Consider the following 56,620-nt stretch of genomic DNA (forward strand, 5'->3'; position numbering starts at 1 on the left):
TCGGGCTGCTTCTCCTTAGCTGCCGCGGCGAGGGTCTGTAGTCGTAGGCCGGCCCCCTCCCCGCGGAGTTTGGTGTTGCGGTTTTTACGACCGCCCGTCGGCCGTCCCAGCGAACTACACGCGGACACGCGAGGAGCCCAACGCCATGAGCCAGCAGCCTTTTGTCGGTCGCCCCACGCCCATCACGAACGCGACCCACACCCAGCAGCCCTCCGGGATGCCGATCCACAAGTACGGCTTCTACGAGCAGGTCGAGATCCCGGACCGCACCTGGCCGGACGCCCGCGTCACCAAGGCTCCGCGCTGGCTGTCCACCGACCTGCGCGACGGCAACCAGTCGCTGATCGACCCGATGACCCCCGCCCGCAAGCGCGAGATGTTCGACCTGCTGGTGCGCATGGGCTACAAGGAGATCGAGGTCGGCTTCCCCTCCTCCGGCGAGACCGACTTCAACTTCGTGCGCTCCATCATCGAAGAGGGCGCGATCCCGGACGACGTCACCATCTCCGTACTGACCCAGGCCCGCGAGGACCTGATCGAGCGGACCGTGGAGTCCCTGGTCGGCGCCAAGCGCGCCACCGTCCACCTGTACAACGCGACCGCCCCGACCTTCCGCCGGGTCGTCTTCCGCGGCTCCAAGGAGCAGATCAAGCAGATCGCCGTCGACGGCACCCGCCTGGTCATGGAGTACGCCGAGAAGCTGCTGGGCCCCGAGACCGTCTTCGGCTACCAGTACAGCCCGGAGATCTTCACCGACACCGAGCTGGACTTCGCCCTGGAGGTCTGCGAGGCCGTCTGTGACGTCTGGCAGCCGGCCGAGGGCCGCGAGATCATCCTGAACCTGCCCGCCACCGTGGAGCGTTCGACGCCGTCCACGCACGCGGACCGCTTCGAGTGGATGGCCCGCAACCTGACCCGCCGCGAGCACATCTGCATCTCCGTGCACCCGCACAACGACCGCGGCACCGCCGTCGCCGCCGCCGAACTGGCGCTGATGGCCGGCGCCGACCGCATCGAGGGCTGCCTGTTCGGGCAGGGCGAGCGCACCGGCAACGTCGACCTGATCACCCTGGGGATGAACCTGTTCTCCCAGGGCATCGACCCGCAGATCGACTTCTCGCAGATCGACGAGATCCGTCGCACGAGCGAGTACTGCAACCAGATGGAGGTCCACCCGCGCCACCCCTACGCGGGCGACCTGGTCTACACCGCCTTCTCCGGCTCCCACCAGGACGCCATCAAGAAGGGCTTCGACGCCATGGAGGCCGACGCGGCCGCCGCCGGCAAGACCGTCGACGACATCGAGTGGGCGGTCCCGTACCTGCCCATCGACCCCAAGGACGTCGGCCGTTCCTACGAGGCGGTCATCCGCGTCAACTCGCAGTCCGGCAAGGGCGGTATCGCCTACGTCCTGAAGAACGACCACAAGCTGGACCTGCCGCGCCGCATGCAGATCGAGTTCTCCCGGATCATCCAGGCCAAGACCGACGCCGAGGGCGGCGAGGTCACGCCGAAGGCGATCTGGGACGTGTTCTCGGACGAGTACCTGCCCAACCCCGAGAACCCGTGGGGCCGCATCCAGCTGCGCTCCGGCCAGACCACCACCGACAAGGACGGCACGGACACGCTGACCGTCGAGGCGGTCGTGGACGGCGCGGACACCGTGCTGGACGGCACCGGCAACGGCCCGATCTCGGCCTTCTTCGACGCGCTGGCCGGCATCGGCGTGGACGCCCGCCTGCTGGACTACACCGAGCACACCATGAGCGAGGGCGCCTCGGCCGTGGCGGCCTCGTACATCGAGTGCGCCATCGACGGCCGCGTCCTGTGGGGCATCGGCATCGACGCCAACACCACCCGCGCCTCCCTGAAGGCGGTCATCTCCGCCGTCAACCGCGCGGGCCGCTGACCCGTCGGCGCCGTGAACCGCGGAACCCCGCACCTCCCTCGGGAGGGGCGGGGTTCCGCCGTTTGCGCCGTCCGCGCTCAGCGCGCCAGGTAGCCGCCGTCCACCGGGAGGATCGCGCCGGTGATGAAGGACGCCGCGTCCGAGGCCAGGAAGGCGATCGCGCGGGCCACCTCCTCCGGCTCGCCGAGGCGGCCCATCGGGTGGGCCCCGGCGATCTCCGCCAGGTACTCCGGCCCGCCGGGCTCGTCGCGCAGGGCCAGCACCCGCTCCGTACGGATGGTGCCGGGGGCCACGGCGTTGACGCGGATCCCGTGTGCGGCCCACTCCACCGCGAGGTGCTTGGTCAGACCCGACGCCACGAACTTCGCCGGGCCGTACGCCGCCTGCCGGGCCTGCCCGGCCACCCCCGAGATCGAGGACACGCAGACCAGCGCCCCGCCGGGCGGGCTCTGGCCGGTCATCGCCTCGATGGCGTACTTGCAGGTGAGGAACATGCCCCGGCCGTCGACCGCCATGACGTGGTCCCAGTCCTGCGGGGTGGTCTCCCGTACATCCGAAAGAGGGAGTACCCCGGCGTTCGCCACGGCGACGTCGAGCCTTCCGTACGCGCCGACCGCGGCGGCGACCATCGCGCGGTTGGCGTCCGGATCGGCCACGTCACCGGCCACGGCGGTGATGCCGAACCCCTCGGCGGCCAGCTCCGCACGCAGGGCCTCGACCCCGGGGGCGTTGATGTCGGCCGCGGTCACCCGGGCCCCGGAGCGGGCCAGCAGCAGGGCCGTGGCCCGGCCGATGCCGCTCGCCGCGCCGGTCACCAGACAGGATGCGTTTTCCACGCCGCCGAGCGTAGGGAAAAACGCGGGGGCGGGCGGGGACGCAGACCGGCCAAGTCCAAGATCCGCCGGGAGGTTGTCTTGTCACACGACTGACGCATCCTCACCGATGTGGCTAACATCACGCCAACCGGCGATGTTGCCGGAAGGTAACGGAGGTGGGACGTGCTGCCAGTTCGGGGTGGGGACGGCCGGAAGCTGACGGTCTGGGGCATCCGTACCACCTGGAGCACCGTGGGCGACGGGGAGTTCTTCTGCCCCGGCTGCGGCGGTGACCGCAACTACCGCCGGCGCACCGGCCGCCGCAGGTTCGCCGTCCTCGGGGTGCCGCTGCTGCCGCGCGGACAGGCCGGGCCCGTCGTCGAATGCCAGGCCTGCCGGGAGCGCTTCGACACCGACGTGCTGGACCACCTGACGACCACCCGCTTCTCCTCGATGCTCCGCGACGCCGTGCACACGGTGACGCTGGCCGTGCTGGCGGCGGGCGGGACCGCCTCGCACAGCGCCCTGGAGGCCGCCGTGGCGGCCGTACGGGCCGCAGGGTTCCAGGACTGCACGCAGGAGCAGCTGGAGTCCCTGGTGGACGCCCTGTCCGCGGACGAGGGCCGGCTCGGCCTGTACGACGGCCCGGAGTGCCGCGGGGCCGCGCTGTCGATAGAGCTCCACGAGGCACTGGAACCCCTGGCCCCGCACCTGGCCGGCCCGGGCCGGGCCTCGCTGCTGCTGCAGGGCGCGCGCATCGCCCTCGCCGACGGGCCGTACATCCCGGCGGAGCGCGAGGTGCTGGCCACCGTGGGCGCCGCGCTGCGGATGGGCGCGGACGAGGTGTCCCGGCTGCTGTCGGCGGTCCGGGCGCCGTAGGGCCCGCCGCCCCTGCCGGCCGGCCCCGGATCGCGCCTCCCGCCGCGGGAGCGGTCCGGGGCCGTTCTCGTCGGCGGTGACCGTCTGTGGCCGATACCGCCCGTCCCAGCCGCCCCGGCTGTATCCGAAACCGGCCGGAACGGCCTTGTTCGACGTAACGATCCGGCCTCGCGAGGCTGAACCGAAGCCCCTCGCGCTCCGTGCAACAGGCCGGAGGCTGCCACTCCGTGATCGGTGTACCGGCCAGCCAGATGGCTGGAATCAGGCGTCTAGGTTTGCCCCGCCGAACGCCTGCAAAGGACGTACGCCCAGGTCATGTCCCATGGGCTTCGCGTGAGCGCAGCGAACCTGGACGTTTCCGCGGCCGGTCCGCCATACTCCCCTGTCGAGAACCCCGCCATTGGGCGAACCTCCAGATCGGGACTCCCGGAACGTCAACACTTTGTCGAAGTCGACGATATGTGTGAGCACGCCCACAGGCGTTCAATTCCGGTCACACGACGAGACGCCGCCGGTAACACAGCGGGGCTTCGATTCACGTGAACTCACTGACAACCCTGACGGACCAACGGGTTAGCGACCCACTCCGAGCAGGGATAACCAGATCTCCTCTCGTTACCTACCTCATTGAAGGGCAAGGCAGAGATGGCACGTGTCGCCGCCCGGCTTTCCGCCAACGGAGAGCAGAGCACGCACCCGGTCGACGAGGTGCTCCCCCTCCCCAAGCTCGCGCTGTACGGCTTCCAGCACGTACTCGCCTTCTACGCCGGCGCGGTGATCGTCCCGATCATCGTCGGAGGCGCCCTCGGGCTCACCACCGAGCAGCTGGTCTACCTGATCAACGCCGACCTGTTCACCTGCGGCATAGCCTCGATCATCCAGGCGTGGGGCATCGGGAGGATCGGCGCGCGGCTGCCGCTCATCCAGGGCGTCACCTTCACCGCGGTGTCCCCGATGATCGCCATCGGCCTCGGGGCGGGCGGCGGAACCGCCGGCCTGCTCGTCATCTACGGCGCGGTCATCACGGCCGGCATCGCCACCTTCGCCTTCGCCTGGCTTCCCCCCAAGGCCTTCCGCACGGTCATGAGGCTCTTCCCGCCGGTCGTCACCGGCACGGTCATCACCGTCCTCGGCATCGTGCTGATCCCGGTCGGGCTCAACGACGCCGCGGGCGGCGTCGGCAGCCCCGACTTCGGAGACCCCAAGCACTTCGCCTACGCCGGCGGCACGATGCTCTTCATCCTCGTCCTGATGAAGCTCGGCAGGCCCTTCGTCTCCAGCATCTCCATCCTGCTCGGCCTCGTCGGCGGTACCGCCGTCGCCTTCCTGCTCGGCGACGCCAAGTTCGGCGACGTGAGCAACTCGGACTGGATCGGCATCACCACCCCGTTCCACTACGGAGCACCGAAGTTCGCCTGGTTCCCGATCCTGCTGATGCTCATCGTCATGCTGATCACCATGGTCGAGACCACCGGCGACACGTACGCCGTCGGCGACATCGTCGGCAAGGAGATCGACAGCGAGACCGTGGCCCGCGCCCTGCGCGCCGACGGCGCCGCGACCGCGCTCGGCGGCGTCCTCAACTCCTTCCCGTACGTGGCCTTCGCAGAGAACGTCGGCCTGGTCCGCATGACCAAGGTCAAGAGCCGCTTCGTCGTGGTCGCCGCGGGCGTCTTCATGATCGTGCTCGGGCTGATCCCGAAGGCCGCCGCGATCGTCGCCGCGGTCCCGCACGGAGTGCTCGGCGGCGCGGCGACGGTGATGTTCGCGATGGTGGCCCTGGCGGGCATCCAGACGCTGGCCAAGGTCGACCTCAAGGAGGAGAAGAACGCGCTCGTCGTCGGCGTCTCCCTGGCCTTCGCACTGCTCCCCGCCACCGTCCCGGTGCTCTTCAAGGACCACATGGACGCGGACCTCTCCTCGCTGCTCAACAGCGGCGTCACGCTCGGAGCCACGGCCGCGATCGTGCTGAACCTGATCTTCAACGGCCTGGGCAAGGACGGCGCGCACGGCGCTCCCGAGATCGCGCTGCCCGCCCAGGCGGCCGGCCCGGACGGTACGGACGGTTCGGACGGTACGGAGAAGGCGGCCGAAGAGACGGCGCCGGCCGGGGCGGAAGGCGCGGCCAGGACCAAGGCGGAAGGCGCCACCAAGACCGAAGGGACGGCCCCGACCGAAGCCGAGCCCGAGACCGAAGGCGCGGCGACGCCCGCCTCCTGATCCTCCCAAGGGGTGACGGCCCTCCGCCCGGACCCGTGTCCGGACGGAGGGCTCTCGCTGTCCCCGCGCGGGTCCCCGTACAGGCGACAATGGGCGCATGAGTCTGTTCCGCGACGACGGCATCGTGCTGCGCACCCAGAAGCTGGGTGAGGCGGACCGCATCATCACGCTCCTCACCCGGGGCCACGGCCGAGTGCGGGCCGTCGCCCGCGGAGTGCGGCGTACGAAGTCCAAGTTCGGCGCCGGGCTGGAACCTTTCTCCCACGCCGACGTGCAGTTCTTCGCCCGGGGCAGCGAGCTGATCGGCCGCAGCCTGCCGCTCTGCACCCAGACCGAGATCATCGCCCCGTACGGCAACGGCATCGTCACCGACTACGCCCGCTACACCGCCGGCACCGCGATGCTGGAGACCGCCGAACGCTTCACCGAGAACGAGGGCGAGCCCTCGGTGCAGCAGTACCTGCTGCTCGTCGGCGCCCTGCGCACCCTCTCGCGCGGCGAACACGAGCCGCACCTCATCCTCGACGCCTTCCTGCTGCGCTCCCTCGCCGTCAACGGCTACGCGCCCAGCTTCGAGGACTGCGCGAAGTGCGGGATCCACGGCCCCAACCGGCACTTCTCCGTCGCCGCGGGCGGGGTGGTGTGCGGAGACTGCCGGGTCCCCGGCAGCGTCGTACCCTCGTCGGAGGCCATCGCTCTGCTCAGCGCGCTGCTGACGGGCGACTGGGGTCACGCGGACGCCTGCGAGGCGCGTCACGTGCGGGAGGGCAGCGGGCTGGTCTCGGCCTATTTGCACTGGCATCTGGAGCGCGGGCTACGCTCCCTGCGATACGTCGAGAAATAGGAGCTGGGCACATGGCACGACGCGGGATTCTGGGACGCTCTCGCCGGGAGTACAAGGTTCCCGAGCCGCACCCGTCCGGTGCGCGCCCGCCGAAGATCCCCGGCGAGCTCGTCCCGAACCACGTCGCGGTCGTCATGGACGGCAACGGCCGCTGGGCCAAGGAGCGCGGACTGCCGCGCACCGAGGGTCACAAGGTGGGCGAGGGCGTGGTGCTCGACGTGCTCAAGGGCTGCCTGGAGATGGGCGTCAAGAACCTCTCCCTGTACGCCTTCTCGACGGAGAACTGGAAGCGCTCGCCCGACGAGGTGCGCTTCCTGATGAACTTCAACCGCGACGTGATCAGGCGCCGCCGCGACGAGATGAACGAACTCGGCATCCGGATCCGCTGGGTCGGCCGTATGCCGAAGATGTGGAAGTCGGTCGTCCAGGAGCTCCAGATCGCGCAGGAGCAGACCGTCGACAACGACGCGATGACCCTGTACTTCTGCGTCAACTACGGTGGCCGCGCGGAGATCGCGGACGCGGCGCAGGCGATCGCGCGGGACGTGGCGTCGGGCCGGCTGGACCCGTCGAAGGTCAACGAGAAGACCTTCGCGAAGTACATGTACTACCCGGACATGCCGGACGTGGACCTGTTCCTGCGGCCGAGCGGCGAGCAGCGCACCTCCAACTACCTGCTCTGGCAGAGCGCGTACGCCGAGATGGTCTTCCAGGACGTGCTGTGGCCGGACTTCGACCGCCGCAACCTCTGGGCGGCGTGCCTGGAGTACGCCCAGCGCGACCGCCGCTTCGGCGGCGCCGTCCCGAACCAGGCCGAGGGCTCCGCGGGCTGAACCCGCGGCGGGGCCTAGGATCCGCTGTCATGGACACGAACGCGGTACCGGCGGTGGGCGAGGCCGTACGGCTCGTCTACCGTCCCACGACGGAGGATCTCGCCGAGGCGATCCGGGCCCGGAGCAGCCGGACCCCGGCCGGGCGGCGCAGGCGCCGGCTCTACGTCTGCTTCGCCGCGTTCTTCCTGGCCCTGGCCGTGCTGGTCACGCTCGTACGCGACGGCTTCCAGCCGCTCGCGGTCGGGCTCGTGGCGGGTGCGCTGTCCTTCGGCCTGACGCCGAGGCTGTTGCACGGGCTCCAGGCGCGCGCCTTCGGAGCGCTGCTGGAGCGGGCGGGGGAGACGCGGGCCGTCGTGGAGGACACCGGGGTCCAGGTGATCACCGCGGACACGGAGACCCGCATCGGCTGGACCGCACAGCCCTCGTACGTGGAGACCGAGCTGGCGTTCGTCATGCTGAGCGGCGACAAGCAGTCGATCGGCATGACGGTCCTGCCCAAGCGCGGGGTCCAGGACCCGGCCGACGTGGACCGGCTGCGGGCGATCCTCGACCGGAACCTGCGCCGGCTCTAGGCCGCGGCAGCTGTGGCGGACTGGCGGCGCTAGCCCGCGGCCGCGCAGTCGGCGCAGGTGCCGAAGATCTCGACGGTGTGGGCGACGTTCACGTAGCCGTGCTCGGCCGCGATGGCCTCGGCCCACTTCTCCACCGCCGGGCCCTCCACCTCGACGGCCTTGCCGCACTTGCGGCAGACCAGGTGGTGGTGGTGGTCCCCGGTGGAGCAGCGCCGGTAGACGGACTCGCCGTCGCTGGTGCGCAGCACGTCCACCTCTCCGGCGTCCGCGAGCGACTGGAGGGTGCGGTAGACGGTGGTCAGGCCCACGGAGTCGCCGCGGTGCTTGAGCATGTCGTGCAGCTCCTGGGCGCTGCGGAACTCGTCCACCTCGTCCAGCGCCGCCGCCACGGCGGCCCGCTGCCGGGTGGATCGTCCTCGTACTGGCGCGGTATTCGTCTCGCCAGGCGCAGTCGCCACCGGTTCCTCCTCGTGTAGGCCTGCCGCCATTGTGCCAGGCGGACGCCCGCGCTAGACCTTGACGTCGTCGCGCGTGCAGACCTCTTCGGCGACGGCACGGGCCGCTTTCGCCCGGCGCCTGGCCAGCGGCGCCGAGACCGCGGTCATGACGACGAAGACGGCGATGGCGAGCAGCACGATCGCCGCGCCGGACGGGGCGTCCAGGTAGTACGTGGCGCTCACGCCGCTCAGCGAGACCGCGACGCCGATCACCATGGCCAGCGAGAGCGTCGCCTTGAACCCGCGGGTGACCCGCTGGGCGGCCGCGACGGGGATCACCATCATGGCGCTGACCAGCAGCAGACCCACGATCCGCATCGCCACGGTGACGGTGACGGCGGCCGTGACGGCCATCAGGAGGTTCAGCGCGCGCACCGGCAGACCGGTGACCCGGGCGAACTCCTCGTCCTGGCTGATGGCGAACAGCTGGCGGCGCAGTCCGATGGTGACGGTGAGGACGAAAACGGTGAGGATCACCGCGGCCGTGACGTCCTCCGGCGCGACGGTGGTGATGCCGCCGAAGAGATAGCTGCTCAGGTTGGCGGTGGAGCCTCCGGCCATGTTGATGATCATGACGCCGCCGGCCAGGCCGCCGTAGAAGAGCATGGCGAGCGCGATGTCGCCGCTGGTCTTCCCGCGGGAGCGGATCAGCTCCATGCCGACCGCGCCGACGACGGCGACCAGGCTGGCCATCCACACCGGGTTGGTGTTGAGCAGGAAGCCGAGGGCGACGCCGGTCATCGCCACGTGGCCGATGCCGTCGCCCATGACGGCCTGCCGGCGCTGGACGAGGTACGTGCCGATCGCGGGCGCCGTGAGGCCCACCAGCACGGCCGCGATCAGCGCCCGCTGCATGAAGGCGTAGTTCAGGAGGTCCATCAGCTCAGCAGTCCCGTCCGCAGGGGCTCGGCGTCGTGCGCCGCGTGGGGGTGTACGTGGTCGTGGCCCGGGAGGGCGTGCTGGCCGACGGCCTCGGGCGGCGGGCCGTCGTGGACGACGCAGCCGTCGCGCAGGACGACGGCCCGGTCGATCAGCGGCTCCAGCGGGCCCAGCTCGTGCAGGACGAGCAGGACGGTGGACCCGGCGGCGACCTGCTCGCGCAGGGCCTTCGCGAGGACCTCCTGGTTGGCGAGGTCCACACCCGCCATCGGCTCGTCCATGATCAGGAGTTCGGGTTCGACGGCGAGTGCCCGGGCTATGAGCACGCGCTGGTGCTGGCCGCCGGAGAGGGCGTTGACGGAGGCTTCGGCGTGCCCGTCCATGTCGACGAGGGCCAGGGCGCGCTCGACGGCGGCCTTGTCGGCCTTGCGCAGGATCCCGAAGCGGGAGCGGGCGAGCCGGCCGGAGGAGACGACCTCGCGGACGGTGGCCGGGACGCCGCTGGCGGCGGTGGTGCGCTGCGGGACGTACCCGATGCGCGACCAGTCGCGGAAGCGCTTGAAGTCGGTGCCGAAGAGGGACAGCTCGCCGCCGGAGAGCGGGACCTGGCCGACGACGGCGCGGACGGCGGTGGACTTGCCGGAGCCGTTGGCGCCGAGCAGGGCGACGACCTCGCCGCGGCGGACGGTGAGGTCGATCCCGCGCAGCACGGGGCGCGAGCCGAGCGAGGCCGTGGCCCCGCGCAGGGATATGACGGACTCGTCCTCGGCCCGTCGGGGCGTGGTCTGCATGGCTCGCGCCTCCGTTGCTGCAGCTGTCATCACTTGGCTCCGAGCGCCTTCTGGAGGTTCTTCAGGTTGGACCGCATGACCTCGAAGTAGTCAGCGCCCTGGGACTTGTCGGTGATTCCCTCGAGCGGGTCGAGGACGTCGGTGGTCAGGCCGGTGTCCCGGGCGAGGGTCTTGGCGGTCTTGTCGCTGGCCAGGGTCTCGAAGAACACGGTGGTGACATTGTCCTTCTTCGCGACGGCCTGGAGATCCTTCATCCGGGCCGGGCTGGGCTCGGACTCGGGGTCGACCCCGGAGATGCCCTCCTGGTCCAGGCCGTAGCGCTCGGCGAGGTAGCCGAAGGCGGAGTGGGTGGTGATGAAGGTCTTGGAGGCCGTGTTCGTCAGGCCGTCCTTGAACTCGGTGTCCAGCGCGGTCAGCTTGGCCAGGAGCTCGTCGGTGCTCTTCGCGTAGTCCGCGGCGTGGTCGGGGTCGGCCTTCTCCAGGGCCGCGCCGACGCCCTTGGCGATCTCCGCGTACTTGGCGGGGTCGAGCCAGACGTGCGGGTCCTGGCCGGCCTCGCCGTGGCCGTGTTCGTGGCCGGCTTCGCCCTCGCCCTCGTGGGCGTGGTCGTCGTGGCCGGAGGCGCCGTGGACCTCGAGCTTGGTGAGGGTGGCGGCGTCGACGACGTTCTTCACGCCGGACTGGGCGACGGCCTTGTCGACGGCGGGCTGCAGGCTCTTGAGGTAGAGGACCACGTCGGACTCGCCGAGCTGGGCGGTCTGCTTGGGGGTGATCTCCAGGTCGTGCGGTTCGACGCCCGGCTTGGTCAGGGTGTCGACCTTCACGTGGTCCTTGCCGATCTGCTCGGCCAGGAACTGCATCGGGTAGAACGACGCCGTGACGGCGAGCTTGCCGTCCTTGCCGCCCCCGGCGGCGCCGGCTCCGGAGCAGGCGGTGAGGGCCGTGGCGCCGAGGGCGACGGCTCCGGCGAGGGCTGCGGTGGGTATGAGGCGACGTACGTTCATGACATCCATTTTCATCAAAGATGGAAACGATTGTCAAAAACCCAGGTGGGAGGACCGCCGGAGGCCCGTACAAGGGGATCCGATTTGAAAGGGGGGGTGCGGGCGCCGGTAACCTGAGGCATTCGCCGTTCGTCCTCGTAATGAAGAGAGCACCGTGGCCGCCGACAAGATCGAAACCATCGTCAGCCTGAGCAAGCGCCGTGGCTTCGTTTTCCCGTCCAGTGAGATCTACGGCGGCTCCAAGGCCGCCTGGGACTACGGCCCGCTCGGTGTCGAGCTGAAGGAGAACATCAAGCGCCAGTGGTGGAAGGCGATGGTCACCGGACGTGAGGACATCGTCGGCATCGACTCCTCCGTCATCCTGGCCCCCGAGGTCTGGGTTGCCTCCGGCCACGTGGCGACCTTCTCCGACCCGCTGACCGAGTGCACCTCCTGCCACAAGCGTCACCGCGCGGACCACCTGGAGGAGGCGTACGAGGCCAAGCACGGCCGTGCGCCCGTCAATGGTCTCGCCGACATCAACTGCCCCAACTGTGGTGTGAAGGGCCAGTTCACCGAGCCCAAGCAGTTCTCCGGCATGCTGGAGACGCACCTCGGCCCGACCCAGGACACCGGCTCCAAGGCGTACCTGCGCCCCGAGACCGCCCAGGGCATCTTCACCAACTTCGCCCAGGTGCAGACCACCTCGCGCAAGAAGCCCCCGTTCGGCATCGCGCAGATGGGCAAGTCCTTCCGCAACGAGATCACGCCGGGCAACTTCATCTTCCGCACCCGCGAGTTCGAGCAGATGGAGATGGAGTTCTTCGTCAAGCCGGGCGAGGACGAGCAGTGGCAGGAGTACTGGATGCAGGAGCGGTGGAACTGGTACCGCGACCTCGGCATCCGCGAGGAGAACATCCGCTGGTACGACCACCCCAAGGACAAGCTGTCGCACTACTCGAAGCGCACCGCCGACATCGAGTACCGCTTCAACTTCGGCGGCAATGAGTTCTCCGAGCTCGAGGGCGTGGCCAACCGCACCGACTTCGACCTCAAGGCCCACTCCGCCGCCTCCGGCCAGGACCTCACGTACTTCGACCAGGAGGCCGGCGAGCGCTACACCCCGTACGTCATCGAGCCGGCGGCCGGTGTCAACCGCGCCATGCTCGCCTTCATGCTCGACGCGTACAACGAGGACGAGGCCCCCAACGCCAAGGGCGTCATGGAGAAGCGCACCGTGATGCGCCTCGACCCGCGCCTGGCGCCCATCAAGGTCGCCGTCCTGCCGCTGTCCCGCAACCCGCAGCTGTCGCCGAAGGCCAAGGGCCTCGCCGCCGACCTGCGGAAGAACTGGAACATCGAGTTCGACGACGCGGGCGCCATCGGCCGCCGCTACCGTCGCCAGGACGAGATCGGTACGCCGTTCTGCGTCACCGTCGACTTCGACACCCTGGACGACAACGCGGTGACCGTGCGCGAGCGCGACACCATGAAGCAGGAGCGCGTCTCCCTGGACCAGATCCAGAGCTACCTCGGCAGCCGTCTGCTCGGCTGCTAGGACCTGCGCCCCCAGGGGCCGTGAACGACCGGTGGCCCGGTGCGCACTGCGCACCGGGCCACCGCCGTACCTCCCGCCGCGGGCCGGTCAGGCCCCCGCGGCCGCCGCCTCGGCGGCCCGGCGCTCGCCCTCGGCCTGCGAACGCTTGCCGTACAGGGCGGTCCACACGCCCAGCATGCCGAGCACCGCGTAGATCATGACCGGGCTGACGACCACCATCGTGTCGGTGTCCAGCGTGAGGGACAGGGCGACCCGCACCCCGGCCTCGATCAGGTAGGCCACACCCCAGACCGTGGTCATCACGGTCAGCGTCCGGCGGAAGCCCTCGTACTGCCACAAGCCGTTCCACCAGGCCGTGCTCTCGGGGGTGCCGTCCGTGGCGAACTTCCGGCCGAAGTAGAACATCAGAGGCCGCGGCGCGAGCAGGGTGGCGAGACAGAGCACCCCGAACAGCCCGGTCACGCACGAGTCCTTGATCAGCAGGGCCCGGGCCGAGTGCGCGCCGATCAGCGAGACGACGGCCGTGGTCACCAGGAAGACCAGGGTGACGACGGCGAACTCGTCGACCTTGCGGCGCCAGGCCACGTGGACGGCGCTGTCGAGGACGGGCCACGCGCCGCTCAGCAGCAGTGCGCTGAACTCGCTCCAGCCGTGATGGTGGAGCTGGTTGTACGTGATGATCGGCGCGACCACGTTGAGCCCGATGGTCAGGATCCAGCCAAGCGCCGCCGCGCCGCCCGAACGGGCGGGTGGAGCCGGGCGGGCGACCGTGGGTACCGGAGTGGACATACTTCCCCCTGAGGAATTGCCTGTTGGGTGTGTTCGGGGGGAACGTAGGGCAGGTGTGCGGCCCGCAACAGGGCCCCCCGCCCCAAATGATCACCAAGTAAGGCCGGAATCACCCATTCCGGATCAACGGTGGCTGGATCAAGGGCGGTTGGGGCTCGGGGCGGGGCCTGGTCCGGGGTATCGGCCGGGGCCTCGGTCGGGGCCCGGGCCGGAGTCTGGGCCGGGGTGGACGGAGCCGGTGTCGAGGGGGGGGCCGGGGTCAGGCGCGCAGACCCCGGATGACGAGCGCGGTGACCGCCTCGAACTCCGCGATGATGCTCGGGGAGAGCCAGTCGGCCACGTACTGCGGGTCGTGGAAGCGGCCGGTGGCGTCGAACACCGCGCGGGCGGCGGCGGATACGTCGGGCGCGGCCAGGGTCCCCGCCTCGACCCCCTCGCCGATGATCCGGGCCAGCTGGTCGATCAGCTCGGTCAGATGCCGGTCCACCACACCGCTGTTCTCGGCGAGCAGCACCGTGTACGTCGCGAACAGCTCGGGGTCGACGCCCGCCTTCTTGCGCTTGGCCTCGAAGAGGGCCTCCAGCCACGCCTCCAGCTTGGAGGGGGCGGCCTTCGCGGGGGCCGAGGTGATCTCCTCCAGCATCACGACGCTCTTGGCGAGCCACCGGTCCGTGACGGCCTCGCGCAGCGCCGCCTTCGACGGGAAGTGCCGGTACACGCTGCCGTGGCTGACGCCGAGGGCGCGCGCCACGTCCACCACGGTCGCCTTGGTGGGGCCGAAGCGGCGCAGCACGTCCTCGGTGGTTTCGAGGATGCGCTCGGGAGTCAGGGGTTCGGCAGCAGCGGGGGGCATGAGTACGACCGTACAGCCGGTTCAGTGCTCGCTGTCGAGGTGGGCCATCTGCGCCTGCGGGTACCGATCGCCGGCCGCCGCGTCGGCGGGAACCGCCTCCTCGATGGCGGCCAGGTCGGCAGGGCTCAGCTCGACATCGATGGCACCCAGTGCCTCGCCGAGCCGGTCCCGGCGCCGGGCGCCGACCAGCGGGACGATGTCCTCGCCGCGCGAGAGCACCCAGGCGATGGCGGTCTGGGCGACGCTCACGCCTCTGCCCTCGGCGACCTTGCGCAGGGCGTCGACCAGGTCGAGGTTGCGGTCGAGGTTCTCGCCCTGGAAGCGGGGGCTCATCCCGCGGAAGTCGCCGGGCGCCAGCTGCCGGTCGCGGCTGAAATGGCCGCTGATCAGGCCTCGGGACAGCACCCCGTACGCCGTGATGCCGATGCCCAGCTCGCGGGCGGTCGGCAGGATCTCCTCCTCGATGCCGCGCGAGATCAGCGAGTACTCGATCTGGAGGTCCGAGATCGGGGCGACGGCGGCCGCCCGGCGCATGGTCTCCGCGCCGACCTCGGAGAGGCCGATGTGCCGGACGTGCCCGGCCTCCACGGCCTCGGCGATGGCGCCGACCGTCTCCTCGATCGGGACGTCCGGGTCCACGCGGGCGATCCGGTAGACGTCGATGTGGTCCCGGCCGAGGCGCTGGAGGGAGTAGGCCAGGAAGTTCTTGACGGCCGCGGGCCGGCCGTCGTAGCCGGTGAAGCCGCCCTCGACCGTGCGCAGGGCGCCGAACTTCACGCTGGTCAGCGCCTGCTCGCGGGCCGCGGCGGGCGCCGTGCGCAAGGCTTCGTTGATCAGGAGTTCGTTGTGCCCCATGCCGTAGAAGTCGCCGGTGTCGAGCAGCGTGACCCCGGCGTCCAGGGCGGCGTGGATGGTCGCGATCGACTCGGCCCGGTCGGCCTCGCCGTAGAGCGCGGACATGCCCATGCAGCCCAGGCCGAGCGGGAAGACGGAGGGGCCGGTGGTGCCGAGGGTTCGGGATGCGGTGTGGGTCTCGTTCGTGGTCATGAGAAAAGAATGGCATGACGAGTGACAGATTTCAATATCTGTCACTCGTCAGTGTGAGGGTGGGCCGGGGAGGCGAGCCAGGGGGCGGGCTAGGAGGCGATCCGGAGGACCAGTGCCGCCGCGGCGACCAGGGTCAGGACGGCCGCGGGGGCGAGCTCGAAGTCCTTGACCCGCAGGTGACTGATGACCGCGCCGACGAAGTAGAGGGTCACGCCGAGGGCTGCCGCTATGCCGAGCGGTGTCAGCCACAGGCCCGCGACCAGGCCCACCGCGCCGGCTGCCTTCAGCGCGGCCAGGCGCGGCAGCCAGGAATCCGGGACCCCGACCTTGCGCATGCCGCCGACGACCGCCTCGTTGCGCTGGAGGGTGAAGGTCGCGGAAGCGGCGAGGACGAGGGCGAGCAGGCCGCCGACGACGGCGTAGGCGATGAACATGACGGGCTCCAACGGTCGAAGATGTAAAACCATTGAATAGCATCAACGATCTATTGATCGCAATCATTTCCCGCTTGCTACGATGTGGGGCATGACGGCAGCGCAGGACGCCCCGCAACCGCCGCAGAGGCTCGGCCTGCTGCTGGCCTGGCACGGCGCGGTCACCCAGACCCGCATGAAGAAGGCGCTCAGCGCCGCCGGGCTCACCCCCCGGCACGCCATGACGCTGATGCACCTGGAAGGCGGCCCCATCAGCCAGCGGGCGCTCGCCGAGCGGCTGGAGGTCGACCCGAGCGTGCTCGTGGGGATCCTCAACGACCTGGAGGGCGACGGCCTGGCCGAACGCCGCCGCGACCCGGCCGACCGACGCCGCCACAACGTGGGCATCACCGCAGCGGGCTCCGCCGCCCTGGGCAAGACGAACGCGGCCCTCGACGCGGTGGAGCAGGGGCTGTTCTCGGGCCTCTCGGACGCCGATCGGGACAGCCTGCGCGGCCTGCTGGCCCGCATCGACTCGCACGCGGACGACTTCGACTGCGCTGAATAATCGGGGCTCGGTTCGCCTCCGGGGCGCTTGCAGCCTGGCTCACAGGTCCGTGCGTGCTGGAAAACGCTCGTTCCTCGCGTTTCCTCCGCGCGCTCGGACCTGTTCCCCAGGCGCGCCCCTTCGGCTCACTCGCCCGGTGCCCGCTTCGGCTGGGCCCTTGCCCGGGCTCCCAGGTCGCCCCCTTGACCCGCGAAGGCAGGGTTTCGTCGACCCGCGAAAGCGGGGTTCGTCGACCCGCGACGGCAGGGTTTCCTAGACCCGGGTAGGGGCGGGTTTCTCGTCCGGGGTTTCCAAGGTGGCGGCCGTGCGGACGGCCGTTGCGCGGGCCCAGGGGCCCGTGGTCAGGAGGCCGACCAGGAGGACCAGCACCCCGCAGGCCGTGATGATCCACCAGGCCGGGCGGGCCGCCGCCGTGAAGCTCCCGCCGTGCGCCGTGCCGGCCGCCAGGACCGCGCCGATCACGGCGACGCCCAGCGTGCCGCCGGTCTGGCGGCTGGTGGAGGCCACCGCCGCCGCCACCCCGGCCTGCGCCCGGGGCATCCCGGAGACCGCCGTGTTGGTGATCGGCGAGTTGACCATGCCGAAGCCGAGTCCGAAGAGCACGTACCCGGCGAACATCAGCGGGGTCGAGGTCTCCGCCGAGAACGCCGCGAACAGCAGCCCGCTCGCCGCCGTCCCGGCGCCCGCCACCACCAGCGGCAGCCGTGGCCCGACGCCGGCGACGAGGCGGCCCGACACGGGGGCGCAGACGCAGGCCAGGACCGCCATCGGCAGCATGTAGAGCCCCGCGTGCAGGGCGTTGAGCCCCCGCACCTCCTGGAGGTACAGGGTGTTCAGGAAGAGGAACCCGGACAGCGCCGCGAAGGCGCTCACGGCGATCACCGTCGCCCCGCTGAACGGGGCGCTGCGGAAGAACCGCGGGTCGATCAGCGGCTCCGCCCGCCGCGGCTCGTACACCAGCAGCCCCGCCAGCGAGGCCACCGCGACGGCCGCGCAGCCGAGGATCAGCGGCGACGTCCAGCCGGCCGCCGGGGCCTCGATGATCCCGTACGTCAGTGAGCCGAGCAGCGCCATGACCAGCAGCTGCCCCACCGGATCCGAGCGGCGGGGCCGCTCGGCGCGGGACTCGGGGACGTAGCGCAGGGTCAGGACGAGGGCGACGAGCCCGATCGGGAGATTCACCCAGAAGATGGACCGCCATCCGACGGAGTCGACCAGCAGTCCGCCGATCAGCGGGCCCAGGGCCATCGAGATGCCGGCCACCCCGCCCCAGATCCCGATGGCGCGGGCGCGCTCCTTCGGGTCGGTGAAGGTGTTGGCGATGATGGCCATGGCCACCGGGTTGAGCATGGAGCCGCCCATGGCCTGGATCATCCGGAAGACGATCAGCCACTCCAGGCCCGGCGCCAGCGAGCACAGCACCGAGCCGGCGGTGAAGAGGATCAGGCCGGCGGTGAACACCTTGCGGCGCCCTATCCGGTCGCCCATGGACCCCGAGAGCATCAGCAGCGAGGCCAGGACCAGGGTGTAGGCATCGATCGTCCACTGCATGCCCGCGACCGAGGCGTCGAACTCTCGCCGCATGGAGGGCAGGGCGACGTTCAGGACGGTGGTGTCGAGGCTGACGATGAGCAGGCTCATGCAGCAGATCGCCAGGACGAGCATGCGCCGCCTGGGGCTCAAGTCACGCATGCGCCGATAGTACGGCTAACTAACGACATGCGTGATGCGACAATGGGGGGATGACCACGCTTCCTCCGCCCCTCGCGATCGGCCCGCACACCGTGCAGCCCCCGGTGGTGCTCGCGCCCATGGCCGGCATCACGAATGCCCCGTTCCGTACCCTCTGCCGCGAGTACTCCGGCGGCAAGGGGCTGTTCGTGAGCGAGATGATCACGACCCGCGCCCTGGTCGAGCGCAACGAGAAGACGATGCAGCTGATCCACTTCGACGAGACCGAGAAGCCTCGCTCGATCCAGCTGTACGGGGTCGACCCGGCGACGGTCGGCAAGGCCGTCCGCATGATCGTCGAAGAGGACCGCGCCGACCACATCGACCTCAACTTCGGCTGCCCGGTTCCCAAGGTCACCCGCAAGGGCGGCGGCTCGGCCCTCCCGTACAAGCGCAACCTGCTCCGCGCGATCCTCCGCGAGGCCGTCGCGGGCGCCGGCGACCTGCCGGTCACCATGAAGATGCGCAAGGGCATCAACGACGAGCACCTCACCTACCTCGACGCCGGCCGGATCGCCGTCGAGGAGGGGGTCACCGCCATCGCGCTCCACGGGCGCACCACCGCCCAGCACTACGGCGGCACCGCCGACTGGGACGCCATCGCGCGGCTCAAGGAGCACGTGCCGGAGATCCCCGTGCTCGGCAACGGCGACATCTGGTGCGCCGAGGACGCGCTGCGCATGGTCCGCGAGACCGGCTGCGACGGCGTGGTCGTGGGCCGGGGCTGCCTGGGGCGGCCGTGGCTGTTCAACGACCTGGTGGCGGCCTTCGAGGGGCGCCCGGAGGACTTCCACAAGCCGACCCTGCGCGAGGTGGCCGCTGCGATGCACCGGCACGCGCAGCTGCTGGGGGAGTGGATCGGCGACGAGGCGCGCGGGGTGATCGACTTCCGTAAGCACGTGGCCTGGTACCTCAAGGGGTTCGCGGTCGGCTCCGAGATGCGCCAGAAGCTGGCGGTCACCTCCTCCCTCGCCGAACTGGACGCTCATCTGAGCGAGCTGGATCTGGATCAGGCCTGGCCCGAGAGTGCCGACGGCCCGCGCGGCCGGACGTCCGGAAACAACCGGGTTGTCCTGCCCGACGGCTGGTTGAAGGATCCGTACGACTGCGCGGGTGTGACCGAGGAAGCCGAGCTCGACACCTCCGGAGGCTGAGGAGAGGTGGACAAATCGCCCTCCGTGTCGCGTGATATACGCCACGCATGGGAGAGGTTTCGCTCAGATGAGCGGCAAAGTCACGGGTAAGACTTTCAAAGGGTGGCACTGGGTGCCACCCTTTGTGCGTTCAACACTTGAACGCAAATGTATCGATGATCGCTCATCCGAGCGTGATCGCCGTGATTTCAGGCCCTTCGCCTTCGGGATCTGAACGCACTTCGGGCCTTCGCATTACTCATGGGTTACTTTCGATTGGCTGGCGCACGGGTGGTTACGGCCGCATGACGACCAAGTGGACGTACCCAGAAGCCTTCGATCTGGGTATGTTCCTCGCCGTCAGGGCAGCCACCCGAGTCCTCGAGGAGTCGAGACCCGTGTCGGAAAACAAAGATCAGAAGTTCGTCTACGACTTCACCGAGGGCAACCGGGACCTCAAGGACCTTCTCGGCGGCAAGGGAGCCAACCTCGCCGAGATGACCAACCTCGGTCTCCCGGTCCCTCCCGGCTTCACCATCACCACCGAGGCCTGCAAGGTCTACCTCGACAGCGGCGAGGCTCCGGCCGAGCTGCGCGACGAGGTCAGCACGCACCTTGCCGCCCTCGAGGCGAAGATGGGCAAGAAGCTCGGCCAGTCGGACGACCCGCTGCTGGTCTCCGTGCGCTCCGGTGCGAAGTTCTCGATGCCCGGCATGATGGACACCGTCCTCAACATCGGCCTCTCGGACGAGTCCGTGACCGGCCTCGCCTCCCAGGCCGGCAACGAGCGCTTCGCGTGGGACTCGTACCGCCGCCTCATCCAGATGTTCGGCAAGACCGTCCTGGGTGTCGAGGGCGAGCTCTTCGAGGACGCGCTGGACGCGGCCAAGGCCGCCAAGAAGGTCACCGTCGACACCGACCTCGACGCCGCCGACCTCAAGAAGCTGGTCAAGCAGTTCAAGAAGATCGTCTCCGCCGAGGCCGGCCGCGAGTTCCCGCAGGACGCCCGCGAGCAGCTCGACCTCGCCGTCGAGGCGGTCTTCAACTCCTGGAACACCGACCGCGCCAAGCTCTACCGCCGCCAGGAGCGCATCCCGAGCGACCTGGGCACCGCCGTCAACATCTGTTCCATGGTCTTCGGCAACCTCGGCCCGGACTCCGGCACCGGCGTCGCCTTCACCCGCGACCCCGCCAGCGGCCACCAGGGCGTCTACGGCGACTACCTCCAGAACGCGCAGGGCGAGGACGTGGTCGCGGGCATCCGCAACACCGTGCCGCTCGCGGACCTGGAGGGCATCGACAAGGCCTCGTACGACCAGCTCATGACGATCATGGAGACGCTGGAGACCCACTACAAGGACCTCTGCGACATCGAGTTCACGATCGAGCGCGGTCAGCTGTGGATGCTCCAGACCCGCGTCGGCAAGCGCACCGCCGGCGCCGCCTTCCGGATCGCCACCCAGCTCGTAGACCAGGGCCTGATCGACGAGGCCGAGGCCCTGCAGCGCGTCAACGGCGCCCAGCTCGCGCAGCTGATGTTCCCGCGCTTCGACGAGAACGCCAAGACCGAGCTCCTCGGCCGCGGCATCGCCGCCTCCCCGGGCGCGGCGGTCGGCAAGGCCGTCTTCGACTCGTACACGGCCGTCAAGTGGTCCCGCTCCGGCGAGAAGGTCATCCTGATCCGCCGCGAGACCAACCCCGACGACCTGGACGGCATGATCGCCGCCGAGGGCATCCTGACCTCGCGCGGCGGCAAGACCTCGCACGCGGCGGTCGTGGCCCGCGGCATGGGCAAGACCTGCGTCTGCGGCGCCGAAGACCTCGAGGTCGACACCAAGCGCCGCCGGATGACGGTCGGCGGGACGGTCATCGAAGAGGGCGACGTCGTCTCCATCGACGGCTCCACCGGCAAGGTCTACCTCGGCGAGGTACCCGTCGTACCGTCCCCGGTCGTCGAGTACTTCGAGGGCCGCATGCACGCCGGCGCCGACGACGCCGACGAGCTGGTCGCCGCCGTGCACCGGATCATGGCGTACGCCGACCGCGTCCGCCGCCTGCGCGTGCGCGCCAACGCCGACAATGCCGAGGACGCGCTGCGCGCCCGCCGCTTCGGCGCCCAGGGCATCGGCCTGTGCCGCACCGAGCACATGTTCCTCGGCGAGCGCCGCGAACTGGTCGAGCACCTGATCCTCGCGGACACCGACAAGGAGCGCGAGGCGGCACTGAGTGCCCTCCTGCCGCTTCAGAAGAAGGACTTCGTCGAGCTGTTCGAGGCGATGGACGGGCTGCCCGTCACCGTCCGCCTGCTCGACCCGCCGCTGCACGAGTTCCTGCCCGACATCACCGAGCTGTCGGTGCGCGTCGCCCTTGCCGAGTCCCGCAAGGACGCCAACGAGAACGACCTGCGCCTGCTCCAGGCCGTGCACAAGCTGCACGAGCAGAACCCGATGCTGGGTCTGCGCGGTGTCCGTCTCGGCCTGGTCATCCCCGGTCTGTTCGCCATGCAGGTCCGGGCCATCGCCGAGGCCGCGGCCGAGCGCAAGAACGCCAAGGGCGACCCGCGCGCCGAGATCATGGTCCCGCTCGTGGGCACCGTCCAGGAGCTGGAGATCGTCCGCGAGGAGGCCGACCGGGTCATCGCCGAGGTCGAGGCCGCCACCGGCACGAAGCTCAAGCTGAGCATCGGCACGATGATCGAGCTGCCGCGCGCCGCGCTGACCGCCGGCCAGATCGCCGAGGCCGCGCAGTTCTTCTCCTTCGGTACGAACGACCTGACCCAGACGGTGTGGGGCTTCTCCCGCGACGACGTCGAGGCCAGCTTCTTCACCGCGTACCTGGAGAAGGGCATCTTCGGGGTCTCGCCCTTCGAGACCATCGACAAGGACGGCGTGGGCTCCCTGGTCCGCAGTGCCGTCGAGGCCGGCCGGGCGACCCGCCCCGACCTCAAGCTCGGCGTCTGCGGAGAGCACGGCGGCGACCCGGAGTCGGTCCACTTCTTCCACGAGGTCGGCCTGGACTACGTCTCCTGCTCGCCGTTCCGGATCCCGGTGGCGCGCCTGGAGGCCGGCCGCGCGGCCGCCGAGTCGAAGGGCTCCGACAGCCGCTGAGCCCCACTGACACGGCCCTCGGGCCGTGGTCGGGCCGTCGCACGAACGGCGGCCCGGCCGTGTGGGGGCCCAGCCCGACCGCTATCGGTCCCCACTGACCGCGCCTGTCCCCGGGTTTCCTGACCACCCGGGGGTGGGCGCGGTCTGCTTTCCGGGAAGGCCCGTATTCAACAAAGTCTTTACGGCACCAGGCGGTGGACGGATCCCCACCCGTCCACCGCCTGCCGCCTATCTGCCAGGCACGTCGGCGCTTCCCCGTGCGACCGACCGCCAGGCCCCGCAAAGCCCCCCACGGCCTTCGCGGAGCGTTTCGGTCGCACCGGAGTGTGTCTGGCGGAGTACAGGATTTCGGTTGTCACGCCCCTGCCGAAAGGGGTTTCAACTGTGGCCGAAAGGGCGTGGTGACCACGTGTGACGGCATGCATACTCATGAGGCGGGGGGATTGCGGTTGCACAGGTGGGGGTTCGGTGCTTCGTATCCATTTCACGGGAGTGGATCTCGCACGCGTACGGATGGCAGGACGTCCGGATGCGTTGTGGGAGACGATTCTCAGTTTTCACCGCTTAAGAGACCGGCGCGATGCCCGGCTGTTCGGTGAATGGCGTACGGAAACACGGAGCCGGTTGAATAGTGAAACAAGGCTCCTCGGCGCGCTGATACCGGGACGCGGCTATTTCCCGGATTTCCTGACTCCGGTAGAGGGTCAGTACGGGTGGGACGTCGGTCTCGACGCGCTGCGCGGGATCCGTCCCGAGCGGATGCGGCGGGAGCTGGCGCTGCTGGGCGCGGGAGCGGGCGTCGGGGCCGCGTTCGGCATGCCGTCGGGCATGGGCGCGAGCGTCGACGCCGGGGTGCCGCGGCGGCTGCGGGAGTTCATGGACGGCGGCACCAAGCACCTGCCGAGGCTGCTGGGCGAGCTGCGCGGGTACCACCGGGCGGCCGTGGAGCCGTACTGGACGCACATCCAGGCGCAGATCGAGGCCGAGCGGGCCGCGCGGGGCCGGGCCCTGCTGGACGGCGGCGCGGACGAGCTGCTGGCCTCGCTGCCGCCGATGCTGCGCTGGCGGGCTCCGGTCCTGGAGTGCGACTACCCCGTGGACCGGGACGTACGGCTACGGGGGCGCGGGCTGCTGCTCCAGCCGTCCTTCTTCTGCCGGCGCACCGCGGTGACCCTGCACGACCCGGAGCTGCCGCCGGTGCTGGTCTACCCGGCGGCGGCCCAGCTGGCCTCCGCACCGGCCGGGGGAGAGGCGGCCCGGCCGGTGGAGGAGCAGCGCCAGCGGACCCTGGGCAAGCTCGTCGGGCACACCCGCTCGGTGGTGCTGCGGGCCATCGGCGACGGCGCCACCACCAGCGAACTGGCCCGCCGCGCCGGGGTCTCCCTGGCCTCGGCGAGCCAGCACGCCTGCGTGATGCGCGAGGCCGGCCTGGTCACCACCCTGCGCCGCGGCAACGCGGTCCTGCACACGGTGACCCCGCTGGGAGCGGCCCTCCTCAAGGGCGGCGCCGTGGCCTCCTGACGGGGCCGCACCCCTGCGGGTCGGGCCCGTGGGGGTGCGGCCGGTGGTGCGGGTGCCGGTCCGTTGCGGGGGCGCTGCCCCGAGCCTCCGCGCCTCGAACGTCGGCGGGGCTGGGGGTGGCGGCGAGGCTCTAGAGGCGGAACGGGCCCGTGACCTCGTACGTGATGCCGGCGGAGGAGCTGCCGGTGGTGCCGCGCTGGCTGGAGAAGTACAGCCGGTTGCCCGCCGGGGAGAAGGCCGGGCCGGTGATCTCCGAGGAGGACTGGCCGGTGATCCGCAGGAAGGGGGCGACCACGTCGTCCGGGGTGATCACGCAGACCTCCATGTTGCCGCCGTCCTCGGCGACGTACAGGTCGCCGTACGTGGACCCGGTGACGTTGTCCACGCCCGTCAGCGGCGCCGCGCCGCCGGGGACGAGGGAGTCGTCGTAGGCCAGCGCGTAGGTGCCCGCGGCGAGGTCGAGCTGCCAGACCCGGTTGTCGCCCTTGGTGGTGAACCAGACGGTGTCGCCCGCGTAGTGGCAGCCCTCGCCGCCGTTGAACTTCTTGGCGCCGGAGACCTGGCTTCGGGTGGCGGTCGGGGAGCCGTCCGGGTCGGGGACGTTGGCCCAGGTGAAGGAGCCGGAGGTGCCGCTTCCGGCCTGGAGGACCTGGAGGGTGCCGGCGGAGAGGTTGCCCCAGGTGGTGGGGACGAAGCGGTAGAAGCAGCCGTTCGTCTCGTCCTCGGTCAGGTAGATCACCTTGCGGACGGGGTCGGCGGCGGCCGCCTCGTGCTTGAACCGGCCCAGGGCGGGGCGCTGTACGGCCGCGTTGACGCCGTACGGGTCGCTCTCGTGGACGAGGCCGAGGCTGACCTCCTCGCAGGACAGCCAGGTGTTCCAGGGGGTCTTGCCCCCCGCGCAGTTCTGCCGGGTGTTCGCGAGGATGCGGTACGCGCCGGTGACGGCGCCGGCGGAGTCGAACCGGAGCGCGCTCGCGCCGCCGCTCGGGTTGATCTCCGAGTTCGAGACGTAGATCCAGCCGGCCCCGTCCGCGAAGCACGCCCCGCCGTCCGGGGCGCTGTGCCAGGTGTACCCGGTGGAGCCGACGACCTGGCCGGAGCGGGCTATCACCCGGCTGGTGAAGCCGGCGGGCAGCATGATCCCGTTGGCGTCGGCCGCGCCGAGCGCCCCGTACGGCCCGGCGCCGGGCTGGGCGGGCGCGGCGTAGGCGGCCCCGTGCATGAGCGTGCCGGCGAAGGCGGCGGCCGAGGAGCCGATGACGGCGCCGCGCAGGAAGGTACGACGTTCCACGGTCACTCCTGAGGGAGGAGGGCCCCGCGCCCGGGTGGGCGACGAGGTCGCACGCGTCGAGGAACCTAGGGGCGTCGGGTTGCTCCGACGTCAACTCCTCATGACGCGGGAGCGACCGGCGCGGGGTCAATGGCCCGGCGGGACTCCGGGGGCGGGGTGCAGCTGCCGGGTGCGGCTGTGGAACGCGAGGATCGACCTCGCCGCACCAGCACTCCGCTCGGCCTTCTGACCTGCGGTTCTGCCTCTCGTAAAAGATTCTTGGAAATCTTGCGCCGGCAGCGATGACTTTCCCGGCCCCCCTCGGTCTACCCCTCGAACGCAACAGCACCCGTGAGAGAAGAGAGACCCGAGATGTCCGCAACCATGATCTTCGTCAACCTGCCGGTCAAGGACCTCGACGCCAGCAAGGCCTTCTGGGGCAAGCTCGGCTACTCCTTCAACCCGCAGTTCAGCGACGAGACGGCCGGCAGCCTGGTCATCAGCGACACCATCTTCGCGATGCTGCTGACCGAGGCGAAGTTCAAGGAGTTCGCCACCAAGCCGGTCGCCGACGCCTCCCGGACCACCGAGGTCATGGTCGCCCTCAGCGCCGAGAGCCGCGAGAAGGTCGACGAGATCGTCGACACGGCCCTCGCGGCCGGCGCCGTCGAGCCCCGTCCGGCCACGGACCTCGGCTTCATGTACGGCCGTGCCTTCGAGGACCTCGACCACCACGTGTGGGAGTACGTCTGGATGGACCCGGCCGCGGTCCAGGGCTGAGCCGTCAGCGGGGCCCGGCCGCGGCGGTCCGCACCGGGTACGTCCGGACCGCCACCTCCTCGTCGTCCAGGCAGCGCCCCGACTCCAGGTCGAAGCGCTGCTTGAGCAGCGGGGAGGCCACGAACGGCCGGCCCGACGCGCATCCCACCAGCCCGCGCGAGAGCACGTGCGCGCCGGTGAAGGGGTCCTGGTTGCCGATGGCGTACGGGCGGCCCGCGCGGTCCACGAACACCGCGGCCTGGCTTCCGTCCGGCAGCAGGGCCGCGACCCCGCGCCCGGGGGTCAGCGCGGACAGGTCGCACACCGCCAGCCAGCCGTCGGCCACCTTCAGTTCCAGGGTCATCGGACGCCTCCCACGGGCTCAAGGGTCAGGATCGCCAGGTCGGGCTTGACCTGGTCGCGCTCGGGTACGAACTTCACGGTCGGGTCGGGGGCTCCGGGTGCGTTGACGAAGGAGACGAACCGGCGCAGCCGCTCCGGGTCCTGGAGGGTCTCGGCCCATTCGTCGCGGTAGTGCGCCACGTGGTCGGCCATCAGCGACTCCAGTTCGGAGCACAGGCCGAGCGAGTCGTGCACCACCACGTCCCGCAGATGGTCCAGGCCGCCCTCCAGCCGCTCCAGCCAGGTGGAGGTGCGCTCCAGCCGGTCGGCGGTGCGGATGTAGAACATCAGGAACCGGTCGATGAGCCGGACCAGTTCGGCGTCGGAGAGGTCCTGGGCCAGCAGGTCGGCGTGGCGCGGGGTGGCTCCGCCGTTGCCGCCGACGTAGAGGTTCCAGCCGCTCGCGGTCGCGATGACCCCGAAGTCCTTGCTCTGCGCCTCCGCGCATTCGCGGGTGCAGCCGGAGACCGCCGACTTCAGCTTGTGCGGGGCGCGCAGGCCCCGGTAGCGCAGCTCCAGGCCGATGGCCATCCGGACGCTGTCCTGCACCCCGTAGCGGCACCAGGTCTGCCCCACGCAGGACTTCACGGTCCGCAGGGCCTTCCCGTACGCGTGCCCTGACTCGAATCCGGCGTCCACCAGCCGCGCCCAGATCTTCGGCAGCTGGTCCACGCTCGCGCCGAAGAGGTCGATCCGCTGCCCGCCGGTGATCTTCGTGTAGAGGCCGAAGTCGCGGGCCACCTCGCCGATCACGATCAGCCTGTCGGGGGTGATCTCCCCGCCGGGGATGCGCGGGACGACCGAGTACGAGCCGTTGCGCTGCATGTTCGCCAGGAAGTGGTCGTTGGTGTCCTGGAGGGCGGCCTGCTCCCCGTCGAGGACGTAGCCGCTCGCGCCGAGGGTCGGGGCGAGCGAGGCGATGATCGAGCCGACGGCGGGCTTGCAGACCTCGCAGCCGTCACCGCCCCGGGCGCTCTCGCGGCCGTGGCCGTCCAGGATCTCCTGGTAGGAGGTCAGGCGGCGGGTGCGGACGATCTCGTACAGCTCGGCGCGGGTGAAGGGGAAGCACCCGCAGAGCCCCTTGTCGGCGGCGGCCGGCAGCAGCTGGGTGATGGTCTTGAGGCAGCCGCCGCAGCCGGTGCCCGCCTTGGTGCACTTCTTGACCTCGGGCAGGGTGGCGCAGGCGGTGATCGCCTTCTTCGTGACGTTGTGGCAGGAGCAGATCACGGCGCTGTCCGGCAGCGCGGACGGGCCGAGCGCGGCGGGCGCGCCCACTCCGGCGGGCAGGACGAGCTGTTCGGGGGAGACGGGCGGGACGCTGCCGGTGAGCGGGCGCAGCAGGCCGTACGAGTCCGCGTCGCCGACCAGGACTCCGCCGAGCAGCACCCCGTCGGGGGAGACGACGAGCTTGCGGTAGACCCCGGACCGGGAGTCGGAGTACACGACGTCGAGGCTGCCCCCGGTGGCGCCGTGCGCGTCGCCGAAGGAGGCCACGTCCACGCCGAGCAGCTTGAGCTTGGTGGACAGGTCGGCCCCGGTGAACTCCTTGTCGCGGCCCACCAGGTCGTCGGCGGCGGTCTCGGCCATCTCGTAGCCGGGGGCGACCAGCCCGTAGACCCGGCCGTCGGCGGCCAGCGCGCATTCGCCGATGGCGTAGACCCGCGGATCGGATGTGCGGCAGCGGGCGTCGACGCTGATCCCGCCGCGCTCCCCGACGCTCAGGCCGCTGTCGCGGGCGAGCTGGTCGCGGGGGCGGACGCCGGCGGAGAAGACCACGAGTTCGGTGTCGACGGTCGATCCGTCGGAGAGCTTCATGGCGCACACCGAGCCGTCCTCGCCGGTGACGACCTCCTGGGTGCCGACGCCGGTGTGCACCGTCAGGCCCATGCCCTCGATGGTGCGCAGCAGGGCGGCGCCGCCGCCCTCGTCGACCTGTACGGGCATCAGGCGCGGGGCGAACTCGACGATGCGGGTGTCCAGTCCCAGGCCCTGGAGGGCTCCGGCGGCCTCCAGCCCGAGGAGTCCGCCGCCCACGACCGCGCCGGCCGTACGGGTCTTCGCGTAGTCCTCGATGGCCAGCAGGTCCTCGATGGTGCGGTACACGAAGCAGCCGGGGGCGTCCTTGCCGGGCACGGGCGGGACGAAGGGGTAGCTGCCGGTCGCCAGGACGAGCACGTCGTACGGGAACACCTGCCCGGAGCGGGAGGTGACCGTGCGGGCGTCCCGGTCGACGGTCTCGGCGGGGTCGTCGAGGTGGAGCCGGATCCCGTGCTCCGCCATGAACCCGTCCGGGACCATGGACAGTTCCTCGGCGGTGCTGCCGGAGAAGTACGAGGTCAGGTGCACCCGGTCGTAGGCGGGACGGGGTTCCTCGCACAGCACGGTGATGCGGTGCGTGGCGGTGACCCCGCGCTCGGCGAGGGCTTCCAGGTAGCGCTGCCCGACCATGCCGTGGCCGATGAGCACGAGCGCGGGGGTGGGCGTGGGCGTGGCTGCGGCCATGATCAGGAGCCTCCGTCGTCGGTGAGCAGGTGGGACAGGTCGTTCAGGGCCTCGTCGTCCTCCCAGCTGCGGGCGAGGGCGCCCACGGTGGAGAGCTCGCCGAGCAGGACCCCGCCGACGAGGCGGTCCCCCCGGACGACGACCTTGCGGTAGGTGCGGCGGGTGGCGTCGGCGAGGCGGACCACGTCGTCCCCGGGGAGCGGGGTCGGCTCGCCGAAGGCGGCGAGGTCGAGGGGGCCGTGGTCCCCGGTGGTGGAGAGGGTGAGCCGGGTGAGGGCGCGGGTCCCGGTGTACGCGCCGGGGCGTCCGCCGAGGATCGCGGCGAGGGCGTCGGCCTGTTCCAGCGCGGCGCCGGCCAGGCCGTACACGCGTCCGTCGTGCTCGGCGCAGTCCCCGACGGCGTGGATCCGGGGGTCGGAGGTGCGCAGCCCGTCGTCGACCACCACGCCCTTGCGCACGTCGAGCCCGGCGGCCAGCGCCAGCCCGGTGCGCGGGCGCACCCCGCAGGCCAGGACCACGAGGTCGGCGGCGAGCCGGTACCCGTCGGCCAGGTCCACGCCGTCGACCCGGCGGGCCGGGCCCGGGCCGGGCCCGGTCTTCGTCGACAGCCCGCGGACCCGGCATTCGGTGTGGATCTCGACCCCGAGCGCCGTCAGGTGGGTGTGCAGGAGCGCCGAGGCGTCCGCGTCCAGCTGGCGTTCCATCAGCCGCTCGGCCTGCTGGGCCAGCACGACCTGGGCGCCCCGCTCGGCCAGGGCGCGGGCCGCGGAGACGCCGAGGAGGCCGCCGCCGATCACCACCGCGCGCAGGCCGGGGCGTACGGCCGCTGAGAGGGCGAGGCAGTCGTCCATGGTGCGGAACGCGTGGACCCCGTCGGGGAGTTCCCCGCCACGGGGCTCGAACAGCCCGCGCAGGGCCGGGAGCACCGGGTTTGAGCCGGTGGCCAGGACGAGGGTGTCGTACGCCTCCACCGTGCCGTCGTCGCAGTGCACCCGCCGGTCGGCGCGGTCGATGCGCACGGCCCGCACGCCCCGGCGCAGCGCCGGGCCGGGGGCCGGGAGGGCGGTCACCTCCGGCGTGTACCGGCCGGCCAGGACCTCGGCCAGCAGCACGCGGTTGTAGGGGGTGTGCGGCTCCTCCCCGAGGATCCTCACCCGCGCACCGCCGTCCAGCCGTGCGGCGAGCCGCAGGCCCGCCAGGCCGCCGCCGATCACCACCACACGCTGCCGCTCCGCTGTCATGGCACGAGCGTGCGCGGCCGCTGTTTCCCCTCCGCATCGCCGTTGTTACCCGGACGGAACGCGCACCTCAGCGCAGGGGTTAAGGGCCGGTGAGGCGTTCCTCAAGGCCGCCTTAAGGACCGCTGCGGCGGCCTGCGGGCCGCTTACGGTGAGCGCCATGCGAGATGCGGCGGGGCTGGTCAGGGGCGGGATGCCGGTCGGGGCGGGGCTGGTGGTCCTGCTCTGGGCGGCTCAGGTGCACCCCTCGGCCCGGCTCGACGCGCTCTTCGCCACCGCCGCGCACCTCACCGGCCTGCTCGCCGGGTACGGGATCCTCGTGATGCTGTTCCTGATGGCCCGGGTGCCCGCCGTGGAGCACGGCGTCGGCGCGGACCGGCTCGCCCGGTGGCACGCGCTGGGCGGCCGTCACGTGCTGCTGCTCTGCTTCGCGCACGGGCTGCTCGCGCTGTTCGCGTACGCCGTGCACCAGGGGGCCGACGTCCTCTCCGCCCTGCGGGGGCTGCTCGGCTACCCGGCGCTCGCCGCCGCCTGCGCCGGGACCGCGCTGCTGGCCGCCGTCGGGGTGAGCTCCGCCCGCGCGGTACGGCGCCGGATCCCGCACGAGACCTGGCGGGGCCTGCACCTGCTGGTCTACCTCGCCGCCGCCCTGGCCTTCGGCCACCAGCTCGCCGGGCCCGATCTGGCGCCGGCCGCCTGGTTCTGGGCCCTCGCCCACGCGGCGGTCGCCGTCCTGCTGGTCTGGTACCGCGCGGTGGTCCCCGTACGGCAGGCCCTGCGGCACGCGCTGCGGGTGGCCGAGGTGCGGGCGGAGGGGCCCGGGGTGGTCTCCGTCGTCGTGCACGGGCGCCACCTCGGGGAACTGCGGGCGGAGCCGGGGCAGTTCCTGCGCTGGCGGTTCCTCCAGCGGCGGCTCTGGTACACCGCCCTGCCGTTCTCGCTGTCCGCGCCGGTGCGCGGCGGCACCCTCCGGATCACCGTCAAGGCGCTCGGCGGCCACTCCCGCCGGATCCGGCGGCTGCGGCCCGGCACGCGGGTGCTGGCGACCGGGCCGTTCGGGGCGCTCACCGCGGCCCGGCGGACCAGGCCGAAGGTGCTGCTGATCGCGGGCGGGGTCGGGATCACCCCGATGCGGGCCCTGTTCGAGACGCTGCCCGGCGGGCCTGGGGACATCACGCTGCTCTACCGGGCCGGGGCCGAGGAGCAGCTGGTGCTGCGCGGCGAGCTGGAGGCCATCGCCGCGCAGCGGCGGGCGGGGCTGCACTACCTGCTGGGGCGCTCGGACGCGGCTTACGATCCGCTGGCCCCGCAGGCGGTGCTGGCGCTGGTGCCGGACCTGGTGGAGCACGACGTGTACGTGTGCGGGCCGCCGGGGATGTCGGAGGCGACCCGGGCGGCGCTGCTGCGGGCCGGGGTGCCGGCCGGGCGCATCCACTCCGAGTGCTTCGGCTACTGAGCCCCGGAGCCAGCCCTTCCGTCCCCTCCCGTTCTTTCCACCCCCTCCGTTCCTTCCGCTCCGTCCGTCGCCGAGAGGTCACCCGCGTCATGCGTCACCCGCTGCACGTCGCCCTGCCCGTGCCCCTGCCCGTGTCCCCGCCCGCGCCGGTACCCGCGCCGGTACCCGCGCCCGCGCCCGCCGGGCCGTCCCGGGCCCGGCACCGCAGGCCGCGCAGGGTCTGCGCCCTGTGGGCCGGGCCCGGGGCGCCGGGCACCGCCGCGCCCGCGCGGCGGCTCGCGGCCGGGCTCGGGCTGGCCAGTGTGCTGGCCGCGACGGCGCTGACGGCCGCCGTGGACCCGGCGTCACCGGTGGCCCCGGACCGGGTGCCGGCCCGGCAAAGCTCAACCTTTGCGCAAGTTTCCGGAGACTGATGGGCGCTGCAACCATCGGTTCCATAAGGTCATGCCGTGCCTGACATATCAACGACCATGATCGTCGTGCTGTGCGTGGCCGCCGCGGCGGCGGGCTGGATCGACGCCGTGGTGGGCGGCGGCGGACTCCTGCTCCTGCCCGCCCTGCTGCTCGGTCTGCCGAACGCCCACCCCGCCACCGTCCTCGGCACCAACAAGGCCGTCGCCATCGTCGGCACCGCGGGCGCCGCCGTGACGTACGCGCGCAAGGCGCCGGTGGACGTGAAGCTCGCCGTCCGCATCGGCGTGGCCGCGCTCGCCGGGTCGATGGGCGGGGCCCTGCTGGCCGGCGGGATCAGCAAGGACGCGCTGCGGCCGCTGATCATGGGCGTACTCGTCGTCGTCGCCGGTGTGGTGATCTTCAAGCCGGGCTTCGGCACCGCCCCGTCCGCCGCGCCGGTGAGCCGGCAGCGGATCCTGCTCGCCATCGGCCTCGCCGGCCTGGGCATCGGCTTCTACGACGGCCTCATCGGCCCGGGTACCGGGACCTTCCTGGTGCTGGCCCTCACCGCCGTGCTCCACCTCGACCTGGTCACCGCCTCCGCCACCGCCAAGATCGTCAACTGCTGTACGAACGGCGGGGCGCTGGCGATGTTCGCGTACCAGGGGATGGTGCTGTGGCAGCTGGCCGCCCTGATGGCCGCCTTCAACCTGGCCGGCGGGATGGTCGGGGCCCGGATGGCACTCAAGAAGGGCAGCGGGTTCGTCCGGGCCGTACTGCTCACGGTGGTCGGCGCGCTGGTGGTCAAGCTCGGCATCGAGCAGTGGGGCTGACGGGCCCTAGTGGGTTCCCGTCAGGTGGGCGAAGACGACCACGTTGCCCTGGTAGCCGGTGCGCGGTGAGAAGCCGCCGCCGCAGGTGATCACCCGCAGCTCGGCGCGCGGCGAAGGCCCGTACACGCGGGCGTCCGGGAAGGCCTTGGCGTCGTAGACCTCGACCGCGTGGACGGTGAACACGGCCGTACGTCCGTCCGCGCGCACCACCTCGATCGCGGCTCCGCGGTGCAGTGCGCCCAGGTGGTAGAAGACCGCGGGGCCGGTGGCGTGGTCGACGTGCCCCGCGATGACGGCGGTGCCGACGGCGCCGGGGGTGGTGCCCTCGCGGTACCAGCCGGCCAGCTCGCGCCGGGCGGGCGGCGGCACCTCCAGACTGCCGTCGTGCTCCAGCCCGAGTCCGGTCAGCGGGGCGTCCACCCGGATGGCCGGGATCCGGATCCGGGTGGGCGGCGAGCCGGGGAGCGGGGCGATGCTCCCGGGGTACGAGGCCTGGCCGCTCAGGGCGTTCAGTGCCTCCGCGGGGGAGGGCAGCGGGGGCCCGACGGTCTCGGCGGAGCCGCTGCCGACGAGCCAGATGCCGATGCAGGCGGCCAGGGCCAGGAGTCCGCCGCGGCCGGCTGCGCGGGAGGTGCCCATGTGTGCCCCCTTGCGCTTGGCTTCCCGTTCCTGTGGCTGAGCCGTCGCCCGGCCCCGCGAACGGGGGGGACCTCACGGGGCGGGCGACGGGGGGCGGTACCGGTCGGACCGTGGCCGGAGCCGCGGTGGGCGCCCGTCAGCTCTGCGTGCCGCTCGCCCGGCGACGCATGAGCCAGGTACCGCCGACGGCGGCCGCGGCCAGTACGGCCACGCCCGCCGCGATCTTGGCGGGGTCGGTGGTGGTGGTCGTCCCACCACCCACCCCGGTCCGGACGTGGCCCTGCGGGCCGTGGTCGGTGACGACCAGGTCGCCGGTGGCGAACTTGCCGTTCGCGCAGGTCACGCCGATGTCGTAGGTGCCCGGGCGGATGTGGTGGGCGACCTGGAACTGCCCCACGACCACCTCCTTGTGGGTGCCCGGCGCCAGTTTGAAGCGGCCGCCGCCGACGGTGGTGGCATCGCCGTCGGCGTGGCTGCCGTGGCCGCACGCGGTGGTGTTGACGGTGACGGTGGCCCCGGGGTGGGCGGACTTGGGCCAGACCTCCAACGGGGCGAAGTCGCCGGCCGCGAAGCCGGGCATGCCGAGGTCCACGGCCGCGACCGCTCCGGCGACCGGGCCGGTGAAGGCGACGGCGGTCAGCGCGGTGGCGGTGAGCACGTGGGCGGTGCGGCGGCGCATGGGGGACTCCTCGGGACGCGGGGTCGTGATCCCGAGGTAACCCGGGGTGGCGGCAGCCTGCCTGCTGATGATGCGTCAGTTACGCCCGTTGTCGGCGCGTTATCGCAGGTCATCGGCGTTCCTGAGGCTTCCGGGCCGCGCACCCCGTCCGGGTGAACCGCGCCGGGCGCACCGGGGTACCGGCACCGGGGTACCGGCACCGGCGTACCGGCGAAGCGAACCGGCGAAGCGGCGGTCGGGCCCGCCGGGCGCCCCGCCGGCCGGGCGGGCGGAGCGGGGGATGGAGCGCGTCATGGGGGAGCAACCGTGTGGGGGGAGGAGGACGGTGCCCGACCGTAGCCGGGGCTCGTCACGGGGCCCGGGAGATCGTGTAACAGCGGTGCGTACGGTGGGGGTGAGCGGGGAAAGTCGGGACCTTGGGCCCCGGGGGAGCCGGACCTGCGGACTGTCCAGTAGTAGTCGAGGGAGGGCCTCGTGACATCGGTCGATCGGCCGGAACCCGCCGGAACACCCCTGCCGTTCTTCGTGTACGGGACCCTGCGCCCCGGCGAGGTCAACCACGACCTGTTCCTGCGGGGCCGCACCGCGGCGCAGGAGCCGGCCACACTGCCCGGCGCCGTGCTGTACGAGGGCCCGGGATATCCGTACGCCGTCCCGCGCCCCGGCTCCGCGGTATCCGGCGAGCTGATCACCCCGGCCCCGGGGAGGTACGCGGAACTGCTGGCCGCGCTGGACCTGCTGGAGGAGTACGAGGGCCCGGGCCGGCCGGGGAACGTCTACGACCGGGTCGCCCGCGAGGCGCTGCGCCCGGACGGCACCCGGGTCCTGGCCTGGGTGTACCTGGCCGCCCCGCTGCTGGCCCGGGACCTGGCCGAGTCCGGCACGGAGATCCCGGGCGGCGACTGGCTGGGCCGCTGAGGGACGGCGGGACGGCCCCGGGCAGGGGCTACAGCCCCTCGGCGCCCCGGTTGCGCAGCCGCTGTCCGTACTGCTGGAGGACCCACAGCTCCTCCTGGACCGCCGCGTGCTGCTCCGGCGGGGCCTGCGGGCTCAGGCGGGTCATGGCGCCCTGGATCTCCAGGACCCGGCGGTCCACGGCGCGCAGGCGGACCTGCACCAGCTGGACCCCGGCGTAGATCTCGTCCACCGTCTTGGCGTGGATGGCCTCCACCGCCAGTTCCGTGACCATCGCGCGGACGGTGTCGTTCGGGGCGGCCTCGCGGACCCGGGCCAGGTAGTCGTCGGTGGCCTGCGAGGCGCCCCCCGCGTCCTGGATGGCCTGGCGGACCGCCGCGTAGGGCGGGGCGGTGAACTCGTCGATCCCGTACGCGTCGAAGGCCGGGGAGACCAGGGCCGGGCGCTGGAGGGCCAGTTTGAGCAGCTCGCGCTCGGTGCGGTGGGCGGGGCTGCGCAGGTTCAGGGCGGGGCCGCCGCCGACCGGCGACGGCGCGGCGGGGGGCGCCTCCTGGGGGCGGCCCCGGCCCTGCTGCTGAGGCTGGTTGCCGCGCTCCCGCGCCCACCGCGCCAGCTGCGCGACCCGCTTGACGACGAACGGCTCGTCGAGGATGCCCAGCATGCCCGCCAGCTGGACCGCCGACTCGTGCTGGATCGAGAGGTCCTTGATGCTCGCGACGACCGGCGCGGCCTCGGCCAGCGCCGCCGCGCGGCCCGCCGGGTTCTCCAGGTTGTGCCGGGACACGATGTGCCGCAGCGCGAACTCGAACAGCGGGGTCCGGGCCTCGACCAGCCCCGACACGGCCGCGTCGCCCTGGGCGAGCCGCAGGTCGCAGGGGTCCATGCCGCCGGGGGCGATGGTGATCGAGGTCTCGGCGGCGAACTTCTGGTCGTCCTCGAACGCGCGCAGCGCCGCCTTCTGGCCGGCCGCGTCCCCGTCGAAGGTGAAGATCACCTCGGCCGTGGCGTTGTCCATCAGCAGCCGGCGCAGGATCTTGATGTGGTCCCCGCCGAAGGCGGTGCCGCAGGTGGCGATGGCGGTGGTGACTCCGGCCATGTGGCAGGCCATGACATCGGTGTAGCCCTCGACCACGACCGCCCGGGAGGTCCGCGCGATCTCCTTCTTGGCGAGGTCGATGCCGTACAGCACCTGGGACTTCTTGTAGATCGCCGTCTCGGGGGTGTTCAGGTACTTGGGGCCGTTGTCGTCGTCGCGCAGCTTGCGCGCGCCGAAGCCGACCACCTCGCCGCTGATGTCCCGGATCGGCCACATCAGCCGGCCGCGGAAGCGGTCGATGGGCTTGCCGCTGCGGCTGTCCTGGGCCAGCCCGGAGGTGATCAGCTCCTTGTCGCTGAAGCCCTTGCCGCGCAGGAAGCGGGTCAGGTGGTCCCAGCCGGCCGGGCTGTAGCCCACGCTGAAGTGCGCGGCCGCCGCCTGGTCGAAGCCGCGTTCCGCCAGGAACTTGCGGCCGATCTCCGCCTCGGGGCTGTCCAACTGGTCGACGTAGAACTGGGCGGCGGCCTTGTGCGCCTCGACCAGCCGGATGCGCTCGCCGCGGCCGCTGGTGCCGGCGGTGTAGCCGCCCTCCTCGTACCGCAGGGTGATGCCGGCCAGGCCGGCCAGCCGCTCGACCGCCTCCGAGAAGGAGAGGTGGTCGATCTTCATGACGAAGTCGAGGGTGTCCCCGCCGGCCTGGCAGCCGAAGCAGTGGTACAGCCCCTTGCTGGGGCTGACCTGGAAGGACGGGGACTTCTCGTCGTGGAAGGGGCAGAGGCCCTTGAGGTTGCCGCCGCCCGCGTTGCGGAGCTGGAGGTAGTCGGAGACCACGGCGTCGATCGGGACCGCGTCCCGTACCGCCTTCACATCGTCGTCGTTGATCCGTCCTGCCACCCGTGAAGTCTACGGCCGGGCGGCGGCAAACCCGTCAGGCCCCCTCCGCCGCCACCAGGGAGGCAAGCGGAACTGACGGGTCCGAAAGCCGGTCCCGGTCCACCGGCGCCTTTGACCTGATCAGGGCCTGGATGTGCTCGGTGACGTCCCACACGTTCACGTTCATCCCGGCCAGCACCCGCCCGTCGGAGAGCCAGAAGGCGATGAACTCCCGCTTGGCCACGTCCCCGCGGATCAGCACCTGGTCGTAGCCGCCCGGCGGGGCGTATCCCGAGTACTCCAGGCCCACGTCGTACTGGTCGGAGAAGAAGTACGGGACCCGGTCGTACGAGACCTCCTGCCCCAGCATCGCCCGCGCGGCGGCCGGCCCGCCGTTGAGCGCGTTCGCCCAGTGCTCCACCCGCAGCCGGGTCCCCAGCACCGGGTGGTGCGCGGCCGCCACGTCCCCCACGGCGAACACGTCCGCGTCCGAAGTGCGCAGCGAGGCGTCCACGGCGATCCCGCCGCCGTGCTCCCGGTCCACCAGGGCCAGCCCCGAGGTCTCGGCGAGCGCGGTGCGCGGGGCGGCCCCGATCGCGGCGAGGACCGCGTGGGCCGGATGCTCCTCCCCGTCGTCGGTGCGGGCGGCCAGCACCATCCCGTCGTGGCCGACGATCTCGGTGAGCCGCGCACCGAAGTGGAAGCGGACCCCGTGGTCGGAGTGCAGGTCCCCGAAGAGCCGGCCGATCTCCGGCCCGAGCACCGCGTGCAGCGGAGTGGCCTCCGGCTCGACCACGGTGACCTCGGCGCCGTACCCGCGGGCCGCCGCCGCGACCTCCAGGCCGATCCAGCCGGCCCCCGCGATCAGCAGGTGCCCGTTGTCCCGGCCCAGGGAGGCCAGTACGTTGCGCAGCCGCTCGGCGTGCGCGAGCCGCCGCAGGTGGTGCACCCCGGCCAGGCCGGTGCCCGGGATGTCGAGGCGGCGCGGCTCGGCCCCGGTGGCCAGCAGCAGCTTGTCGTAGTGCAGCGCGGTGCCGTCGCCCAGGACCACCTTCTTGGCGTCCCGGTCCAGCTGCACCGCGGGCTGGCCCAGGTGCAGCTCGATGTCGGAGCGCGCGTACCAGGACGGCTCGTGGACGAAGACGCTCTCGCGCTCCTCCTTGCCCGCCAGGTACCCCTTGGACAGCGGAGGCCGTTCGTAGGGATGGTCACGCTCGTCGCCGATCAGGATCACCCGGCCGGTGAACCCCTCGGCGCGCAGCGTCTCGGCCGCCTTTGCCCCGGCGAGTCCCGCGCCGACGATGACGAACGTCCGGTGTGCGTCGACCACCTGATGCCTCCTCATAACCTCTTCGTCACATGCGACCACATGCGAGCGTCCCGCACTGAGCCTGCCGCGTGAAGGGGCAGTGGCCCGATCGGCTCACCCTTCGGCGCGTCGGGGGCGTCTGGTGAGACGGGCGTGCAGGGAGCGGGCGGAGGCGTCGGTCAGGGCCGCGATCTGGTCGATGACCGCGCGTTTGCGTGCCCTGTCGTCCGGCGCCGCGTCGAAGATCGCCCGGAACTGGGGGTCCAGGCCCTCGGGTGCGCGGGCGCTGAGCGCCTCGGCGAGTTCGGCCAGGACGATGCGCTGGTCCGCGCGGACCCGTTCCTGCTCGTCGCGCTGCATCACGTACAGGTCCGCGACCGCCTTGAGGACCGCGCACTCGTTGCGCGCCTCGCGCGGGACCACCAGACCGGCGGCGTACCGGGTGAGCCGGCCCGGACCGTACGCCTCACGGGTCGCGCTCTCGGCGGCCAGGCAGAAACGGCCGATCAGCTGGCTGGTGGCGTCCTTCAGCCGGGCCTGGGCGATCGCCGAGCCGTCGTACCCGTGCGGCCACCACTCCTGCTCCATCAAGCGGTCCAGGGCCTCGCGCAGTTCCTCGGGCGCGGTGTCGGCCGGGACGTACCGGCCGATCGCCACCTGCCAGATCGAGGCGCGCTCGGGCTCCGAGAAGAGCAGGTTGGGGTCGAGGTGCCCGGCGTGCAGACCGTCCTCGAAGTCGTGGACGGAGTACGCCACGTCGTCCGCCCAGTCCATGACCTGCGCCTCGAAGCACTTGCGGTCGGCGGGCGCGCCGCGGCGCAGCCATGCGAAGACCGGCAGGTCGTCCTCGTACGCACCGAACTTGACCGAGCCCGGGTCGGTGGGGTGGTCGCCGCGGGCCCAGGGGTACTTGGTGGCGGCGTCCAGGCAGGCCCGGGTGAGGTTCAGGCCGACGCTGACGAGCTCGCCCGTCGCCCGGTCGGGCACGAACCGCTTGGGCTCCAGCCGGGTCAGCAGCCGCAGCGACTGGGCGTTGCCCTCGAAGCCGCCGCAGTCCTTCGCGAACTCGTTCAGCGCCTCCTCGCCGTTGTGCCCGAAGGGCGGGTGGCCCATGTCGTGCGAGAGGCAGGCCGCCTCGACCAGGTCGGGATCGCAGCCGAGGGCCGCGCCGAGCTCCCGGCCGACCTGAGCGCACTCCAGGGAGTGCGTCAGGCGCGTACGGGGACTCGCGTCCCAGTCGTACGAACGCGTGCCGGGGGTGACGACCTGGGTCTTCCCGGCGAGCCGGCGCAACGCGGCGGAGTGCAGCACGCGGGCCCGGTCCCGCTGGAAGGCCGTACGGCCGGGCCGTTTGTCGGGCTCGGCGGCCCAGCGTTCGGTGTCGGCGGGGCCGTAGACGCCTTCGGGGCCGCCGGGACTGCCGGGGCTGGGGGGACGGACGGGTGCGGTGGTGCCTTCCAAGCCTTCCATGCTCAGACGGTAACCGGAACCGCCGACAGGGCGGGCGATCCGGACCGGGTCCGAACCGGATGCGGCCCCTACGCCGTGGCCAGTTCCAGCGGGTGCACCTGCCGTACGAGAGCCTCCTCGTAACGCTGGACCACCAGCCTGGCCAGCGCGGGATGCGCGCCCAGCGGGGCCGCGGCCGGCCCGGGCGCCGCGGCGGCGCACGCGGCGGCGAACCGGCCGGGCGCGGTGAAGCAGGAGGCGACCGCCACCCGGTGGTGGCCCCGGCCGGACAGCGACCGGACGGCGTCGGGCACGGTCGGCGCGGCGGCGGAGGCGTAGGCCGGCACCACGGCCACCCCGCCGAGGCGTTCGGACAGCAGGGCCGCACCGCGCCGGGTGTCGGCGGCCGAGTCCGGGTCGCGGGACCCGGCGGCGGCCAGCACGACCGCCGTCCCGGGGGTCCAGCCGGCCTCCAGCAGCCGCTCGTACAGGGCCTCGACGAGCAGCGGGTGCGGGCCGAGCGGGGCGGCGATCCGGGTCCGCAGGTGGCGGGCGCGGGCGGCGGCCGCGGGGAGGTCGCGCTTGACGTGGTGCCCGCGGCCGAGCAGCAGCGGAACCAGGACGGCCTCCCCGGCGGCGGCGTCGAGGGTCTCGCCGAGCAGCGGCCGGTTCAGCTCTATGTGCCCGAGGCGGACGTCGAGCCGGGGACGGAGTTCGCGGACCCGGTCGAGCAGGGCCTCGACGGTGAGGAGGGCGCGCGGGTCGCGGCTGCCGTGGGCCACGGCGACGAGGGTGGGCTGCATACGTGGACTCCGTGGGGCCGGGCCACCGGGCCGTACCGGGGGCGCAGTCCGCTGAGCTGCGTGCCGAGCTGGGCGGTGATCCGCGTCAGCAGCTCCGCGGCGGTTGCGGGGGGCAGGGGGATGGACTGGTACTCGGGAGGGTGCGCCGGCTCCGTCATGAACCGATCCTGGGGGGCGGAGGTTGCCGGGGCGTTGCGCCGGGGTGACGGGTCTTTTCCGGCTGCTCACAGGGGACCGGGCAGCGGCGGTGGGGCCGCCCGTCGCCGCCGCGGCCGGGCCGCGACCCCTGCGGCCCGTACGGGGGGCCGGCCTGCGGCTGAAACCGGATGATCTCCGTACGCGTCCTGACCAGCGAACCACCCGTCAGGACCGACCGGCCGCATCACCATCAGGGGGACCCCACCATGCGCAGACCGCGCCTGAACCGGATCGCGCGCGCGGCGCGCAGGCTGCTGCCCCGCACCGTACGGGCCCGGCGACGTGCCGTGCAGGCCGTGATGGCCGGCTGCGTGCTCGCCCTGCTGCCCTCCGCGTGGACGCACGCCGTCGCCGCGCCGAGGCTGCGCACCACCGCCGAGGCGCCCGCCGCCGACGTCGCCGTGGTGTTCGGGGCCGGGCTGCTGTGGAACGGCAGGCCCACCCCGTACCTGGCCGACCGGCTCGACGCGGCCGCCGAGCTGTACCGCACCGGCAAGGTCAAGGTCGTCCTGGTCACCGGGGACAACAGCCGCACCGAGTACGACGAGCCCGACTCGATGCGCAGGTACCTCACCGGTCACGGGGTGCCGGACGGCCGGATCGTCAGCGACTACGCCGGCTTCGACACCTGGGACTCCTGCGTCCGCGCCCGGGAGGTCTTCGGGGTGCACCGGGCGGTGCTGATCAGCCAGGGCTTCCACATCCGGCGGGCCGTCGCCCTGTGCCAGGCCGCGGGCGTGGATTCGTACGGGGTCGGGGTGGCCGACGTACATGACGCCACCTGGTACTACGGCGGCTTCCGCGAGGTCTTCGCGGCCGGCAAGGCGGCGGTGGACGCGACCTTCAAGCCCGCGCCGACGTTCCTGGGGCCGAAGGAGGAAGGGGTGTCGCGGGCGCTGGCCGCTCTGGCAGACTGACGCCGCTGTCGGCGTATGCCGATTAGTCATATGCCGATCGGTGGGTACGAGCGTCAGGGGTGTGGAACCGTGGCTGTGGTGGATCTGAGCGGCAAGGCCGTCGTCATCACCGGCGGGGCGCGGGGGCTGGGCGCGGCCGCCGCGCAGGCCGTCGTGGACGGCGGCGGCAAGGTGCTGATCACCGACGTGCTGGAGGCGGAGGGCGCCGCCACGGCGGCACGGCTGGGCGAGGCGGCCCGCTTCCTCAGGCACGACGTGACGAGCGAGGCCGACTGGGCCGCGGCGCTGGAGCACGCGGTAGCCGAGTTCGGCCGCATCGACGGCCTGGTCAACAACGCCGGCATGGCCACCGGCCAGTTCCTGGAGCACGAGAGCGTCGAGCACTTCCGCCGGGTCGTCGAGATCAACCTGGTCGGCACCTTCATCGGCATCAAGACCGCGATCCCGCTGCTGCGCGCGAACGGTGGCGGCTCCATCGTCAACATCTCCTCCTCCGCCGGCCTCACCGGCCTCGCGCTGACCGCCGGCTACGGCGCCTCCAAGTGGGGCGTGCGCGGCCTGTCGAAGATCGGCGCGGTCGAGCTCGCCGAGGCCCGGATCCGCGTCAACTCCGTCCACCCGGGCATGACGCTCACCCCGATGACCGCCCCGGTCGGCATCCAGGCCGGCGAGGGCAACTACCCCGGCGCGCCGCTGGGCCGCGTCGGCGTCCCCGAGGAGATCGCCGCCGCCGTCGCCTTCCTGCTGTCCGACTCCGCCGGGTACATGACGGGCGCCGAGCTCGCGGTGGACGGCGGCTGGACGGCGGGCCTGACGGTGAAGTACCTGACCGGCCGGTGAGCCGCCCCCGGCAGGCGGCCGCCCCGGGGCCGCACAGGGCCGCCCCGGCACCGCGCAGGGCCGGGCCGGGGCCCTGCGGGGTACGACGGGCCCCTCGACCGGCCTGCGTTCCGGCCCGCGTCCCGGCCCGCCTCACCGGGCGGCCGACGGCGCGCTGAGGTGCCCGTCCAGGAGGCGTAACCGGGAGCGGCGGCCCGCGTAACACCGGCGGCGCAGGGTGGAGCGCATGCGCCACGAAGACTCCGCGGCACCGGTGACCGCCACCCACTGCCCGTACTGCGCGCTGCAGTGCGGCATGAACCTGCGCCCCGCACCCGACGGCGGGGTGGAGGTGGAGGAGCGGCCCGGGTTCCCCGTCAACCGGGGCGCGCTGTGCGGAAAGGGCCGCACCGCCCCCGCCGTGCTCTCCTCCCGGGTGCGCCTGACCGAGCCGCTCGTGCGCACCCGCGCCGGGCGGCTGGAGCCGGCCACCTGGGAGCAGGCGCTCGACGCCGTCGCCGCGGGCCTCACCCGCACGGGCCGCTCGTACGGGCCCGACGCGGTCGGGGTCTTCGGCGGCGGCGGGCTCACCAACGAGAAGGCCTACGCGCTCGGCAAGTTCGCCCGCGTCGCCCTGCGCACCTCGCAGATCGACTACAACGGCCGCTTCTGCATGTCCTCCGCGGCCGCCGCCCACCAGCGGGCCTTCGGACTCGACCGCGGGCTGCCCTTCCCGCTGGAGGACGTCCCGCGCACCGGCTGCGTGATCCTCGTCGGCTCCAACCTGGCGGAGACGATGCCCCCGGCGCTGCGGTTCCTGCGGGAACTCAAGGAGAACGGCGGCACGTTGATCGTGGTGGACCCGCGCCGCACGCGGACCGCCGAACAGGCCGACCTCCATCTGGCGCCGCGCCCCGGGACCGACCTCGCCCTCGCCCTGGGACTGCTGCACCTGGTGGTCGCCGAGGGCCGGACCGACGAGGCCTTCATCGCCGACCGCACCAGCGGCTGGGCCGCGACCCGGGCGGCCGCGATGGCGCACTGGCCGGAGCTGGTCGAGCGGATCACCGGCGTGCCCGTACCCCGGCTGCGCGAGGCGGTGCGGATGTTCTGCGAACCGGCCTCCGCCATGGTGCTGACGGCCCGCGGCCCCGAGCAGCAGTCCAAGGGCACCGACACCGTCGGCGCGTGGATCAACCTCTGCCTGGCCACCGGCCGGGCCGGCCGCCCGCTGTCCGGCTACGGCTGCCTCACCGGCCAGGGAAACGGGCAGGGCGGCCGCGAGCACGGCCAGAAGGCCGACCAGCTCCCCGGCTACCGCAAGCTCACCGACCCGGCGGCGCGCGCCCACGTCGCCGGTGTCTGGGGCGTCGACCCCGACAGCCTCCCCGGCCCCGGCCGCAGCGCGTACGAACTCCTCGACGCGCTCGGCACCGACGTCAAGGCCCTCCTCCTGATGGGCTCCAACCCGGTGGTCTCCGCCCCCCGCGCCGCCCACGTCGAGGACCGCATCCGCTCGCTGGACTTCCTCGCCGTGGCCGACGTCGTGCTCTCCGAGACCGCCGCCCTGGCCGACGTGGTGCTCCCCGTCGCCCAGTGGGCCGAGGAGACCGGCACCACCACCAACCTGGAGGGCCGCGTCCTGCTGCGCCGCCGGGCCCTGACCCCGCCCCCGGGCGTGCGCACCGACCTGGAGGTCCTGCACGGCCTCGCGGACCGGCTCGGCATCGAGAAGGGCTTCCCGGCCGACCCCGAGGAGGTCTTCGAGGAACTGCGCCGCGCCTCGGAAGGCGGCCCGGCCGACTACTCCGGCATTTCCTACGCCCGCGTCGAAGCGGAACAGGGCGTCTTCTGGCCCTGCCCCGAGGGCTCGCCCGGCAGTCCCCGCCTCTTCCTGGACCGCTTCGCCACCGACGACGGCCGGGCCCGCTTCGTCCCCGTCTCGCACCGCGACGCCGCCGAGGTCCCCGACAGCGACTACCCCCTGCTGCTCACCACGGGCCGGGTCGTCGCCCAGTACCAGTCGGGAGCCCAGACCCGCCGGGTGGGCGAGCTCAACGCGGCCGCCCCCGGCCCGTTCGTGGAACTCCACCCCCGCCTCGCCGCCCGCCTCGGCGCCGTCGAAGGCACCCCGCTGGCGGTGGTCTCCCGCCGCGGCCGCGCCGTCGCCCCGGCCCGCATCACCGACGCCATCCGCGCGGACACGGTGTTCATGCCGTTCCACTGGCCCGGCGAGGGCCGCGCCAACACCCTGACCAACCCGGCCCTGGACCCCGTGTCCCGCATGCCGGAGTTCAAGGTCTGCGCGGTCCGCGTGGAACCGGCCTGAGCGAGGACGCACGGCCGGTCCGCTCGGACATGCGTCCGGTCCGCATCGGGATTCCCGCCGGGGGGTAACCATCCGGTCACGCACCGGACTCAGAAAGTGCTCGCACGCCCCTCGTGGCGGCGATGTGTCGTACTCCACACTGAAGTGCGGTGCCCCCGTCCTCGGAGCCCTGGAGGTCGCCCCCGTGCAGACCCAGACCCTGACCGTGAACGCGAGTCACCCCGATCGGACCGACGAACCCGTCGACGCAGAGGCCGAAGCCGTGGACGACGAGCCCGAGGCCCCGGCGCTGATCGAGCAGGTGTCGGAGCAGCGCAGGCGCAGCAGTGACAGCGGCAGCGGAGCAGGTCCCTCCGCCGATCTCTTCCGACAGTACCTGCGCGAGATAGGCCGGATCCCGCTGCTCACCGCCGCGGAGGAAGTGGACCTGGCACGGCGCGTGGAGGCCGGACTGTTCGCCGAGGAGAAGCTGGGGAGCAGCCCGGGACTCGACCTCCAGCTCACCCTCGACCTGGACAAGCTCGTGGTCATGGGCCGGATGGCCAAACGCCGCCTCATCGAGTCGAACCTGCGGCTCGTCGTCTCCGTCGCCAAGCGCTACGTCGGCCGCGGCCTCACCATGCTCGACCTGGTCCAGGAAGGGAACCTCGGACTGATCCGGGCCGTCGAGAAGTTCGACTACGCGCGCGGCTACAAGTTCTCCACCTACGCCACCTGGTGGATCCGCCAGGCGATGTCCCGGGCCCTCGCCGACCAGGCCCGCACCATCCGCGTCCCCGTGCACGTGGTGGAGCTGATCAACCGCGTCGTGCGCGTACAGCGCCGCATGCTCCAGGAACGCGGGTACGAGCCCACCGCCGAGGAGGTCGCCGCCCACCTCGAACTGACCCCCGAGCGGGTGCTGGAGGTGCTCCGCCTCGCGCAGGAGCCCGTCTCCCTGCACGCACCGGTGGGCGAGGAGGACGACGTGGCGCTCGGCGACCTCATCGAGGACGGCGACGCCGCCTCACCCATGGAATCCGCCGCGTTCTTCCTGCTCCGCGAGCACCTGGAAGCCGTCCTGTCGACCCTCGGCGAGCGCGAACGCAAGGTCGTCCAGCTGCGCTACGGGCTCGCCGACGGCCGCCCGCGCACCCTGGAGGAGATCGGGCGGATCTTCGGCGTGACCCGCGAGCGGATCCGGCAGATCGAGTCGAAGACCCTCAACAAGCTGCGCGACCACGCCTTCGCCGACCAGCTCCGCGGCTACCTGGACTGACGGCCGCTCCTCCCGGACACGCGGAAGGGGTGCCCCCGTACGAGGGCACCCCTGAGACGAACCGCGACCCGCGGGCGCGCCGGCCGTCAGTCGACCTCGGCCACCGCCTGCGCGAACTGCGCCGCGTACAGCCGCGCGTACGCGCCGCCCGACTCCAGCAACTCCTCGTGCGTGCCCTGCTCCACGATCGAGCCGCTCTCCATCACCAGGATCACGTCCGCGTCGCGGATCGTGGACAGCCGGTGCGCGATCACGAAGGACGTACGGCCGTGCGCGAGGCGCGCCATCGCCTTCTGGATCAGCACCTCGGTACGGGTGTCGACCGAGCTCGTCGCCTCGTCGAGGACCAGGATCACCGGATCCGACAGGAACGCCCGGGCGATGGTGATCAGCTGCTTCTCACCCGCGCTGACGCCCGCGCCCTCGTCGTCCAGCACGGTGTCGTAGCCGTCCGGCAGCGTGCGGACGAACCGGTCCGCGTGCGCGGCCCGCGCCGCCTCCTCGATCTCGGCGCGCGTCACCTCGCGCGAAGCGCCGTACGCGATGTTCTCCGCGATGGTGCCGCCGAACAGCCAGGTGTCCTGGAGCACCATGCCGATCGAACCGCGCAGTTCCTCGCGGGTCATCTTCGCGATGTCCACGCCGTCCAGGGCGATCTCCCCGCCCGTGACCTCGTAGAACCGCATCAGCAGGTTGACCAGGGTGGTCTTGCCGGCGCCCGTCGGGCCCACGATCGCGACCGTGTGACCGGGCTCCACCGTCAGCGACAGGTTCTCGATCAGCGGCTTGTCCGGCTCGTAGCGGAAGGCCACCTTGTCCAGGGTGACCTGGCCCCGCAGCTCCTCGGGACGCTCCGGAACCTCGGCGTCCGCCTCCTGCTCCTCGGCGTCGAGCAGCTCGTACACCCGCTCCGCCGAGGCGACACCGGACTGCACCAGGTTCGCCATCGACGCGACCTGCGTCAGCGGCATCGAGAACTGGCGCGAGTACTGGATGAAGGCCTGCACGTCACCGATCGACAGGGTGCCCGAGGCCACCCGCAGACCGCCGACGACCGCTATCAGCACGTAGTTGATGTTCGAGATGAAGAACATCACCGGCTGCATGATGCCGCTGACCAGCTGCGCCTTGAACGAGGCCCTGTACAGCGCCTCGTTCTGCTCGGCGAAGACCGCGGCCGACTCCCGCTGCCGCCCGAAGACCTTGACCAGGTTGTGCCCCGAGTACATCTCCTCGATGTGCGCGTTGAGCGTGCCCGTCGTCTTCCACTGCGCCACGAACTGCGGCTGCGACTTCTTGCCGATCTTCGCCGCGACGAAGATCGACACCGGTACGGTCACCAGCGCGACCAGCGCCAGCAACGGCGAGATCCAGAACATCATCGCCAGCACGCCGACGATCGTCAGCAGCGAGTTCAGCAGCTGGCCCATCGTCTGCTGGAGAGTCTGCCCGATGTTGTCGATGTCGTTCGTCGCCCGGCTCAGCACCTCGCCGCGCTTCTGCTGGTCGAAGTACGACAGCGGCAGCCGCGACAGCTTCGCCTGGAGCTCCTCGCGCATCCGGTAGACGGTGCCGTTCATGACGTGGTTCGACAGCCGCGTGGCGACCAGCATCAGCAGGCCGGCGAGCGTGAAGACCACCAGCGCCCAGATCGCCACGACCCCGACGGCGCCGAAGTCGATGCCCTCGCCCGGGGTGAAGTCGGTGCCGGCCAGCATGTCCGCCATGCCGTCCTGGCCCTTGGCGCGCAGCCCGTCCAGCGCCTGCTGCTTCGTGATCCCGGCCGGCATCTGCCGGCCGACGATCCCCGCGAACACCAGGTCGGTGGCATGGCCCAGGATCTTCGGGCCGACCACCGTGAACGCGACGCTGCCGATGACGGCGACGACCATGCCCCACAGCTTGACCCGGTCCTGCGCGAGCTGTCCCAGCAGCCGCTTGCCCGATCCCTTGAAGTCCATGGACCGCTGGGCCGGCCCCATCATCATCCGTCCTCCGGGCCCGCTCATGCGGCCTCCGCCTCCGTCAGCTGGGAGAGCACGATCTCCCGGTAGGTCTCATTGCCGGCCATCAGTTCGTGATGGCGTCCCTCACCGACCACCTGGCCCTCGTCGAGGACGATGATCCGGTCGGCGTCGCGGATCGTGGACACCCGCTGGGCGACGATGACCACGGTCGCGTTCTCCGTCTCGCGGGAGAGCGCCGCGCGCAGCGCCGCGTCCGTCGCGTAGTCCAGGGCCGAGAAGGAGTCGTCGAACAGGTAGATCTCCGGGCGCTGCACGAGCGTGCGGGCGATCGCCAGACGCTGCCGCTGGCCGCCGGAGACGTTCGTTCCGCCCTGGGAGATGGGGGCGTCGAGCCCGCCTTGCAGCTCGGACACGAAGCCCTTGGCCTGGGCCACTTCCAGCGCCTGCCACAGCTCTTCGTCGGTGGCGTCCGGGCGTCCGTAGCGCAGGTTGGAGGCCACGGTCCCGGAGAACAGGTACGGCTTCTGCGGCACCATGCCGACCGTCTTCGCCAGCAGCTCCGGGTCGAGCCGGCGAACGTCCTCCCCGTCGACCAGCACCTCGCCGCCGGTCGCGTCAAACAGCCGCGGGACCAGGCCCAGCAGCGTCGACTTGCCGCTGCCGGTGGAGCCGATCACCGCGGTGGTCTCGCCGGGCCGGGCCACCAGGTCCACCCCGCGCAGCACCGGCGCCTCGGCGCCCGGGTAGCGGAAGTCGGCGCCGCGCAGCTCCAGCTGCCCGTGCCGGGCGAGCTCGCGCACCGGGTCGGCGGGCGGGACCACGCTGGAGTCGGTGTCCAGGACCTCCTGGATGCGCTCGGCGCACACCTCGGCGCGGGGCACCATCATGAACATGAAGGTGGCCATCATGACGGACATGACGATCTGCATCAGGTAGGCCAGGAAGGCCGTCAGCTGGCCGATCTCCATGCCGCCGCTGTCCACGCGCATCGCGCCGAACCAGATGACGGCGACGCTGGAGATGTTCACGACGACGATGACCACGGGGAACATCAGCGCGAGCAGCTTGCCGGAGGCCAGCGAGACCGCCGTGAGGTCGGCGTTCGCCTCCCGGAAGCGCTCCTTCTCGTACGTGTCGCGGACGAAGGCGCGGATCACCCGGTTTCCGGTGATCTGCTCGCGCAGCACCCGGTTCACGATGTCCAGCCGGGTCTGCATCTGCCGGAACAGCGGCCGCGTCCTGAAGACGATCGCGCCGACCGACAGGCCGAGGACGGGGACGACGGCGAGGAGCACGCCGGACAGCTTCACGTCGAGCGAGAGCGCCATGGCGATGCCGCCGACGCACATGATCGGCGCCGAGACCATCAGCGTGAAGGTCATCAGCACCAGCATCTGGACCTGCTGGACGTCGTTCGTCGTACGGGTGATCAGGGACGGCGCGCCGAACTGTCCGAGCTCGCGCGCGGAGAAGCTCTGCACCCGGTCGAAGACGGCGGCGCGGACGTCCCGGCCGAGCGCCGCCGCGGTACGGGCGCCGTAGTAGACGGCTCCGATGTTGCAGGCGAGCTGGACGAGCGAGACACCGAGCATCAGCGCGCCGAAGCGCAGGATGTAGCCGGTGTCACCGTTGACGACACCGTTGTCGATGATGTCCGCGTTGAGCGTGGGCAGGTAGAGGCTCGCACTGGTCTGCAGCAGTTGCAGCAGGACCAGGAGGGCGATGGGTTTCCGGTACGGACCCAGGTGGGTCCGCATGAGTCGTATGAGCACGCGCAGGCTCCGGTCGGCAAGATCGAGGGGGTTCAGTCCATATTGGGCCAACCGGAGGCCCGATCCCCAACGCTTTTCGCAAAGCCCGGTCAAAAGGAGTAGGCGTCCGCGGGCGATGCGCCCAGGTCCCTCAGGTCTCGCAGATCGACCGGCCCCGGGGGAGACTGGGAGGAGGGGCGGGGGCCGGGCGGGGAACTCTCGGGACAGCCGGACCGATCGGCCGTGGAGGAACCATGACGGCGACGACGCGCGACCAGACTCCCGTAGCCGTCCAGGGCGAGGGCGTGGAACTGCGCCTGAAGGAGCTCGGCGGAGACCTGTCGGTCGCCTTCATGCGGCTCGCCAAGGGCGTCGACATGAGCCCGGCGCTCCAGGGGCTGCCGGATGACCTCTGCCAGTGCCCGCACTGGGGCTACCTGCTCAAGGGCAAGCTCAGGATGCACACCAAGGACGGGCCCAGGGACTACTCGGCCGGCGATGCCTTCTACTGGGCGCCCGGCCACGCCCCGGAAGCCCTGGAGGACGTCGAATACGTCGACTTCTCCCCCACGAAGGACTTCCAGGTGGTGATCGACCACGTGACCTCGCAGCCGGGCTGAAGCCCGCCGCGGAGTCCGGGCGCCGGCTAGAACGCCCCGGGGTGGATCTGCTCCCGCGTCGCGACGTACTGCTGGCGCACCGCCTGCCAGGCCGCGAAGTCCTCGCCCGGCTCGAACACCTGGGCCGCGGGACCCGGCCACACCGGCGGGGTGTGCGGGGCGAGGGTGCCCTGGGCCACCCCGAGCGCCCACGCCGCCTGCCGTGCCGCGCCCAGCGCCGCGTAGTCGGCCGGCGCCGGGACCACGATCTGCGTCCCGAACAGGCCCGGCGCCGCCGCCTGCACGGCGGGCAGCTCGGCCGCCGCGCCCAGCAGGAACACCCGGCGGATCTCGACCCCCCGCAGGCGCAGCACGTCCAGCGCGTCGGCCAGCCCGCACAGCATCCCCTCGAAGGACGCCCGCGCCAGGTGCTCGGGCTTCATCGAGTCCCGCCGCAGGCCCGTCAGGGTCCCGGCGGTGTGCGGCAGGTTCGGCGTGCGCTCGCCCTCCAGGTACGGCAGGAGCACGAGGCCGTGCGCACCCGGAGTCGACTTCAGCGCGAGCGCGCTCAGCCCGTCCAGGTCGGTGCCCAGCAGCTCGGCGGTGCCGCGCAGGGCCCGTACGGCGTTGGAGGTGTTGACCACCGGCAGGTGCATGCCGCTGGCGTCGGCGAGCGAGGTGATCAGGCCGCCGGGGTCCGACAGCGCCTGGTGGTGCACGGCCATCACCGAGCCGGAGGCGCCCAGCGACACCACCGCGTCGCCCGGGCCCAGCCCCAGCCCGAGGGCGGCGGCCATGGTCTCGCCGGTGCCGGCGGATATCAGCAGCCCCTCGGGGGTGGTCCCGGCGGCGTCGGCCGGGCCGAGCACCTCCGGCAGCAGCGCCTGGTGCCCGAGCGCCAGCTCGACCAGGTCGGGGCGGTAGGAGCCGGTGGCCGCCGACCAGTAGCCGGTACCGGAGGCGCCGCCCCGGTCGGTGGTGCGGCGGGCGGGCCGGCCGAGCAACTGCCAGACGAGCCAGTCGTGGGCGGACATGAGCACGCCCACCCGGCGTGCCGCCTCCGGCTCGGTACGGGCCAGCCAGGCGAGCTTCGCGAGCGGCTGCGCGGAGTGCGGGACGGAGCCCACGGCCTCGACCCAGCCCTGACGGCCGCCGAGCGCCTCGATCAGGTCCGCCGCGGCGACCTGCCCGCGCTTGTCGTTGCCGACCAGGGCCGGACGTACGAGCCCGCCCTGTGCGTCCAGCGGCAGCAGCCCGTGCTGCTGCGCGGAGACGCCGATGGCCTGGACCCCTTCGAGGAGCCCGCCGCCGGCGGCCTCGCCGAGCGAGAGCAGCCACGCCTGCGGGTCGGTCTCGTGGGGGTGCGTGCCGCCGGGTTCACCCGCTGGCTGCGGATGGGGCGCGTAGCCCTGGCGCAGCACGGCGCCCGTGTCGGTGTCGCAGACGACGATGCGAGTGAAGGCGGAAGAGCTGTCCAGCCCGGCGACTATCCCCATGCGGAGAATTCTGCCGCACCGCAGGACGGGATCGGCCGCGGAGGAGGCCCCCGTACCGCGGGGTGACGGAGGCCTCCCCCTGGTCTCAGGTGTTGCTCGTGCCCCAGTCGTCCTCGCCGCCGCCCGCGCCGCCCCGGCCGCGCAGGGTGCGCACCCGCTCGGTGAAGGAGTCCGGCACGGCCTCGCCGACCTTGTCGCTCACCGCGGCGAAGGCCTTGCCCGCGTACTGGCGGCCGGTCTGCCCGGCCGTCTCGGCGGCGTTGCGCACCACCGGGTTCTGCGCGATCTCCCGCGCGGACTTCTTCAGCTGCTCGTACCGCTCCCGCCCGGCCCGCGTTCCGAGTACGTATCCGAGGGCCAGTCCGACCACGAACGTGACCTTGTACCGCATGCCTGCCACCCTTCGTCGTGTGGTGCCCGGCCGGCTGGCGATACCGATTGGCGGAGCACCCCCCTGCTTGCGCTAATCTATGACTCGCAACGGGCGCTCGCCCCCCGGCAAGGCCGGAGGTGGGCTGTTCGGTGCAACGCAGCAATCCCCTGTAGCTCAATTGGCAGAGCAGCCGGCTGTTAACCGGCAGGTTACTGGTTCGAGTCCAGTCGGGGGAGCGCGATCCCCTGTAGCTCAATTGGCAGAGCAGCCGGCTGTTAACCGGCAGGTTACTGGTTCGAGTCCAGTCGGGGGAGCACGGAAGAAGAGGACCCCGGGTGGGTCCTCTTTTTTTGCCCTGATTCTGGAACCGGGCAGCACTCGGCGCGGTCTCTCTGAACAGGCGAAGCCGATCATGCGAGGCATCCGAGGCAGGAGATCGTATGAGCGGCTATGCTGCGGCAGACGGCGCGCACACATGTACGCGCCACGCCGTAAAGGGGCGGTAGCTCAGCCGGTTAGAGCAGCGGACTCATAATCCGTCGGCCGTGGGTTCGAGTCCCACCCGCCCCACTGCGAGCCGCAGGCGAAGAATCGTTCTCGCCTGCGGCTTCTGCGTTTCCCGGGGGTTCCGGGGCGGTGGGTCAGACGTTCTCCGTTTCGTCCGCCACGTGGCGCAGTACGTCCATCAGGTCCTGGCGGCGGGCGAAGGCCGCGCGTTGGCGGTGGGCGCCCGAGCCGTCGCGGAGCAGGCCCGCGAGGGTTTTGGCCGCGTGGTCGAGGTCGCCCGCGGCGGCCAGTTCCGGGGCGACCAGGTCGAGCAGGGCTTCCGCCAGGTCGGCCGCCGGGAGTTCGGCGCCCGAGTACGGGTCGAGGCCGAAGCCCTCCAGGCCGTCGTGGGCCGCCCGCCAGCGTGCGAGGCGCAGTACGTCGTCGCGTACGAGCGGGTCGGGGCGGTGTTCGGCGATCTCGCGCAGGGCCGTGGCCACGAGGGCGCGGGCCAGTTCGGCCTGGAGGATGGCCGTGTCGATGTCCGAGGACATGTCCGGCGCCCGGATCTCGAGCGTGGGCCAGTTCCCGGACGGGCGCAGGTCCCAGTAGACCATCTTGGTGTCGAGGGCAGCCCCGGAGCCGAGCAGGGTCTGCACCGAGCGCCGGAAGTGGGCCGTGGAGGTGAAGTGCGGGGGCAGGCCCGCCGAGGGCCAGCCCGACCAGGCCATCGCGCGCCAGCTGGAGTGGCCGGTGTCACGGCCGCCCCAGAAGGGCGAGTTGGCCGCCAGCGCGATCAGCGTGGGCAGCCATGGTCTGACCCGGTTGGAGACCGCCACGGCCGTGTCCACGTCGAGGGTGCCGATGTGGATGTGGCGCCCGCAGCTGACCAGGGTGTCGGTCAGGGCGCCGAAGCGGCGGTGCTGCTCGCGCTGGCGGGGTTCGTCGTCGGTCAGGTGCAGCGGCCCCTCCACGGCCACGATCGGCGAGGGGGCCGCCAGCAGCCGGCAGCCGTGCGCGCGGGCCGCCGCCGCGAGGGTGCGCCGCAGGGCGGCCAGCTCCGCGCGCAGGGTGACCGCCGAGTCGGCTATGGGGGTGGAGATCTCCACCTGGTAGCGGGTGCCCTCGGGGTGCAGCTGGTGCGGGAGACCGGCGGCGGTGGCGAGGACGCGCGGGGCGGCGGGGACCACCCGGAAGGTGCGGGCGTCGACGAGCAGGAACTCCTCCTCGACCCCGACCGTGAGGGGGGCCGTACCGCCACTCATGATGCGCAGGCTGCTGCTGTGGTCACTGGTGCCGGTGTGACTGGTGCTCGTGGTGCTGTTGCCAGGTTCGATCACTACGCCTCCCTGGACATACGAGTCTTTTCATCATGAGCTGAACGGGAGGCGAGGAGGGTACGCCGATTCGGTCAAATGTCCGGTGATAGTGGCGGGTTAGCGGCAAGACCGGCCTCGGGCCGGGGCGCCCGTTCCGGGTGGGGCGGCTGTTGCGGGGGTGTGAACAGGGGGAAAAGGACGGGAGCCGTCGCCGGGGCGGTGGTTATCATCCGCTGTGACTGGTACGACCTCCCCCCTCCGGCCCCGGCGGCGCATATTCGCCGATCTGACGCCCCTGCGCACCTCACCGGACTACCGGCGGCTGTGGGTCGGCGGCACCATCTCCTGGATGGGCCAGGCGATGACCGCCCTCGCCATATCCCTCCAGGTCTACGAGATAACCGGCTCCAGCTTCTCGGTCGGGCTGGTCGGGCTCTTCTCCCTCGTACCGCTCGTCGTCTTCGGCCTGTACGGCGGCGCCATCGCGGACACCGTGGACCGGCGCAAGCTCGGCCTCTACAGCTCCATCGGACTCGCCGCCCTGTCGATCGCGCTGGCGGGCGCCGCGCTGCTCGACTACCACCGGGTCTGGCTGCTGTACTCCGTCGTCGCGCTCCAGGCCGTCGGCGGGGCGCTGACCGGGCCCGCGCGCTCGGCCATGATCCCGAGGCTGCTGCCGGCGGAGCAACTGCCCGCCGCCAACGCGCTGAACTCCGTCACGATGACCTCCGGCACGATGATCGGCCCCGTGCTGGGGGGATTCGCCGTCGGCTGGTGGGGCTACCAGGCCGCCTACCTCGTCGACGCGCTCACCTTCTGCGCCGCCCTCTACGCGATGTGGCGGCTGCCGTCCATGAAGCCCGACCGGGCGGCGGGGGTCCGGGGGCGGGCCTCGGTCATGGACGGGCTGCGCTTCCTCGGGACCCGGCCCAACATCCGGATGACCTTCTTCTCGGACATGGCCGCCATGGTGCTGGCCCACCCCCGCGCGCTGTTCCCGGCGATCGCCCTGCTCTGGTACGGCGGCGACGCCAAGACGGTCGGCATGCTCGCGGCGGCGCCCGCCGTCGGGGCGCTGCTGGGCGGGCTGTTCTCGGGCTGGCAGGGGCGGATCCGGCGGCACGGGCTGGCGATCCTGTTCTCCGTCGCCGCCTGGGGGCTGGCCGTCGCGGTCTTCGGTCTGACCCGGAACCTGTGGCTCGGGCTGTTCTTCCTCGCCGCCGCCGGCTGGTCCGACACCATCTCCATGGTGTTCCGCTCCACGATGATGCAGGCCGCCACGCCCGACGAGATGCGCGGCCGGCTCCAGGGCGTCTTCATCGTGGTCGTCGCGGGCGGGCCCCGGCTCGGGGACTTCCTCGCCGGGACCGTCGCCGACCTCACCTCCCCGGCCGTGGCGATCACGGGCGGGGGGCTGGCCTGCGTGCTCGTGGTCGGGCTGCTCGCCGCGCGGTGGCGCGGGTTCGCCCGGTACGACGCGCGGTCGCCGCAGGCCTGACGCGGCGGCCGGACCCCCGTCCCGGCCGCCGCGTCGCCGGTCCGGCTCAGGCGTCCAGCGGCTCGCGGGTGCGGGGGCCCGGGTTGTCGCCGGTGTTGGTGGTGCCGGTCGGCTCGAACAGCAGGATCGCCGCCTCCTCGGCCGCCTCGGGGCAGTGCTCGACCCCGCGCGGGACCACGTACAGCTCACCGGGACCGAGGACCACGTCCCCGTCGCGGAGACGGATCGTCAGGGTGCCGCTGACGACCAGGAACAGCTCGTCGGTGTCCTCGTGGGAGTGCCAGACGAACTCGCCCTGGAGCTTGGCGGCCTTGACCTCGTAGTCGTTGAACCGGGCGATCCGGTGCGGGGCCCACCGCTCGGTGAAACCGGCCAGCTTCTCGGCGATGTTGACCTTCTGTGCCGTTGTAGTCGTCATGCCGCCAGGCTGCCGGGTCCGCGCCGGAGGGTCTTGTACGTTCCTGACATGGCCGCGATACGTCCGTCCAGCACCGTCTCCGCCTGGCAGCCGCCGGTCCGCGGCATCGCCGAGGTCTTCCACGCCCGGTTCACGGAGCACGCCTACCCGGCCCATGTCCACGACACCTGGGCCCTGATGATCCTCGACGGCGGGCGCGTGGACTTCGCCCTCGACCGGGAGCGGCACGGCGTCGGGGTGTCGGACTCGGTGATCCTGCTGCCGCCCGGGGTGGTGCACGACGGCCGGACCGTCACCGAGGCCGGGTTCCGCAAGCGGGTGCTGTACCTGGACACCTCCGTGCTGCCGGAGGCGCTCACCGGGGCCGCCGTGGACACCCCGCTCCTGCGCGATCCCGCGCTGCGGACGCGCGTGCACGGGCTGCACCTGGCGCTGGGGGAGCGGGATCCCTTCGAGGCCCAGTCACGGCTGGCCTTCGTGGGGGAACGGCTGCGCGCCCGGCTGGCGGCGCGCGGCGGGCAGTTGGAGCCGTACGGGGACGGGGGCGGCGCGGGGACCGCCGTACGACTGCGCGAGCTGCTCGACGCGCGGGTGGGCGAGGGGATCACCCTGGAGGAGGCGTCCGCCCTGCTGGGGCACGTACACCCCACGCAGCTGATCCGGAGCTTCCGCCGGGCGTACGGGCTCCCGCCGC

The 56,620-nt window shown here is 72.0% G+C and carries 48 protein-coding genes, 3 tRNA genes and 1 pseudogene (1 of these 52 running past the window's edge); 26 read left to right on the forward strand and 26 right to left on the reverse strand.

What is annotated here, in order from left to right:
- Positions 1–145: 145 nt before the first annotated feature.
- The gene (leuA, locus tag ACZ4TG_RS12960) at positions 146–1,909 is read left to right on the forward strand and encodes a 2-isopropylmalate synthase (RefSeq protein WP_468162001.1); all 1,764 of its coding nucleotides are present in this window, start codon (positions 146–148) and stop codon (positions 1,907–1,909) included.
- 77 nt (positions 1,910–1,986) lie between these two features.
- Here leuA and ACZ4TG_RS12965 read toward each other — a convergent pair whose 3' ends face one another.
- Complete coding sequence (locus tag ACZ4TG_RS12965) at positions 1,987–2,745, reverse strand: SDR family NAD(P)-dependent oxidoreductase (RefSeq protein ID WP_468162002.1); 759 nt, start codon at positions 2,743–2,745, stop codon at positions 1,987–1,989.
- Between the two features lie 162 nt (positions 2,746–2,907).
- Between ACZ4TG_RS12965 and ACZ4TG_RS12970 the strand changes: the two genes are divergently transcribed.
- The 5 genes from ACZ4TG_RS12970 (at position 2,908) to ACZ4TG_RS12990 (ending at position 8,072) form a co-directional block, all read left to right on the forward strand.
- Positions 2,908–3,603 (forward strand): tellurite resistance TerB family protein, encoded by a 696-nt coding sequence (locus tag ACZ4TG_RS12970; RefSeq protein WP_468162003.1) that lies wholly within the window; start codon positions 2,908–2,910, stop codon positions 3,601–3,603.
- A gap of 645 nt (positions 3,604–4,248) precedes the next feature.
- A complete protein-coding gene (locus ACZ4TG_RS12975; protein WP_468162004.1) occupies positions 4,249–5,823 on the forward strand; it encodes a nucleobase:cation symporter-2 family protein in 1,575 nt (524 codons plus the stop codon).
- A 97-nt stretch (positions 5,824–5,920) separates the two neighbouring features.
- The gene (gene recO / locus ACZ4TG_RS12980) at positions 5,921–6,667 is read left to right on the forward strand and encodes a DNA repair protein RecO (protein ID WP_468162005.1); all 747 of its coding nucleotides are present in this window, start codon (positions 5,921–5,923) and stop codon (positions 6,665–6,667) included.
- An 11-nt stretch (positions 6,668–6,678) separates the two neighbouring features.
- Entirely contained in the window at positions 6,679–7,500 is an 822-nt protein-coding gene (locus ACZ4TG_RS12985; RefSeq protein WP_468162006.1) for an isoprenyl transferase, read from the forward strand.
- A 29-nt stretch (positions 7,501–7,529) separates the two neighbouring features.
- Complete coding sequence (locus ACZ4TG_RS12990) at positions 7,530–8,072, forward strand: YcxB family protein (RefSeq protein ID WP_468162007.1); 543 nt, start codon at positions 7,530–7,532, stop codon at positions 8,070–8,072.
- Between the two features lie 29 nt (positions 8,073–8,101).
- Here ACZ4TG_RS12990 and ACZ4TG_RS12995 read toward each other — a convergent pair whose 3' ends face one another.
- From ACZ4TG_RS12995 to ACZ4TG_RS13010, 4 genes are read right to left on the reverse strand one after another with little or no spacing between them, the layout of a single operon-like run.
- Complete coding sequence (locus ACZ4TG_RS12995) at positions 8,102–8,530, reverse strand: Fur family transcriptional regulator (RefSeq protein WP_468162008.1); 429 nt, start codon at positions 8,528–8,530, stop codon at positions 8,102–8,104.
- Between the two features lie 51 nt (positions 8,531–8,581).
- Positions 8,582–9,448 carry a metal ABC transporter permease gene (locus ACZ4TG_RS13000; protein WP_468162009.1) on the reverse strand — a complete coding sequence of 289 codons (867 nt, stop codon included), beginning with the start codon at positions 9,446–9,448 and terminating at the stop codon, positions 8,582–8,584.
- Complete coding sequence (locus ACZ4TG_RS13005; RefSeq protein ID WP_468162118.1) at positions 9,448–10,239, reverse strand: metal ABC transporter ATP-binding protein; 792 nt, start codon at positions 10,237–10,239, stop codon at positions 9,448–9,450. The genes ACZ4TG_RS13000 and ACZ4TG_RS13005 overlap by 1 nt, the downstream gene beginning before the upstream one ends.
- Before the next feature lie 29 nt (positions 10,240–10,268).
- The gene (locus ACZ4TG_RS13010) at positions 10,269–11,243 is read right to left on the reverse strand and encodes a metal ABC transporter substrate-binding protein (protein ID WP_468162010.1); all 975 of its coding nucleotides are present in this window, start codon (positions 11,241–11,243) and stop codon (positions 10,269–10,271) included.
- 154 nt (positions 11,244–11,397) lie between these two features.
- Between ACZ4TG_RS13010 and ACZ4TG_RS13015 the strand changes: the two genes are divergently transcribed.
- Positions 11,398–12,780, forward strand: coding sequence for a glycine--tRNA ligase (locus ACZ4TG_RS13015; RefSeq protein WP_468162011.1), 1,383 nt, complete (start codon positions 11,398–11,400; stop codon positions 12,778–12,780).
- 87 nt (positions 12,781–12,867) lie between these two features.
- On the opposite strand, the gene ACZ4TG_RS13020 is transcribed toward ACZ4TG_RS13015, so the two are convergent.
- From ACZ4TG_RS13020 to ACZ4TG_RS13035, 4 genes are all read right to left on the reverse strand, one after another.
- The gene (locus ACZ4TG_RS13020; protein WP_468162012.1) at positions 12,868–13,569 is read right to left on the reverse strand and encodes a VC0807 family protein; all 702 of its coding nucleotides are present in this window, start codon (positions 13,567–13,569) and stop codon (positions 12,868–12,870) included.
- A 259-nt stretch (positions 13,570–13,828) separates the two neighbouring features.
- Entirely contained in the window at positions 13,829–14,422 is a 594-nt protein-coding gene (locus ACZ4TG_RS13025) for a TetR/AcrR family transcriptional regulator (protein ID WP_468162013.1), read from the reverse strand.
- 21 nt (positions 14,423–14,443) lie between these two features.
- On the reverse strand, positions 14,444–15,469 hold the full coding sequence (locus ACZ4TG_RS13030) for an aldo/keto reductase (protein WP_468162014.1): 1,026 nt from the start codon (positions 15,467–15,469) through the stop codon (positions 14,444–14,446).
- Between the two features lie 89 nt (positions 15,470–15,558).
- A complete protein-coding gene (locus ACZ4TG_RS13035; protein WP_468162015.1) occupies positions 15,559–15,903 on the reverse strand; it encodes a DoxX family protein in 345 nt (114 codons plus the stop codon).
- A 91-nt stretch (positions 15,904–15,994) separates the two neighbouring features.
- On the opposite strand from ACZ4TG_RS13035, the gene ACZ4TG_RS13040 reads away from it, so the two are divergent.
- A complete protein-coding gene (locus ACZ4TG_RS13040; protein WP_468162016.1) occupies positions 15,995–16,450 on the forward strand; it encodes a MarR family winged helix-turn-helix transcriptional regulator in 456 nt (151 codons plus the stop codon).
- Between the two features lie 252 nt (positions 16,451–16,702).
- Here ACZ4TG_RS13040 and ACZ4TG_RS13045 read toward each other — a convergent pair whose 3' ends face one another.
- A complete protein-coding gene (locus ACZ4TG_RS13045; RefSeq protein ID WP_468162017.1) occupies positions 16,703–18,142 on the reverse strand; it encodes an MFS transporter in 1,440 nt (479 codons plus the stop codon).
- 50 nt (positions 18,143–18,192) lie between these two features.
- Between ACZ4TG_RS13045 and dusB the strand changes: the two genes are divergently transcribed.
- The 3 genes from dusB to ACZ4TG_RS13060 all read left to right on the forward strand — a co-directional run bounded on the left by dusB (position 18,193) and on the right by ACZ4TG_RS13060 (position 23,942).
- Positions 18,193–19,335: a tRNA dihydrouridine synthase DusB gene (dusB, locus tag ACZ4TG_RS13050; protein ID WP_468162018.1), complete on the forward strand. Its 1,143-nt coding sequence runs from the start codon at positions 18,193–18,195 to the stop codon at positions 19,333–19,335.
- Positions 19,336–19,712: 377 nt separating this feature from the next.
- Positions 19,713–22,421, forward strand: coding sequence for a pyruvate, phosphate dikinase (ppdK, locus tag ACZ4TG_RS13055; protein ID WP_468162019.1), 2,709 nt, complete (start codon positions 19,713–19,715; stop codon positions 22,419–22,421).
- A gap of 468 nt (positions 22,422–22,889) precedes the next feature.
- Positions 22,890–23,942 (forward strand): ArsR/SmtB family transcription factor, encoded by a 1,053-nt coding sequence (locus ACZ4TG_RS13060; protein WP_468162020.1) that lies wholly within the window; start codon positions 22,890–22,892, stop codon positions 23,940–23,942.
- A gap of 130 nt (positions 23,943–24,072) precedes the next feature.
- Here the strand turns inward: ACZ4TG_RS13060 and ACZ4TG_RS13065 are convergent, their stop codons facing one another.
- Complete coding sequence (locus tag ACZ4TG_RS13065; RefSeq protein ID WP_468162021.1) at positions 24,073–25,233, reverse strand: alkaline phosphatase PhoX; 1,161 nt, start codon at positions 25,231–25,233, stop codon at positions 24,073–24,075.
- A 351-nt stretch (positions 25,234–25,584) separates the two neighbouring features.
- On the opposite strand from ACZ4TG_RS13065, the gene ACZ4TG_RS13070 reads away from it, so the two are divergent.
- Complete coding sequence (locus ACZ4TG_RS13070; protein ID WP_468162022.1) at positions 25,585–25,992, forward strand: VOC family protein; 408 nt, start codon at positions 25,585–25,587, stop codon at positions 25,990–25,992.
- Positions 25,993–25,996: 4 nt separating this feature from the next.
- Here ACZ4TG_RS13070 and nirD read toward each other — a convergent pair whose 3' ends face one another.
- The 3 genes from nirD to ACZ4TG_RS13085 are packed head-to-tail and all read right to left on the reverse strand — an operon-like array spanning position 25,997 to position 30,116.
- Positions 25,997–26,335, reverse strand: coding sequence for a nitrite reductase small subunit NirD (gene nirD, locus ACZ4TG_RS13075; protein ID WP_468162023.1), 339 nt, complete (start codon positions 26,333–26,335; stop codon positions 25,997–25,999).
- A complete protein-coding gene (nirB, locus tag ACZ4TG_RS13080) occupies positions 26,332–28,875 on the reverse strand; it encodes a nitrite reductase large subunit NirB (RefSeq protein ID WP_468162024.1) in 2,544 nt (847 codons plus the stop codon). The genes nirD and nirB overlap by 4 nt, the downstream gene beginning before the upstream one ends.
- Before the next feature lie 2 nt (positions 28,876–28,877).
- On the reverse strand, positions 28,878–30,116 hold the full coding sequence (locus ACZ4TG_RS13085) for an NAD(P)/FAD-dependent oxidoreductase (RefSeq protein WP_468162025.1): 1,239 nt from the start codon (positions 30,114–30,116) through the stop codon (positions 28,878–28,880).
- 157 nt (positions 30,117–30,273) lie between these two features.
- On the opposite strand from ACZ4TG_RS13085, the gene ACZ4TG_RS13090 reads away from it, so the two are divergent.
- The 3 genes from ACZ4TG_RS13090 to ACZ4TG_RS13100 all read left to right on the forward strand — a co-directional run bounded on the left by ACZ4TG_RS13090 (position 30,274) and on the right by ACZ4TG_RS13100 (position 32,795).
- On the forward strand, positions 30,274–31,569 hold the full coding sequence (locus ACZ4TG_RS13090; RefSeq protein WP_468162026.1) for a ferredoxin reductase family protein: 1,296 nt from the start codon (positions 30,274–30,276) through the stop codon (positions 31,567–31,569).
- Between the two features lie 89 nt (positions 31,570–31,658).
- Entirely contained in the window at positions 31,659–31,982 is a 324-nt protein-coding gene (locus ACZ4TG_RS13095) for a hypothetical protein (protein WP_468162027.1), read from the forward strand.
- A gap of 36 nt (positions 31,983–32,018) precedes the next feature.
- Positions 32,019–32,795 carry a sulfite exporter TauE/SafE family protein gene (locus tag ACZ4TG_RS13100; protein WP_468162028.1) on the forward strand — a complete coding sequence of 259 codons (777 nt, stop codon included), beginning with the start codon at positions 32,019–32,021 and terminating at the stop codon, positions 32,793–32,795.
- Between the two features lie 6 nt (positions 32,796–32,801).
- Here ACZ4TG_RS13100 and ACZ4TG_RS13105 read toward each other — a convergent pair whose 3' ends face one another.
- Both ACZ4TG_RS13105 and ACZ4TG_RS13110 read right to left on the reverse strand, forming a co-directional pair.
- Positions 32,802–33,434 carry a class F sortase gene (locus ACZ4TG_RS13105; RefSeq protein WP_468162029.1) on the reverse strand — a complete coding sequence of 211 codons (633 nt, stop codon included), beginning with the start codon at positions 33,432–33,434 and terminating at the stop codon, positions 32,802–32,804.
- Between the two features lie 136 nt (positions 33,435–33,570).
- Positions 33,571–34,113: a hypothetical protein gene (locus ACZ4TG_RS13110; RefSeq protein WP_468162030.1), complete on the reverse strand. Its 543-nt coding sequence runs from the start codon at positions 34,111–34,113 to the stop codon at positions 33,571–33,573.
- 474 nt (positions 34,114–34,587) lie between these two features.
- Here ACZ4TG_RS13110 and ACZ4TG_RS13115 point away from each other — a divergent pair, with 474 nt between their 5' ends.
- Positions 34,588–35,031 carry a gamma-glutamylcyclotransferase family protein gene (locus ACZ4TG_RS13115; protein ID WP_468162031.1) on the forward strand — a complete coding sequence of 148 codons (444 nt, stop codon included), beginning with the start codon at positions 34,588–34,590 and terminating at the stop codon, positions 35,029–35,031.
- 28 nt (positions 35,032–35,059) lie between these two features.
- Here ACZ4TG_RS13115 and dnaG read toward each other — a convergent pair whose 3' ends face one another.
- From dnaG to ACZ4TG_RS13135, 4 genes and pseudogenes are all read right to left on the reverse strand, one after another.
- A complete protein-coding gene (gene dnaG, locus ACZ4TG_RS13120; protein ID WP_468162032.1) occupies positions 35,060–36,958 on the reverse strand; it encodes a DNA primase in 1,899 nt (632 codons plus the stop codon).
- Between the two features lie 34 nt (positions 36,959–36,992).
- Positions 36,993–38,267: an NAD(P)/FAD-dependent oxidoreductase gene (locus ACZ4TG_RS13125; RefSeq protein ID WP_468162033.1), complete on the reverse strand. Its 1,275-nt coding sequence runs from the start codon at positions 38,265–38,267 to the stop codon at positions 36,993–36,995.
- Between the two features lie 93 nt (positions 38,268–38,360).
- Complete coding sequence (locus ACZ4TG_RS13130) at positions 38,361–39,716, reverse strand: deoxyguanosinetriphosphate triphosphohydrolase (RefSeq protein WP_468162034.1); 1,356 nt, start codon at positions 39,714–39,716, stop codon at positions 38,361–38,363.
- A gap of 68 nt (positions 39,717–39,784) precedes the next feature.
- Positions 39,785–40,656 (reverse strand): annotated as a pseudogene (locus tag ACZ4TG_RS13135) (sirohydrochlorin chelatase).
- A 246-nt stretch (positions 40,657–40,902) separates the two neighbouring features.
- Between ACZ4TG_RS13135 and ACZ4TG_RS13140 the strand changes: the two are divergent.
- The 4 genes from ACZ4TG_RS13140 to ACZ4TG_RS13155 all read left to right on the forward strand — a co-directional run bounded on the left by ACZ4TG_RS13140 (position 40,903) and on the right by ACZ4TG_RS13155 (position 46,019).
- Positions 40,903–41,613: a SanA/YdcF family protein gene (locus tag ACZ4TG_RS13140; RefSeq protein WP_468162035.1), complete on the forward strand. Its 711-nt coding sequence runs from the start codon at positions 40,903–40,905 to the stop codon at positions 41,611–41,613.
- 75 nt (positions 41,614–41,688) lie between these two features.
- The gene (locus tag ACZ4TG_RS13145; protein WP_468162119.1) at positions 41,689–42,453 is read left to right on the forward strand and encodes a glucose 1-dehydrogenase; all 765 of its coding nucleotides are present in this window, start codon (positions 41,689–41,691) and stop codon (positions 42,451–42,453) included.
- A 226-nt stretch (positions 42,454–42,679) separates the two neighbouring features.
- Positions 42,680–44,761, forward strand: a complete 2,082-nt coding sequence (locus ACZ4TG_RS13150) for a molybdopterin oxidoreductase family protein (protein ID WP_468162036.1) — start codon at positions 42,680–42,682, stop codon at positions 44,759–44,761.
- Positions 44,762–44,885: 124 nt separating this feature from the next.
- On the forward strand, positions 44,886–46,019 hold the full coding sequence (locus ACZ4TG_RS13155; RefSeq protein ID WP_468162037.1) for an RNA polymerase sigma factor: 1,134 nt from the start codon (positions 44,886–44,888) through the stop codon (positions 46,017–46,019).
- A gap of 86 nt (positions 46,020–46,105) precedes the next feature.
- Here ACZ4TG_RS13155 and ACZ4TG_RS13160 read toward each other — a convergent pair whose 3' ends face one another.
- Positions 46,106–48,028 (reverse strand): ABC transporter ATP-binding protein, encoded by a 1,923-nt coding sequence (locus ACZ4TG_RS13160; protein WP_468162039.1) that lies wholly within the window; start codon positions 48,026–48,028, stop codon positions 46,106–46,108.
- Positions 48,025–49,758, reverse strand: coding sequence for an ABC transporter ATP-binding protein (locus tag ACZ4TG_RS13165; protein ID WP_468162040.1), 1,734 nt, complete (start codon positions 49,756–49,758; stop codon positions 48,025–48,027). Before ACZ4TG_RS13165 ends, ACZ4TG_RS13160 begins: the two co-directional genes overlap by 4 nt.
- Positions 49,759–49,991: 233 nt before the next feature.
- Here ACZ4TG_RS13165 and ACZ4TG_RS13170 point away from each other — a divergent pair, with 233 nt between their 5' ends.
- On the forward strand, positions 49,992–50,357 hold the full coding sequence (locus ACZ4TG_RS13170; protein WP_468162041.1) for a hypothetical protein: 366 nt from the start codon (positions 49,992–49,994) through the stop codon (positions 50,355–50,357).
- Positions 50,358–50,383: 26 nt separating this feature from the next.
- On the opposite strand, the gene ACZ4TG_RS13175 is transcribed toward ACZ4TG_RS13170, so the two are convergent.
- Positions 50,384–51,832 (reverse strand): FGGY family carbohydrate kinase, encoded by a 1,449-nt coding sequence (locus ACZ4TG_RS13175; protein ID WP_468162043.1) that lies wholly within the window; start codon positions 51,830–51,832, stop codon positions 50,384–50,386.
- 85 nt (positions 51,833–51,917) lie between these two features.
- Positions 51,918–52,223, reverse strand: coding sequence for a YtxH domain-containing protein (locus tag ACZ4TG_RS13180; RefSeq protein WP_468162044.1), 306 nt, complete (start codon positions 52,221–52,223; stop codon positions 51,918–51,920).
- A gap of 145 nt (positions 52,224–52,368) precedes the next feature.
- On the opposite strand from ACZ4TG_RS13180, the gene ACZ4TG_RS13185 reads away from it, so the two are divergent.
- The 3 genes from ACZ4TG_RS13185 (at position 52,369) to ACZ4TG_RS13195 (ending at position 52,775) form a co-directional block, all read left to right on the forward strand.
- A tRNA-Asn gene (locus tag ACZ4TG_RS13185) sits at positions 52,369–52,441 on the forward strand.
- 5 nt (positions 52,442–52,446) lie between these two features.
- A tRNA-Asn gene (locus ACZ4TG_RS13190) sits at positions 52,447–52,519 on the forward strand.
- Positions 52,520–52,701: 182 nt separating this feature from the next.
- Positions 52,702–52,775 (forward strand) — tRNA-Ile (locus ACZ4TG_RS13195).
- A gap of 71 nt (positions 52,776–52,846) precedes the next feature.
- Here ACZ4TG_RS13195 and ACZ4TG_RS13200 read toward each other — a convergent pair.
- Positions 52,847–53,956: a carboxylate-amine ligase gene (locus ACZ4TG_RS13200; protein ID WP_468162045.1), complete on the reverse strand. Its 1,110-nt coding sequence runs from the start codon at positions 53,954–53,956 to the stop codon at positions 52,847–52,849.
- A gap of 289 nt (positions 53,957–54,245) precedes the next feature.
- On the opposite strand from ACZ4TG_RS13200, the gene ACZ4TG_RS13205 reads away from it, so the two are divergent.
- Positions 54,246–55,508, forward strand: a complete 1,263-nt coding sequence (locus ACZ4TG_RS13205; RefSeq protein WP_468162046.1) for an MFS transporter — start codon at positions 54,246–54,248, stop codon at positions 55,506–55,508.
- A 46-nt stretch (positions 55,509–55,554) separates the two neighbouring features.
- Here the strand turns inward: ACZ4TG_RS13205 and ACZ4TG_RS13210 are convergent, their stop codons facing one another.
- On the reverse strand, positions 55,555–55,926 hold the full coding sequence (locus tag ACZ4TG_RS13210; RefSeq protein WP_468162047.1) for a cupin domain-containing protein: 372 nt from the start codon (positions 55,924–55,926) through the stop codon (positions 55,555–55,557).
- A 48-nt stretch (positions 55,927–55,974) separates the two neighbouring features.
- Between ACZ4TG_RS13210 and ACZ4TG_RS13215 the strand changes: the two genes are divergently transcribed.
- Positions 55,975–56,620, forward strand: partial view of an AraC family transcriptional regulator gene (locus tag ACZ4TG_RS13215; RefSeq protein ID WP_468162048.1) — the 5' portion only. It continues 185 nt past the right edge of the window; the window shows 646 of its 831 coding nt (coding positions 1–646); the start codon lies at positions 55,975–55,977; the stop codon falls past the right edge of the window.

It is taken from the genome of Streptomyces sp. NPDC028314 (assembly GCF_055565795.1).

Bases quoted from the DNA above. Each gene is read 5' to 3' on its own strand.
- leuA (WP_468162001.1), top strand. From the start codon at position 146: ATGAGCCAGCAGCCTTTTGTCGGTCGCCCCACGCCCATCACGAACGCG.
- ACZ4TG_RS12975 (WP_468162004.1), top strand. From the start codon at position 4,249: ATGGCACGTGTCGCCGCCCGGCTTTCCGCCAACGGAGAGCAGAGCACG.
- recO (WP_468162005.1), top strand. From the start codon at position 5,921: ATGAGTCTGTTCCGCGACGACGGCATCGTGCTGCGCACCCAGAAGCTG.
- ACZ4TG_RS12985 (WP_468162006.1), top strand. From the start codon at position 6,679: ATGGCACGACGCGGGATTCTGGGACGCTCTCGCCGGGAGTACAAGGTT.
- ACZ4TG_RS12990 (WP_468162007.1), top strand. From the start codon at position 7,530: ATGGACACGAACGCGGTACCGGCGGTGGGCGAGGCCGTACGGCTCGTC.
- ACZ4TG_RS13000 (WP_468162009.1), bottom strand. From the start codon at position 9,448: ATGGACCTCCTGAACTACGCCTTCATGCAGCGGGCGCTGATCGCGGCC.
- ACZ4TG_RS13005 (WP_468162118.1), bottom strand. From the start codon at position 10,239: ATGCAGACCACGCCCCGACGGGCCGAGGACGAGTCCGTCATATCCCTG.
- ACZ4TG_RS13010 (WP_468162010.1), bottom strand. From the start codon at position 11,243: ATGAACGTACGTCGCCTCATACCCACCGCAGCCCTCGCCGGAGCCGTC.
- ACZ4TG_RS13020 (WP_468162012.1), bottom strand. From the start codon at position 13,569: ATGTCCACTCCGGTACCCACGGTCGCCCGCCCGGCTCCACCCGCCCGT.
- ACZ4TG_RS13025 (WP_468162013.1), bottom strand. From the start codon at position 14,422: ATGCCCCCCGCTGCTGCCGAACCCCTGACTCCCGAGCGCATCCTCGAA.
- ACZ4TG_RS13030 (WP_468162014.1), bottom strand. From the start codon at position 15,469: ATGACCACGAACGAGACCCACACCGCATCCCGAACCCTCGGCACCACC.
- ACZ4TG_RS13035 (WP_468162015.1), bottom strand. From the start codon at position 15,903: ATGTTCATCGCCTACGCCGTCGTCGGCGGCCTGCTCGCCCTCGTCCTC.
- ACZ4TG_RS13040 (WP_468162016.1), top strand. From the start codon at position 15,995: ATGACGGCAGCGCAGGACGCCCCGCAACCGCCGCAGAGGCTCGGCCTG.
- ACZ4TG_RS13045 (WP_468162017.1), bottom strand. From the start codon at position 18,142: ATGCGTGACTTGAGCCCCAGGCGGCGCATGCTCGTCCTGGCGATCTGC.
- dusB (WP_468162018.1), top strand. From the start codon at position 18,193: ATGACCACGCTTCCTCCGCCCCTCGCGATCGGCCCGCACACCGTGCAG.
- ACZ4TG_RS13070 (WP_468162022.1), top strand. From the start codon at position 25,585: ATGTCCGCAACCATGATCTTCGTCAACCTGCCGGTCAAGGACCTCGAC.
- nirD (WP_468162023.1), bottom strand. From the start codon at position 26,335: ATGACCCTGGAACTGAAGGTGGCCGACGGCTGGCTGGCGGTGTGCGAC.
- nirB (WP_468162024.1), bottom strand. From the start codon at position 28,875: ATGGCCGCAGCCACGCCCACGCCCACCCCCGCGCTCGTGCTCATCGGC.
- ACZ4TG_RS13085 (WP_468162025.1), bottom strand. From the start codon at position 30,116: ATGACAGCGGAGCGGCAGCGTGTGGTGGTGATCGGCGGCGGCCTGGCG.
- ACZ4TG_RS13090 (WP_468162026.1), top strand. From the start codon at position 30,274: ATGCGAGATGCGGCGGGGCTGGTCAGGGGCGGGATGCCGGTCGGGGCG.
- ACZ4TG_RS13095 (WP_468162027.1), top strand. From the start codon at position 31,659: ATGCGTCACCCGCTGCACGTCGCCCTGCCCGTGCCCCTGCCCGTGTCC.
- ACZ4TG_RS13105 (WP_468162029.1), bottom strand. From the start codon at position 33,434: ATGGGCACCTCCCGCGCAGCCGGCCGCGGCGGACTCCTGGCCCTGGCC.
- ACZ4TG_RS13110 (WP_468162030.1), bottom strand. From the start codon at position 34,113: ATGCGCCGCCGCACCGCCCACGTGCTCACCGCCACCGCGCTGACCGCC.
- ACZ4TG_RS13130 (WP_468162034.1), bottom strand. From the start codon at position 39,716: ATGGAAGGCTTGGAAGGCACCACCGCACCCGTCCGTCCCCCCAGCCCC.
- ACZ4TG_RS13140 (WP_468162035.1), top strand. From the start codon at position 40,903: ATGCGCAGACCGCGCCTGAACCGGATCGCGCGCGCGGCGCGCAGGCTG.
- ACZ4TG_RS13150 (WP_468162036.1), top strand. From the start codon at position 42,680: ATGCGCCACGAAGACTCCGCGGCACCGGTGACCGCCACCCACTGCCCG.
- ACZ4TG_RS13160 (WP_468162039.1), bottom strand. From the start codon at position 48,028: ATGAGCGGGCCCGGAGGACGGATGATGATGGGGCCGGCCCAGCGGTCC.
- ACZ4TG_RS13170 (WP_468162041.1), top strand. From the start codon at position 49,992: ATGACGGCGACGACGCGCGACCAGACTCCCGTAGCCGTCCAGGGCGAG.
- ACZ4TG_RS13175 (WP_468162043.1), bottom strand. From the start codon at position 51,832: ATGGGGATAGTCGCCGGGCTGGACAGCTCTTCCGCCTTCACTCGCATC.
- ACZ4TG_RS13180 (WP_468162044.1), bottom strand. From the start codon at position 52,223: ATGCGGTACAAGGTCACGTTCGTGGTCGGACTGGCCCTCGGATACGTA.
- ACZ4TG_RS13200 (WP_468162045.1), bottom strand. From the start codon at position 53,956: ATGAGTGGCGGTACGGCCCCCCTCACGGTCGGGGTCGAGGAGGAGTTC.
- ACZ4TG_RS13210 (WP_468162047.1), bottom strand. From the start codon at position 55,926: ATGACGACTACAACGGCACAGAAGGTCAACATCGCCGAGAAGCTGGCC.